Source organism: Salinibacillus xinjiangensis (assembly GCF_009649735.1).
In the GTDB taxonomy this organism is placed as follows: domain Bacteria; phylum Bacillota; class Bacilli; order Bacillales; family Alkalibacillaceae; genus Salinibacillus; species Salinibacillus xinjiangensis.
Genome location: NZ_WJNH01000002.1, coordinates 403701 through 461102 on the forward strand (window position 1 = coordinate 403701; position 57402 = coordinate 461102).

63 protein-coding genes, 2 pseudogenes and 3 riboswitches (1 of these 68 cut by a window edge) are annotated in these 57402 nt (G+C 38.6%); of the genes and pseudogenes, 19 read left to right on the forward strand and 46 right to left on the reverse strand.

Going from position 1 to position 57402, the window contains the following annotated elements:
* Positions 1-630 carry the 5' portion of a sigma-70 family RNA polymerase sigma factor gene (locus GH754_RS04730; protein WP_153727563.1) on the reverse strand. It extends 318 nt beyond the left edge of the window, so 630 of the gene's 948 nt are visible here — the first part of the coding sequence; its start codon is at positions 628-630; its stop codon lies off the left edge, out of view.
* A 160-nt stretch (positions 631-790) separates the two neighbouring features.
* On the opposite strand from GH754_RS04730, the gene GH754_RS04735 reads away from it, so the two are divergent.
* Positions 791-1162, forward strand: coding sequence for a hypothetical protein (locus GH754_RS04735; protein ID WP_153727564.1), 372 nt, complete (start codon positions 791-793; stop codon positions 1160-1162).
* 698 nt (positions 1163-1860) lie between these two features.
* On the opposite strand, the gene GH754_RS04740 is transcribed toward GH754_RS04735, so the two are convergent.
* From GH754_RS04740 to GH754_RS04750, 3 genes and pseudogenes are all read right to left on the reverse strand, one after another.
* On the reverse strand, positions 1861-3117 hold the full coding sequence (locus GH754_RS04740; RefSeq protein ID WP_153727565.1) for a molybdopterin molybdotransferase MoeA: 1257 nt from the start codon (positions 3115-3117) through the stop codon (positions 1861-1863).
* A 54-nt stretch (positions 3118-3171) separates the two neighbouring features.
* Positions 3172-3909 (reverse strand): sulfite exporter TauE/SafE family protein, encoded by a 738-nt coding sequence (locus GH754_RS04745; protein ID WP_153727566.1) that lies wholly within the window; start codon positions 3907-3909, stop codon positions 3172-3174.
* Between the two features lie 88 nt (positions 3910-3997).
* Positions 3998-4144 (reverse strand): annotated as a pseudogene (locus GH754_RS04750) (respiratory nitrate reductase subunit gamma); the annotation flags it as partial.
* Between the two features lie 451 nt (positions 4145-4595).
* Between GH754_RS04750 and GH754_RS04755 the strand changes: the two are divergent.
* Positions 4596-5108: a MogA/MoaB family molybdenum cofactor biosynthesis protein gene (locus tag GH754_RS04755; RefSeq protein ID WP_153727567.1), complete on the forward strand. Its 513-nt coding sequence runs from the start codon at positions 4596-4598 to the stop codon at positions 5106-5108.
* Between the two features lie 61 nt (positions 5109-5169).
* Here the strand turns inward: GH754_RS04755 and GH754_RS04760 are convergent, their stop codons facing one another.
* Positions 5170-6603: an aldehyde dehydrogenase family protein gene (locus GH754_RS04760; RefSeq protein WP_153727568.1), complete on the reverse strand. Its 1434-nt coding sequence runs from the start codon at positions 6601-6603 to the stop codon at positions 5170-5172.
* Positions 6604-6788: 185 nt separating this feature from the next.
* On the opposite strand from GH754_RS04760, the gene GH754_RS04765 reads away from it, so the two are divergent.
* Positions 6789-9833 (forward strand): efflux RND transporter permease subunit, encoded by a 3045-nt coding sequence (locus tag GH754_RS04765; protein ID WP_194841280.1) that lies wholly within the window; start codon positions 6789-6791, stop codon positions 9831-9833.
* Between the two features lie 100 nt (positions 9834-9933).
* Here GH754_RS04765 and moaC read toward each other — a convergent pair whose 3' ends face one another.
* From moaC to GH754_RS04830, 13 genes are all read right to left on the reverse strand, one after another.
* Entirely contained in the window at positions 9934-10404 is a 471-nt protein-coding gene (moaC, locus tag GH754_RS04770) for a cyclic pyranopterin monophosphate synthase MoaC (RefSeq protein WP_153727570.1), read from the reverse strand.
* 25 nt (positions 10405-10429) lie between these two features.
* The gene (gene moaD, locus GH754_RS04775) at positions 10430-10672 is read right to left on the reverse strand and encodes a molybdopterin converting factor subunit 1 (RefSeq protein ID WP_153727571.1); all 243 of its coding nucleotides are present in this window, start codon (positions 10670-10672) and stop codon (positions 10430-10432) included.
* On the reverse strand, positions 10665-11141 hold the full coding sequence (locus tag GH754_RS04780) for a molybdenum cofactor biosynthesis protein MoaE (protein ID WP_323741865.1): 477 nt from the start codon (positions 11139-11141) through the stop codon (positions 10665-10667). Before GH754_RS04780 ends, moaD begins: the two co-directional genes overlap by 8 nt.
* A 29-nt stretch (positions 11142-11170) precedes the next feature.
* Complete coding sequence (mobB, locus tag GH754_RS04785; protein WP_153727573.1) at positions 11171-11647, reverse strand: molybdopterin-guanine dinucleotide biosynthesis protein B; 477 nt, start codon at positions 11645-11647, stop codon at positions 11171-11173.
* Positions 11640-12266, reverse strand: a complete 627-nt coding sequence (gene mobA / locus GH754_RS04790) for a molybdenum cofactor guanylyltransferase (RefSeq protein ID WP_194841281.1) — start codon at positions 12264-12266, stop codon at positions 11640-11642. Before mobA ends, mobB begins: the two co-directional genes overlap by 8 nt.
* Before the next feature lie 412 nt (positions 12267-12678).
* The gene (locus GH754_RS04795; protein ID WP_153727575.1) at positions 12679-12972 is read right to left on the reverse strand and encodes a DUF5658 family protein; all 294 of its coding nucleotides are present in this window, start codon (positions 12970-12972) and stop codon (positions 12679-12681) included.
* 165 nt (positions 12973-13137) lie between these two features.
* On the reverse strand, positions 13138-13518 hold the full coding sequence (locus GH754_RS04800) for a RidA family protein (RefSeq protein ID WP_153727576.1): 381 nt from the start codon (positions 13516-13518) through the stop codon (positions 13138-13140).
* 118 nt (positions 13519-13636) lie between these two features.
* The gene (locus tag GH754_RS04805; protein ID WP_153727577.1) at positions 13637-14497 is read right to left on the reverse strand and encodes an MBL fold metallo-hydrolase; all 861 of its coding nucleotides are present in this window, start codon (positions 14495-14497) and stop codon (positions 13637-13639) included.
* Positions 14498-14566: 69 nt separating this feature from the next.
* Positions 14567-15193, reverse strand: a complete 627-nt coding sequence (locus tag GH754_RS20075) for a peptidoglycan DD-metalloendopeptidase family protein (protein ID WP_407690652.1) — start codon at positions 15191-15193, stop codon at positions 14567-14569.
* A gap of 192 nt (positions 15194-15385) precedes the next feature.
* The gene (locus GH754_RS04815; RefSeq protein WP_153727579.1) at positions 15386-15652 is read right to left on the reverse strand and encodes an AbrB/MazE/SpoVT family DNA-binding domain-containing protein; all 267 of its coding nucleotides are present in this window, start codon (positions 15650-15652) and stop codon (positions 15386-15388) included.
* 262 nt (positions 15653-15914) lie between these two features.
* Entirely contained in the window at positions 15915-17978 is a 2064-nt protein-coding gene (locus GH754_RS04820) for a thioredoxin domain-containing protein (protein WP_153727580.1), read from the reverse strand.
* A gap of 46 nt (positions 17979-18024) precedes the next feature.
* The gene (locus GH754_RS04825) at positions 18025-19038 is read right to left on the reverse strand and encodes a WxL protein peptidoglycan domain-containing protein (protein WP_194841282.1); all 1014 of its coding nucleotides are present in this window, start codon (positions 19036-19038) and stop codon (positions 18025-18027) included.
* Positions 19039-19156: 118 nt separating this feature from the next.
* Complete coding sequence (locus GH754_RS04830; RefSeq protein ID WP_153727582.1) at positions 19157-19849, reverse strand: WxL domain-containing protein; 693 nt, start codon at positions 19847-19849, stop codon at positions 19157-19159.
* 82 nt (positions 19850-19931) lie between these two features.
* A riboswitch (cyclic di-GMP riboswitch) is annotated at positions 19932-20016 on the reverse strand.
* Positions 20017-20240: 224 nt separating this feature from the next.
* Between GH754_RS04830 and GH754_RS04835 the strand changes: the two genes are divergently transcribed.
* Complete coding sequence (locus tag GH754_RS04835; RefSeq protein ID WP_228550126.1) at positions 20241-20801, forward strand: tyrosine-type recombinase/integrase; 561 nt, start codon at positions 20241-20243, stop codon at positions 20799-20801.
* 67 nt (positions 20802-20868) lie between these two features.
* Here the strand turns inward: GH754_RS04835 and GH754_RS04840 are convergent.
* Positions 20869-21297 (reverse strand): annotated as a pseudogene (locus GH754_RS04840) (DUF1259 domain-containing protein); the annotation flags it as partial.
* Positions 21298-21675: 378 nt separating this feature from the next.
* Between GH754_RS04840 and GH754_RS04845 the strand changes: the two are divergent.
* Together GH754_RS04845 and GH754_RS04850 are read left to right on the forward strand one after the other, a co-directional pair.
* Positions 21676-23682: a bifunctional diguanylate cyclase/phosphodiesterase gene (locus GH754_RS04845; RefSeq protein ID WP_153727584.1), complete on the forward strand. Its 2007-nt coding sequence runs from the start codon at positions 21676-21678 to the stop codon at positions 23680-23682.
* 112 nt (positions 23683-23794) lie between these two features.
* Positions 23795-23895, forward strand: a riboswitch (purine riboswitch).
* A 168-nt stretch (positions 23896-24063) separates the two neighbouring features.
* A complete protein-coding gene (locus tag GH754_RS04850; protein ID WP_153727585.1) occupies positions 24064-25359 on the forward strand; it encodes an NCS2 family permease in 1296 nt (431 codons plus the stop codon).
* A 47-nt stretch (positions 25360-25406) separates the two neighbouring features.
* Here GH754_RS04850 and GH754_RS04855 read toward each other — a convergent pair whose 3' ends face one another.
* Positions 25407-25832: an OsmC family protein gene (locus GH754_RS04855; RefSeq protein WP_153727586.1), complete on the reverse strand. Its 426-nt coding sequence runs from the start codon at positions 25830-25832 to the stop codon at positions 25407-25409.
* 160 nt (positions 25833-25992) lie between these two features.
* Here GH754_RS04855 and GH754_RS04860 point away from each other — a divergent pair, with 160 nt between their 5' ends.
* On the forward strand, positions 25993-26163 hold the full coding sequence (locus GH754_RS04860) for a hypothetical protein (RefSeq protein ID WP_228550127.1): 171 nt from the start codon (positions 25993-25995) through the stop codon (positions 26161-26163).
* Between the two features lie 99 nt (positions 26164-26262).
* On the opposite strand, the gene GH754_RS04865 is transcribed toward GH754_RS04860, so the two are convergent.
* A complete protein-coding gene (locus tag GH754_RS04865; RefSeq protein ID WP_153727588.1) occupies positions 26263-26475 on the reverse strand; it encodes a heavy-metal-associated domain-containing protein in 213 nt (70 codons plus the stop codon).
* 164 nt (positions 26476-26639) lie between these two features.
* On the opposite strand from GH754_RS04865, the gene GH754_RS04870 reads away from it, so the two are divergent.
* Positions 26640-26852, forward strand: a complete 213-nt coding sequence (locus GH754_RS04870) for a methionine aminopeptidase (protein ID WP_153727589.1) — start codon at positions 26640-26642, stop codon at positions 26850-26852.
* 70 nt (positions 26853-26922) lie between these two features.
* On the opposite strand, the gene GH754_RS04875 is transcribed toward GH754_RS04870, so the two are convergent.
* A complete protein-coding gene (locus tag GH754_RS04875) occupies positions 26923-27021 on the reverse strand; it encodes a YjcZ family sporulation protein (protein ID WP_153727590.1) in 99 nt (32 codons plus the stop codon).
* A gap of 271 nt (positions 27022-27292) precedes the next feature.
* On the opposite strand from GH754_RS04875, the gene GH754_RS04880 reads away from it, so the two are divergent.
* The 5 genes from GH754_RS04880 to GH754_RS04900 all read left to right on the forward strand — a co-directional run bounded on the left by GH754_RS04880 (position 27293) and on the right by GH754_RS04900 (position 32473).
* A complete protein-coding gene (locus tag GH754_RS04880; protein ID WP_153727591.1) occupies positions 27293-29029 on the forward strand; it encodes a carbon starvation CstA family protein in 1737 nt (578 codons plus the stop codon).
* An 87-nt stretch (positions 29030-29116) separates the two neighbouring features.
* On the forward strand, positions 29117-29374 hold the full coding sequence (locus GH754_RS04885; RefSeq protein ID WP_323741867.1) for a cory-CC-star protein: 258 nt from the start codon (positions 29117-29119) through the stop codon (positions 29372-29374).
* A gap of 25 nt (positions 29375-29399) precedes the next feature.
* A complete protein-coding gene (locus GH754_RS04890) occupies positions 29400-30356 on the forward strand; it encodes an ArsA family ATPase (RefSeq protein ID WP_153727593.1) in 957 nt (318 codons plus the stop codon).
* Positions 30353-31348 (forward strand): zinc-binding dehydrogenase, encoded by a 996-nt coding sequence (locus GH754_RS04895; RefSeq protein WP_153727594.1) that lies wholly within the window; start codon positions 30353-30355, stop codon positions 31346-31348. Before GH754_RS04890 ends, GH754_RS04895 begins: the two co-directional genes overlap by 4 nt.
* 117 nt (positions 31349-31465) lie before the next feature.
* The gene (locus GH754_RS04900) at positions 31466-32473 is read left to right on the forward strand and encodes a DUF3231 family protein (RefSeq protein WP_153727595.1); all 1008 of its coding nucleotides are present in this window, start codon (positions 31466-31468) and stop codon (positions 32471-32473) included.
* Between the two features lie 50 nt (positions 32474-32523).
* Here GH754_RS04900 and GH754_RS04905 read toward each other — a convergent pair whose 3' ends face one another.
* The 4 genes from GH754_RS04905 to GH754_RS04920 all read right to left on the reverse strand — a co-directional run bounded on the left by GH754_RS04905 (position 32524) and on the right by GH754_RS04920 (position 35228).
* On the reverse strand, positions 32524-32892 hold the full coding sequence (locus tag GH754_RS04905) for a carboxymuconolactone decarboxylase family protein (protein WP_153727596.1): 369 nt from the start codon (positions 32890-32892) through the stop codon (positions 32524-32526).
* 338 nt (positions 32893-33230) lie between these two features.
* Complete coding sequence (locus GH754_RS04910) at positions 33231-33560, reverse strand: hypothetical protein (RefSeq protein WP_153727597.1); 330 nt, start codon at positions 33558-33560, stop codon at positions 33231-33233.
* 10 nt (positions 33561-33570) lie between these two features.
* Positions 33571-33852 carry a DUF6958 family protein gene (locus tag GH754_RS04915; RefSeq protein ID WP_153727598.1) on the reverse strand — a complete coding sequence of 94 codons (282 nt, stop codon included), beginning with the start codon at positions 33850-33852 and terminating at the stop codon, positions 33571-33573.
* An 86-nt stretch (positions 33853-33938) separates the two neighbouring features.
* Complete coding sequence (locus GH754_RS04920) at positions 33939-35228, reverse strand: alpha/beta hydrolase family protein (protein ID WP_153727599.1); 1290 nt, start codon at positions 35226-35228, stop codon at positions 33939-33941.
* A 168-nt stretch (positions 35229-35396) separates the two neighbouring features.
* Here GH754_RS04920 and GH754_RS04925 point away from each other — a divergent pair, with 168 nt between their 5' ends.
* Complete coding sequence (locus tag GH754_RS04925; protein WP_153727600.1) at positions 35397-36569, forward strand: PstS family phosphate ABC transporter substrate-binding protein; 1173 nt, start codon at positions 35397-35399, stop codon at positions 36567-36569.
* A 52-nt stretch (positions 36570-36621) separates the two neighbouring features.
* On the forward strand, positions 36622-36978 hold the full coding sequence (locus tag GH754_RS04930; protein ID WP_153727601.1) for a nuclear transport factor 2 family protein: 357 nt from the start codon (positions 36622-36624) through the stop codon (positions 36976-36978).
* Here GH754_RS04930 and GH754_RS04935 read toward each other — a convergent pair.
* From GH754_RS04935 to mntR, 9 genes are all read right to left on the reverse strand, one after another.
* The gene (locus GH754_RS04935) at positions 36975-37658 is read right to left on the reverse strand and encodes a DNA alkylation repair protein (protein WP_153727602.1); all 684 of its coding nucleotides are present in this window, start codon (positions 37656-37658) and stop codon (positions 36975-36977) included. The genes GH754_RS04930 and GH754_RS04935 overlap by 4 nt on opposite strands.
* Before the next feature lie 16 nt (positions 37659-37674).
* The gene (locus tag GH754_RS04940; protein ID WP_153727603.1) at positions 37675-38139 is read right to left on the reverse strand and encodes a GNAT family N-acetyltransferase; all 465 of its coding nucleotides are present in this window, start codon (positions 38137-38139) and stop codon (positions 37675-37677) included.
* Between the two features lies 1 nt (position 38140).
* On the reverse strand, positions 38141-38665 hold the full coding sequence (locus GH754_RS04945; protein WP_153727604.1) for an AAA family ATPase: 525 nt from the start codon (positions 38663-38665) through the stop codon (positions 38141-38143).
* A gap of 2 nt (positions 38666-38667) precedes the next feature.
* Positions 38668-39021: a VOC family protein gene (locus tag GH754_RS04950; protein ID WP_153727605.1), complete on the reverse strand. Its 354-nt coding sequence runs from the start codon at positions 39019-39021 to the stop codon at positions 38668-38670.
* A 212-nt stretch (positions 39022-39233) separates the two neighbouring features.
* Complete coding sequence (locus GH754_RS04955) at positions 39234-39425, reverse strand: hypothetical protein (protein ID WP_153727606.1); 192 nt, start codon at positions 39423-39425, stop codon at positions 39234-39236.
* Between the two features lie 181 nt (positions 39426-39606).
* Positions 39607-40200 (reverse strand): histidine phosphatase family protein, encoded by a 594-nt coding sequence (locus GH754_RS04960; protein ID WP_228550129.1) that lies wholly within the window; start codon positions 40198-40200, stop codon positions 39607-39609.
* A 155-nt stretch (positions 40201-40355) separates the two neighbouring features.
* Positions 40356-40808 (reverse strand): DUF2269 family protein, encoded by a 453-nt coding sequence (locus GH754_RS04965; RefSeq protein WP_153727608.1) that lies wholly within the window; start codon positions 40806-40808, stop codon positions 40356-40358.
* A gap of 86 nt (positions 40809-40894) precedes the next feature.
* Entirely contained in the window at positions 40895-41485 is a 591-nt protein-coding gene (locus GH754_RS04970) for a histidine phosphatase family protein (RefSeq protein WP_153727609.1), read from the reverse strand.
* Between the two features lie 77 nt (positions 41486-41562).
* Positions 41563-41991, reverse strand: coding sequence for a transcriptional regulator MntR (mntR, locus tag GH754_RS04975; protein WP_323741868.1), 429 nt, complete (start codon positions 41989-41991; stop codon positions 41563-41565).
* A gap of 307 nt (positions 41992-42298) precedes the next feature.
* On the opposite strand from mntR, the gene zupT reads away from it, so the two are divergent.
* Both zupT and GH754_RS04985 read left to right on the forward strand, forming a co-directional pair.
* Positions 42299-43114, forward strand: a complete 816-nt coding sequence (zupT, locus tag GH754_RS04980; protein WP_153727611.1) for a zinc transporter ZupT — start codon at positions 42299-42301, stop codon at positions 43112-43114.
* 122 nt (positions 43115-43236) lie between these two features.
* On the forward strand, positions 43237-44478 hold the full coding sequence (locus tag GH754_RS04985) for an aminopeptidase (protein WP_153727612.1): 1242 nt from the start codon (positions 43237-43239) through the stop codon (positions 44476-44478).
* 54 nt (positions 44479-44532) lie between these two features.
* Here GH754_RS04985 and GH754_RS04990 read toward each other — a convergent pair whose 3' ends face one another.
* Genes GH754_RS04990 through GH754_RS05000 form a run of 3 tightly spaced genes read right to left on the reverse strand, consistent with a single transcriptional unit; the run spans position 44533 to position 48236 of the window.
* Positions 44533-45606 (reverse strand): Ger(x)C family spore germination protein, encoded by a 1074-nt coding sequence (locus GH754_RS04990; RefSeq protein ID WP_153727613.1) that lies wholly within the window; start codon positions 45604-45606, stop codon positions 44533-44535.
* Complete coding sequence (locus GH754_RS04995; RefSeq protein WP_153727614.1) at positions 45603-46697, reverse strand: GerAB/ArcD/ProY family transporter; 1095 nt, start codon at positions 46695-46697, stop codon at positions 45603-45605. The genes GH754_RS04990 and GH754_RS04995 overlap by 4 nt, the downstream gene beginning before the upstream one ends.
* Before the next feature lie 18 nt (positions 46698-46715).
* Positions 46716-48236, reverse strand: a complete 1521-nt coding sequence (locus GH754_RS05000) for a spore germination protein (RefSeq protein ID WP_228550130.1) — start codon at positions 48234-48236, stop codon at positions 46716-46718.
* Between the two features lie 152 nt (positions 48237-48388).
* Here GH754_RS05000 and GH754_RS05005 point away from each other — a divergent pair, with 152 nt between their 5' ends.
* On the forward strand, positions 48389-48631 hold the full coding sequence (locus GH754_RS05005) for a DinB family protein (protein WP_153727615.1): 243 nt from the start codon (positions 48389-48391) through the stop codon (positions 48629-48631).
* Between the two features lie 42 nt (positions 48632-48673).
* Positions 48674-48895, forward strand: coding sequence for a hypothetical protein (locus GH754_RS05010; RefSeq protein WP_153727616.1), 222 nt, complete (start codon positions 48674-48676; stop codon positions 48893-48895).
* A 257-nt stretch (positions 48896-49152) separates the two neighbouring features.
* Here GH754_RS05010 and GH754_RS05015 read toward each other — a convergent pair whose 3' ends face one another.
* The 8 genes from GH754_RS05015 to GH754_RS05050 form a co-directional block, all read right to left on the reverse strand.
* Complete coding sequence (locus GH754_RS05015; protein ID WP_153727617.1) at positions 49153-50115, reverse strand: ATP-grasp domain-containing protein; 963 nt, start codon at positions 50113-50115, stop codon at positions 49153-49155.
* A gap of 11 nt (positions 50116-50126) precedes the next feature.
* Entirely contained in the window at positions 50127-51182 is a 1056-nt protein-coding gene (locus GH754_RS05020; RefSeq protein ID WP_153727618.1) for an LLM class flavin-dependent oxidoreductase, read from the reverse strand.
* Between the two features lie 86 nt (positions 51183-51268).
* A riboswitch (SAM riboswitch) is annotated at positions 51269-51383 on the reverse strand.
* A 76-nt stretch (positions 51384-51459) separates the two neighbouring features.
* The gene (sdhB, locus tag GH754_RS05025) at positions 51460-52206 is read right to left on the reverse strand and encodes a succinate dehydrogenase iron-sulfur subunit (RefSeq protein WP_153727619.1); all 747 of its coding nucleotides are present in this window, start codon (positions 52204-52206) and stop codon (positions 51460-51462) included.
* 8 nt (positions 52207-52214) lie between these two features.
* On the reverse strand, positions 52215-53315 hold the full coding sequence (locus GH754_RS05030) for a phosphomevalonate kinase (RefSeq protein WP_153727620.1): 1101 nt from the start codon (positions 53313-53315) through the stop codon (positions 52215-52217).
* Between the two features lie 21 nt (positions 53316-53336).
* Complete coding sequence (gene mvaD / locus GH754_RS05035; protein ID WP_153727621.1) at positions 53337-54344, reverse strand: diphosphomevalonate decarboxylase; 1008 nt, start codon at positions 54342-54344, stop codon at positions 53337-53339.
* A 26-nt stretch (positions 54345-54370) separates the two neighbouring features.
* On the reverse strand, positions 54371-55318 hold the full coding sequence (gene mvk, locus GH754_RS05040) for a mevalonate kinase (RefSeq protein ID WP_153727622.1): 948 nt from the start codon (positions 55316-55318) through the stop codon (positions 54371-54373).
* Positions 55319-55335: 17 nt separating this feature from the next.
* A complete protein-coding gene (locus GH754_RS05045; protein ID WP_153727727.1) occupies positions 55336-56691 on the reverse strand; it encodes a tripartite tricarboxylate transporter permease in 1356 nt (451 codons plus the stop codon).
* Positions 56691-56945 carry a hypothetical protein gene (locus GH754_RS05050; RefSeq protein WP_153727623.1) on the reverse strand — a complete coding sequence of 85 codons (255 nt, stop codon included), beginning with the start codon at positions 56943-56945 and terminating at the stop codon, positions 56691-56693. The genes GH754_RS05045 and GH754_RS05050 overlap by 1 nt, the downstream gene beginning before the upstream one ends.
* Positions 56946-57402: the final 457 nt, after the last annotated feature.

The following is a 57402-nucleotide window of genomic DNA, read 5'->3' on the forward strand; positions in this document are numbered from 1 at the left end:
ATCCAACAGCTGCGCAATGGCATCTGGCTCTCTTCTGTTGAAAGCATCTAAATAGGCATCAATAATTTTAGGAGTCGCTACCTTACTCTCATCTGGTTTTGTAGAGGGGTGTAGTGATTTATCGTCAATCTTTTTTAGATTTATACGCGCCCTCCTCAAACATGACTTGACTCCACCTTCAGTTGTGTTCAACATTTCCGCAACTTCCTTAGCCTTAAATCGAAATACATCAAACAAAAGAATAGCCACGCGCTGTTTTGGCGACAAGTGAATGATTAAATGAGCCATTGCCTCCCTTGTCTCCAGAGGATCCTGAACCAATACGGGTTCCTCATACCCAATCTCCTCAGCATATACAGGCTCCACTCTCCGTTGTTGATTAAGCCATGTGTTGGTTGCAATTCGAAATAAATATGACTTAGGAATCATCGGTTGAAAAATTCTCGGTAAAGCACTATAAGCTTTAAGAAGCGTTTCCTGAACTAAATCCTCTGCATCCCACGGGGAGCAGGTGATCATCTTACAGTAATTCCATAAAGCAGACCTGTGCGGTTCAATAAGTTCATCAAACTTCTTTTTGGAATCCCTCATAGACCCCATCAAGTCATGTAATTGGTCTTGATTCGTCATTTTTTATCTTCCTCCTTAAATTGAGTTCTACTATATAAACACTTCCATACATTAAAAAGATACGGGCAATAAAGAAAAAATTCTGTTAATCCTATGATAGCAGAATTTCATCCATCAAATGGGTCAATCTAAGAATGACAAAGAATTAGGAGGAATACTTGTGAATTCGTTCTTTGAAAATATCGTAAAGTGGGCAAAATCAAAAACTGGAGAACTCGGCGAAAATGTGAAAAACACCCTACAAAATATGAATGTTGGAAACAGTATCTCTATTCAAGACCTGGCATCTATCATCCTTTTACACCCGAACACCCAGGTGGAGCAAACTGAATATTTACGGTTACTTTTTAATGATTGCTATTTAAAGCTTGAGGATGTAGAGGTATTTTTAGAAACAAAGGGGCAAAAGCACCAGCAAATCCTATCCTTAAAAATCATTAAACAAGGTGAAACGCTAACTAGCTATAAATCCTACGAAGCAAAAAATGACAAAGTAAAAGTTCCCAACAGTGTTGATTTATCATTTGGTTAAGCCTTCCTTGAAATTTTTCATAATTCAATCACATCAGCCTCGATTGTACTTGATTTACACGTGCTAAAATGATGGTACAAGATTCATAATGAGGTGAACTTATGTCAGGACCGCAAGTTAAAGGGTGCGGATGCTGAAGATTGTTGCGGAGGTGCTGAAATTTACTGGTTGTATGCTGAAGTACTCTTATGAAATGCTGAAGATTTTGTTATTTGCTAAAGTTAATTGTGTTCTTGCTAATAATGATGGTGCGGATGCTGAAGTCTGGGCTTCAAATGCTGAACTAATGCTCAATTTTGCTGAACCCGGCATAATGCTGAAGATAGACCTGTTTATACTATAGTTGACCACTAATTTGCTGAAGCACTCTCCAGAAATGCTGAACATCCCGCTATATGCTAAAGTAGATTGTGCTTTCGCTATAGTTAACAGTGCGGATGCTATAATCTGTGCCTCAAATGCTGAACAACTGCACGATTTTGTTGAACCCGGCATAATGCTAAATACAGACCAGTTTATGCTATAGTTCACCAGTAAAATGCTAAAGCACTCTCACGAAATGCTGAACACTTTGCTATATGCTGAAGTTGAATGTGTTTTTGCTAAAGAAAACAGTGCGGGTGCTAAAGTTCACCTACCAAACACTAAACACCCGCACTTGCATGCTGAACCCACACTACTCCCACAATCGCAATACGCTACAATAAAATAACCTCTACCTGCTCACCAGCCTTCAAGCCAGTCTTAGTAGGCGGAATTACAATCAAGCAATTGGCATCCTTCATTGATAATAGGGCGCTGGATTGATCAAGTCCAACTGGTCGAGTCCATACTTTGCCCTCTTTCACTTCATAACGCCCACGTACAAACCTGGAGAATGCGTTGACTTTTAGATAATCTTCTTCTAAGAGTGCAGTGATTTTCGGATGCTCCCCTGCTCCATCAATCATACGGTCAATGACTGGCTTGGCGAATAGTTCAAAGCCGACGAAACAGGCACCGGGATTTCCTGAGAGTCCAAATAACAACTTTCCGTTAAATACACCTGCTGTAGTGACACTTCCTGGGCGCATCATGATTTTATTAAATAATGTATGTCCTTCCCAGTTAAGAAAAATATCGGTCATAATATCGTAATCCCCGACTGAAACGCCGCCGGTTGTGACAATGATATCGATTTCATCATCATGGAGAAGATTGTTTATTCTTTCCTTGGCTACATCTACGTCATCCGGAAACTTGCCAATTAAAATTGGCTCTCCTCCGCTTTTTCCAATTTGAGCTGCAAGCATGTAGGTGTTACTGTTGCGAATTTTTCCTGGCTCTAGTGGTTCAGAAACATCTAGTAGTTCTGTACCTGTTGACAGTACAGCTACTTTTGGCTTTTTGTAAACTGGAACATTGTCAAAGCCTAGCGAGGATAAAACGGCCATATCACCAGAATCGATATCCTTTCCTTTGTTTAAAAGGACCTCGCCTTGCTGCGTTTCTTCTCCTATTGGCGTAATATTGGCACCACTTTTTACGGGTTTGGTAAATTTCACAAAAGTCTTGCCGTTATCCTCCACTTGATCCGTGGCCTCTAGCATGACGACTGTATCTGCTTCATCTGGGGCCATAGCACCTGTCATAATTCTTGCTGTTTCGCCTTCCTTTAGGGAAACTGAAGGTACTTCCCCACAAGGAATATTGTCTACAAGGTTTAAATAAACAGGTTCTTGGCGTGTCGCATTTTGCAAATCCTCTGAACGGACAGCGTAACCATCATAGCCTGAGCGTCTAAAATGTGGGATAGGATGCGGTGTTTGTATATCCTGAGAAAGTCTTCTTCCAATGGCCTCCATAATTCCTACTGATTCCGCTTCTATTTCGCTAACAAATGGTAGAAGGGATTGTAGAGCATCGTCTACCTTTATGGCTTTTCGATTAAATCTTGTAAAACCTTTTTCACTCATGTACCATTACCTCCCATGAAAATTCTTCTATTATTCCAATATGTAGTCCTTCCATTAAGCAAGAATCATTTTTAATCCACCAATAAATAAGACAGCTGCCAGGACTTTTTTGATTTTCATATCAGGCAATTTTGAGCTACCAAGTCTTGATCCAATGAAGGCTCCGATAAATACTAAAAATCCAAATAAAAATATGGATGGTGAAACGGTTTTGACAGAGGATATATGACCTAATAAACCGGATACTGAATTAACAAATACAAAGGCAGCAGCGACTGCAGAGATCTGCTTTAATTTAGCCCAACCTAAAAATAACATAATAGGGGATAAAAAGATGCCTCCCCCTACCCCAATAAGTCCTGATAATAATCCAATTCCCATTCCCCACAGGACTGCGATAGGTAAAGTCGGTCTATGTATTGATTGATTTTCTTGTCCTCGTGGCATAAATAGACGAATGGCTGAAAATAAAAGCATCCCACCTACAAGCCAGTGGTAAAACGTATATGGGAGCATAATGCTTCCACCTATGTAAGCGAGTGGAATCGAACCGACAACAAATGGCCAAAATAGCGACCAAGAAAAATGCTTGGCTCTATAAAAATAGATAAAAGCAATACCAGAAACAATAATATTTAAGATAAGTGCTGTCGGCTTAATGACGGTTGGAAGGATTCCCACTAATCCCATGATTGCAATATAGCCTGAGCCCCCACCATGGCCAACTAATGAATATAAAATCGATACAATAAAAAACAGCACACTAAGTAAAATAATTTGTTCAACCTGCATATCTCTCACCTTTTTACCGTAATTAGAGTTCTTTCATAAAACAAAACCCTTGTCTTTTAATCCTACGACAAGGGTAGCATGTACTTTCCTATTTTATCACGTTACGAGGCTTTGGAGTATCTTGATTTGTTGGCCTTTTGCGATAAACCACATAACTCCACCACAAGTATTCAAAAGGCATGCTGAATATATGGACTAAACGCGTAAATGGAATAGATGCATAAAGAATAAATGAAATTTAAACTCCCTGTTTCTTCATCCTTCATTTCTAAATTCCATTGCTTCTGTCCATCACTCTGGATTCTAGGGTATCCTGTGGAATGGCTAATTCATTGGTGTTTTCATCCAATAAAACTGGCTTCCATTATTAAATAGGAGGAATTATACCAAACTCAACTCTCGGGTACATCGGTTTGATCAAGACCTCCAACTCAACGTTTGTTACGAAAATCGTCATAAATTCACGTTGACTTCATAGACTTGCTTTGCGATACTATACGGAAGTTAAATTCGGAATATTTGAAGGAGTTCTTAGCATGAATTCAAAGAATATGATAGATTCTCACCCAACTATTGATACAGGTGGAAGATACTCTAGAAAAGAGTTACTGTCACAAATAGGAGTGCAGAAAATCTAACAGAAGCAAAAACATCTACTATAAGTACTTTGGATGAGGAGGAATAAGATGGCAACTCATGAACATAAGGCCCAAGCGCCGAAAACGGTGACCTGTGCAGTAATTACTGTTTCAGATACCCGTACTGAGGAAACGGATAAGAGCGGAAAGTTGATAAAGACATTACTTGACGAAAAAGAGCATCACGTTGGTCATTATGCTATCACAAAGGATGATTATGTCCACATCCAACATTTGATTAAAGATTTGGCAGACCGTGATGACATCCATGCTATTCTCTTAAATGGTGGTACAGGGATTTCAAGACGGGATACTACTTATGAAGCGGTAAAAGATTTACTTGACAAGGAAATGCCAGGATTTGGTGAGATCTTTCGACTGTTAAGCTTTCAAAATGATATAGGTGCTGCTGCTATTCTCAGTCGGGCTGTTGCCGGAGTTTATAAAAATACCGCTATTTTTTCCATGCCTGGGTCTAGTGGTGCGGTCAAGCTTGCGATGAATGAGCTTATTTTACCTGAGCTTAGTCATGTACGATTTGAGATTGAGAAACAGCTATAAAAAAAAGCCTGTCACTTGTAGGAAGACAAATGACAGGCTTTTTATTTTATAGAGCTATTCATTAAAAGTTATAGTTCATACTAATAAATTTCATATGAACCATTTCACGCATAGCATACTTAATTCCTTCATAGCCGTAGCCTGATGATTTCAACCCTCCATATGGCATGTGGTCAAACCTTAACGTTGGTATGTCATTAATCAGCACCTGACCGACTTCAAGCTCATGAGCAAACGTAAAGGCTTGTGGTAAATGGTACGTAAACACCCCGGCGTTTAATCCATAAATGCTATCGTTCATTTCAGCCAATGCCTCATCTGCACTACGAACGGAATTGACAATCACCACAGGACCAAACACCTCGTTACATGACACATTCGTATCCTTTGGCACATTTGCTAAAATCGTAGGCTGAATTCCGTTTTCTTGAAGTTCTCCACCGGTTACGAGTTCTCCGCCTTCTTGCACGGCCTCCTTAATCCAATCTAGCAAACGATTTTGTGATTTTTCATCGATGATCCCAGAGACATCTGTATTCGGATCGTTCGGGTCACCGTAGACTAGAGCATCTGTTACCTGTTTAAAGTGTGTTAAAAATTCATCCTTCACTTCTTCATGAACATAAATTCTTTGTGTACTTATGCAAACCTGCCCATTGTATGAAAAGGCCCCCACAACTGCTTTTTCTGCTATATCTTTAATTTTATCGCGAACACTATTATCTACATATAACGCGGAGTTGTTTCCAAGCTCTAACGTGATTTTCTTAAGTCCCACTTGAGATTTAATTAATTTACCAACTTCAGGACTTCCAGTAAAGGTAATTTTGGCAACATCAGGATGATCAATCATGACTTTTCCAAGACGTGGTCCATCTCCTGTAATAACTTGATAGGCATCGTCAGGTAGACCGGCTTGTTTAAAGGCTTCTACTAGTTTAATAGCGGAAAGTGGTGTTTTCTCAGCAGGTTTCACGATAATGCTGTTCCCAACCGCCAAAGCAGGACCTACCTTATGTGCAACTAAATTTAAAGGAAAATTGAACGGTGTAATTGCTCCCACCACACCAATAGGTTGATAAATGGTATAAGCATCTCGCCCTCCACCGTTTGTTGCTGCATCTAAACGAATAGACTCCCCTTCTAGCTTTCTTGCTTCAATCGCAGCAAATTTAAAGGTTTGTATGGTACGATCGACCTCTCCTAATGCAAAACGAATGGGTTTTCCTGACTCAAGGGTAATCGTTTTAGCAAAATCCTCTTTATTCTCGGCAATGATTTCACAAACTTTCTCAAGAATAGAGGACCTTTCTTCAGAGGTTAAAGCTTTCATCTTTTGAAAAGCTGTTTTTCCCTTTACAATCGCCTTTTCCATTTGTTCACTCGTGCATTCTGGGATAGCTCTTATTTTTTGTCGAGTATGTGGATTTATTAAATCATATGTATCTGATGATTGCTCTGCCAGGGTTTGTATGTTATTAGCGATATCAATCATTTAAATCCCTCCCTAATTCAATATACATTAATCATAGAATGGATAGATTGTTATTGTCAAAATATTTCGCACCTCTCGATAGTAAGTAATAATACCTAGTAATTTAGGATTATTAAAAGGAATTTTGAGGAAAATATAGAATAATTTACATGTTCAACAAAAATTTACGAAAAAAGGAGAAGAAGATGAGATTTATTGAGTTTATTGTGAAAAGAAAAATTTTAATTGGTCTTATTTTTGTTTTTATTGTGGTTGCGGGAATTCTATCCACTAGTAGTCTGGATAAAAAACTACTCCCCACCCAAGTTGAGGATGGTGTGATTGTAAACTTGGCAGCCGGAAATCTAGATGCCCTTCAAATAGAAGAGGAGATCGTTACCCCTTTAGAAAAACGCTTTTCTAGTATAGAGGGTTTTGAGCGGATGTCTACAAACATTCAGGTTGGAAATTCAACCGTTCAAGTGTTTTTTGATGAAGGGAAGGGTGAAGAAGGTCTACGGGAAATTCAAGCTATTATGAATACCCACCAACAACAGCTAACTGGATTAGAGGATTTTTCAGCCATTCAGTTATCAACTGATCAGCCATATGAATTTTTTATGGAAATGTCTAATGGAAATTTAGATGAAATGACTAGATTTGCCTCTGATATACTGAAACCTAGATTAGAGGAATTACAAGAAGTTCGTGAAGTCGATATTTCTGGTTTAAAGGAGTATGAGGCCATTGTTGAACTAGACAAAGATCAATTAACCGAATACAATTTAGAACCTACTTACATATCAAACCTCATTCAAATAACCAATAATACCTCCACTGTCGGTACATTATCTGATGAAGAAAATACACCTCTTCTTAGATGGGATACTACCTACTCGAATACAGAAGAGCTTAAAAGCCTTTCGATTCCAACCCAGAACGGAAATATCTCGCTTGATGATATTGCTACTGTCTCAGTTCAACCAATTAACAAAATCACCTCAACCTGGAAAGAGGGTGACTCAAACTTACTCCTGATTCAAATTGGACGAGTCTCTGATGTAACCCAGATAGACATGGCAGATGCCGTACGCAGTGAAATTCAAGCTATACGAGATGAGGGGCTCGTGGATGGTTTTGAATTAAATGAAATAGTCGCTCAATCAGATTATGTTGAAAGTTCTATAAATGGAGTGCAAAGTAATATTTTAATCGGAGGACTAGTTGCTCTTGTCATTTTAATCTTATTTTTAAGAAATTTACGTGCAACCACCATTATAGGGTTATCCATACCGTCCTCTATACTATTGACCTTTGTGGTCATGAATTTATTTCATTACAGCTTAAATATTGTTAGTTTAATTGCACTTGGTTTAGGAATTGGTATGATTGTCGACTCCTCTATCGTGATTTTAGAGTCCATTTATCGTAAAAAAGAGCAGGGGTTAACCAAATATGAATCCGTGATTCAAGGTACAAAGGAAGTGGCTTCTGCTGTCATTGCCTCCATGCTGACGACAATCGTTGTATTTCTTCCAATTGGATTTTTAGGAGGAGAAGTTGGACAGGTGGTGACTGTTCTTTCAATTGTTGTCGCCATTGCATTAACAAGTTCCGTCGTTGTTTCTTTTACGCTAATTCCAACCTTCTCTGAGAAATTTTTAAAGGTAAAACCGAAAAGGATACGAAAAAAAGAAAGGCGTATTGTTAAATTTTATAGCGCCTGTGTATCTTGGCTATTACAAAAAATATGGAGACGAATTAGCGTCCTCATTCTATTCGTCATGATGTTTATTGGCACAATGACACTAGTTACAAATATTCCAATGAATGTCATGCCTGATATATATAATCGATATGCTGAATTAGTAGTCACCCTCGAGTCCGGCTTATCTCAGGAAAAGACGGAAGAGACCGTAGATGAGATCAGTAATCGACTTTCAAATGTAACAGATATAGAAACCCATTATGTCATACGGGATACGAATTACTTGCTTTTGTTAGTCAATATGACCAAGGATGAAAATATCACTAGAGACCAAAAAGAAGTTAATGAAGAAATTCTAGGGGAACTTCGTGAATTGCAAAATGATTATCCTATTTCAAATATAGCAAGCGCATTATCTGCAGGTGGTGGTTCTCCAGTCCAAGTGACAGTTCAGGGTGAAGACTTTCAAGAACTAGATAAACTGGTAGCTGAGCTAACCGGTGAATTAAATAAGGTAGAGGGAATCGTCGGGATCACCAATACTAATAAAAATAAATCTGAAACCAAACAAATCGTCTTAAAACAAGACAATATTCAAGATGATGGATTAACCTCTTCCCAAATAAAACAATTTGTTGAGCAGCTTTCGTTTGAAATTCCTATGGGAACTATTGCAACATCGACTGATGATACAACACCGCTCAAGTTAACACTAGATGATTCCCTATTAACTGAAAACCAACTAATGGATATGGAAATTCCTACTCTAAATGGCGAAAAGGTACTTTCTAACTATATTTCATTAGAGACCCGTAAAAGTCCGAATCAAATTACACATGAAGACGGCATACGTAGTATTACCGTTTCCGCAGACATAGAGGGGCGAGACTTAGGATCTGTTAACCGGGACGTACAAAATGTTATAGAATCCTTAGACACTCCAGAGAGCTATGAGGTGTCTCTTGCGGGAGACCTTGAAGCACAGCAAGAGTCTATGAACGAGATGTTAATTGTATTAGCAACTGCCATATTCCTCGTATACTGTGTTATGGCGGTGCAGTTTAATCATTTGGCACAGCCACTTATTGTCATGTCCGTCATACCAATGACCTTTGTAGGGGCAATACTTGGTTTGCTGATGACTAACCAAGAGCTTAATATGATCTCTGGAGTCGGTTTACTAGTGCTTATAGGGATTATTCTCAATAATGCCATACTTCTCCTTGATCGCACGAATCAGCTACGAAAAACCGGTCAACCGATAAAATATGCACTGGTAGAAGCCGGTAAAAACAGAATTAGACCTATTTTCATGACAACCTTTACAACAGCTGGAGGAATGCTACCTTTAGCCTTGGCAACAGGTACAGCTGGTAACTTTCAATCCCCTCTAGCCATTGTTGTCATATTCGGGCTATTATTTGGTACGTTGATTACACTAATTTTAGTCCCATCCGTCTATATGTTGTTTCACGACGTCCGTCAAGGATTGAAAAAGATATTTAAGCGATCTGAGCATAAAGATGTTTCAATAGAGAATTAAAAAAAGAGGGTGATCACATTAATTTATTGGTGATCATCCCCTTTTCTTCATATTTTGAATTGTCGTGCTCGTTCAGTACAATTTAGCAGCAGTTGCTTTTTTACCGCTTAAAATATCCACTTTTCCCGCCTTCTTTTTCAAGCAAGTACGTTGGGCCTAGCTCTATGCCTTTGTCCATCGCCTTACACATATCATAGATCGTTAATCCCGTAACACTAGCAGCCGTTAAAGCCTCCATCTCAACGCCGGTGGAGCCTTTTGTTTTCACTGTTACATAAATATCAATTATACCCGTTTCAGGCATTTCAAACTCTATATTTAACTTAGACAACATTAAAGGGTGGCACATTGGAATGATATCTGATGTCTTTTTTCCTCCCATAATTCCAGCCACTTGAGCCACGGAGAGGACGTCACCTTTTTTCATTTTCCCTTCTCTTACCGCTTCCCAAACAGAATCATTCATTTTCACTCTGGAAAAAGCTACAGCTGTCCGACTTGTTTCACATTTTTCTGATATATCGACCATGTTTGCTCGACCTTGTTCATTAAAATGGGTAAAGCCCTCCATATTCTTAATCCTCCCCTATGTAAAATCATCCGCCACTAACCGGTGGAATAAAGGCAACGGTATCACGTTCTTGGAGTGTATCCGTTTTTTCGGCATACTCTTCATTTACAGCTATCATCGCCTGACTCATTTCAGCTTTTGCTTGAGGGTATTCTTGCATTAGTTTTTCCTTTAATTGTTCAACGGTACTCCCAGCTATGTGCTCCAATTGGATTTCTCTTTGCCCTGTTTTTTCAGCTAATCCAGCGAAAAATAAAACATTAATCATGTGAATTCTCCCCTTTCCCTGGCTCACCTTTGCTATATTCGATTGTTCCCTGTTGATTTCCAACCCATGATTCACCATCTGTCCAGAATTCCTTTTTCCAAATCGGAACCATTTCCTTAATCCGCTCAATTCCATGGCGTGATGCCTCATAGGATTCATGGCGATGAGGTGTAGATACAGCCACAATCACAGCGATATCAGAGATCTCCATTTTACCGATTCGATGCTGTATGGCTACGCGTGAACCTGGCCACTTAGCTTGGATTTCGTCACCAATTTTCCGAAGCATTTTTTCAGCCATCCCAACGTAAGCTTCATACTCCAAATGTTCGGTTTGCTTTTCCCCAGTCCATTCTCGCACAGTCCCCACAAATAAATTGATTGCTCCTGCCGAGGGGTTTGTTACGTGTTGCATCGCTTCATCAACCGATAATCTCTCATTTGTCACCACAAAAGGTTTTTGTAATATTGACATGTAGTACCCTCCCTCCTTTTTCGTTATAAATTTTTCTTTATAAAATGGAAAAGTTCTTCATGTGCTTGAATCTCAAAAACAGGCTTTTCTGTTGGAAGATTTGAGATCCAGGACATATAACAAACTACATTTTCTAGATTTTGCAGCAAGTGAAAGTCATCCTCACTTCTAATTAACACAACTTTAGGATATCGTTCTTGCTTGAATCCTTCCACTAAAACGATATCAACTCCAGTCATTTGCTTGGTTATTTGTGATAAAGCCTTAGGTCTTTGCTCTAAAATAGCTGATTGATATGGAGAGGTTATGGCTGTGATTTCAGCTCCCGCCTCTCGATGTCGCCAGCTGTCTGTATGTGGATTGTCAATGTCAAAGTCATGGGCATCATGTTTAACCGAACCAACCTTATAGCCTATTTGTGAAAAGTACTTTATAAGGTGTTCCACTAAGGTGGTTTTGCCTACATTTTTAAAACCGACAACTTGAATAATCCTAGTCATAATATCGTTCACCCATTTTTTTCGCTTTCTCGTAATCTTCAGGTGTGTTCATATTGTAAACAAATTGCAAAGGAATTTTCTTGGACTGAAAAAATGCTTCATTCGCCTCATAAAACCCAATATATTCAAACAATTCTCTCAATTTAAACTGTTGTTGATGTATCATATTTGTAATGTTACCGAGACATGCTTTATCATAAATACCGTGTAAGGGATGTAGATGATGATTGATGTATGGTACGACTACATCATAATTTGATGATTCCTTAACATCAAGCATTTCTTTGGCGGCATACGGTGATACAAATGGCATATCACAGCCCACGACCCACAAGGAAGTGCCTGTTGCCTTTAACATAGCAGCATGTATTCCACTAATTGGGCCATGACCTGGGATTTTATCACGCGTACATTGAATATTATCTGTAAGAAAGGGATGGTATCTTTTAGGCTGATTGGTAACCAGTATAATTTCAATTGCTAGCTTATTTATTTGTTCTATTTGGCGTTCCAAAATGGTCTTTTCACCTAAGGTTAATAACGCTTTATCGGATCCGCCCATTCTACGATTTTTTCCACCAGCTAAGATTACACCGGTTAGGGAAGTATTCACATCCATAATTAATTTTCCTTTATTTCTTATTCTCATAGCTTCAGTACAGTATCACAAAGTAAGCCTGGGAAGTCAACGCAAAAATATGACAAAATTCGTAACAAACGTTGATTTGATGGGCTTGATGACGATTCTGTGACAAAGGAATGGTTTTCGTATCTATGGAGGAGGAAGTAATTGGCAAAACTCCTCGGGTTCTTCACTCTGGAAAACACGATAAAGAATTTTACGACAAGATGTGGGACTCCATCAACGAAAAAGGCTTTTGGAAAGGCGAAATTTGGAATAAACGTAAAATGGAGAGTTATATAAGGAATGACTGACAATCAGTGAAATTGAGAGTGAATCCGGTGATGACCCATTTTACGCAGGAATGTTTACTGAGATTACAGATGTTGAGAAATAAATGTTTTTGGACTTAAATAAATGTCCGTATCCAAATCACATGTGTTCCGAGTATGCCCAGGTACAGCATTACTGTGGTTGCATATAACCAGCGCCATTTAAGAACAGACACTTTAGGTAAACGGTGAGCAAGTATCAGTAAGAGAATGGATAAGGCTAATTTAACAAAGATGAAATACAAGGGGTTGGCATGCCACAAATAACGCATCAAAGGGTTAGCCTCCCCTGTAATGCCAAATCCAAGGGAAATAGTTGTTAAAACTAAGTCCATAAGATTTAAAATGGCAATGGTATATAAATAAAACATAAAAAAACACCTCTTGTTCGGTCAGTAGTACAGAAAACTCTTTAACCATTCTTGGTAAAAGATGTTAACCCTAAACCTACTACTAACCTATGAACAAGAGGTGATATTCTTTACCACTCTAAAGCAACGAGGGACTGTCCCCCGTTGCTTTAATGTGTTAAAGTGTTAGTTCCCTTTATAGGCGATTGCGTCAATTTCGACGAGGACATCCTTTGGAAGTCGACTTACTTCTACCGTTGCTCTCGCTGGGTAAGGTTCCGTCAGAAATTTTGCATAGGTTTCGTTGATGATAGGAAAATCGTCCATTGACGTTGTGTATATCGTGAACTTCACAACATCAGAGAAGGTTAGATTGACTTCCTTTAAAATGGCCTCTAAATTTTTCATTACTTGTTCAGTTTGTGCAACAATACCAGCCGCAATTTCATTGGTTTCCGGATTGATTGCTATTTGTCCTGAGACGTATAGAAAATCGCCTGCTTCAACAGCCTGTGAATAAGGGCCAATAGCTTGTGGTGCTGCATTTGTTTGAATGGTTCGCATCATTTCTCCTCCTAAACATTTCTTTAAACCTATTTATACCTTGTCTATCTCTATTTGTGAACCCTTTTAAATTGATTTTCTATATTTCGTTGCGAAAGTGGTATAAAATCATACTCTATAACTAATGCTCTTTCCCATCCACATACCGACCGTAATCAGGTATAGCAATCGTATCAAACTGGTCTACTAGGTGCTCTAATCCTTCCATTAAATCAGCTCCTTTCATAGGGTGTCCATGCCCCGTTAGAGCTAAATTTGGTTTTAGTGCCGCCAGTTTTTTTACTGAATCCCATGCACCTTGCCAATCTGTAGTCAAATAACGTGGCGGTCCATTCACCTCTGTCTCTTGTACCATAACTTTAAAAAGGGAATCTTGCTTAACGGTTATAAAAGCATCGCCAACCAGTAAAGACCCATCCTCTTCTCGATAAAACGATACATGGCCAGGAGTGTGACCAGGTGTATGTACCCATTTCCACCCTTCCATTCCTGGTACTGTACCATCATCAGGCAAGGATTGAACGTGGTTACCCAGGTTCACAGGTTCATTGGGGAAATAGGGTGACATTTTGGCAACCATCCCTCCCTCAACGGTTAGGTCGGGATCTGGATAACTTTTTTGTCCCGTTAAATAAGGGAGCTCTAGCTCGTGAGCATAGACTGGTACATCCCAGTGCTCTACTAGCTCTATAATTGCTCCAACATGGTCGAAGTGACCATGTGTTAAAACAATTGACTTAGGTGCACGATCTGAGCCAAATCTTTTTTCCACTTCTTGTATAATATCATCGGAGGAGCCTGGCATACCCGCATCTACTAATGTCCATTCCTCATCTTTTTCTGGATTACCTAAAAAAGCTACATTCACAACCTGAATCGGAAAACAATAAATATCTGGTGCGACTGCTTGTCCAATTCCACTAGAAACGGATGTAACTGGTATAAAGCGATGGTCATCACTATGCTCCATATGATCCTTCATTTCGAAACCTCCTTGTCATAATCATCTATAATTTTCCACTCTATTTAAGAAATATGTAATGGCCACGTCCTAAAACATCATCGCCCATGTTTTAGGTCCGACCAACCCATCAACCTTTAATCCATGTCTCCTTTGATATTTCTTAACTGCTTTTTCAGTTACAGGGCCAAAAATACCATCTGGCGTGACGCTTACAGCTCGCTGTATTCTCTGAACGTCCTTCCCTTCACTTCCTACTTGAATTAAATAACCTGGATAAGGTACGATTGAATTTTCCCGCTGCGGAACAGTAGAAGGATGATTGCTAATATAAATGAGTGGATTCACAGCATTCGTCTTTCTTACATCCCAAACTCCTTTATGAAGTTCAAAATGCAAATGCTGTCCTGTAGAATTACCCGTATTGCCCATAAAGCCAAGTCTTTGGCCTTGATTAACTACTTGCCCCAACATAACGAAACGGTTTCGTAAATGCGCATACACGCTCTCGTAAATTTCACCTTGTAGGTTATGCTGTAGAAATACGACATGCCCATAGCTGTTAGAATAATACGATTTTACAACCGTGCCATCTGCTGCAGCCACCACCTCTACTAAACCACTTTTGGCAATATCAAGCCCATGATGATTAGATCGATGTCTTGAACGAAAACCACTTGTGAACTGACCCTCAGCCGGCCTAATAAAATGTACCATCAACAAACACCTCATTTTCTCGAAAATTTTTAACTCATAACTATAATCGAGAAAAACCCCCAAAAGGTGTCTAACACTTTACCCCTTTAAAGCAGCTGGGGACTGTCCCCTATTGCTTTAAAGCGATAAAGTGGATTGCAAAAAAATAAACAGGAAGCTTTTCTTCCTGTTTAGATGTTTTGATATTGTTTCTTAAACTTCCTGAGGTTGGCTTAATTGTTGTATCTCTTCGGCACATTCGTGACATACTTTTTTCCCTTTGATTTCAACCGTATCCTTAACGTTGCTACAAATAACGCAAGAATCTTGAGACCTAAACTTTTTCAAAACAATCATATCATCATCCACAAAAATTTCGATGGGATCTTTTATATTGATGTCCATCGTACGTCGAAGTTCTATCGGAATGACAATTCGGCCTAACTCATCTACCTTTCTTACTAATCCTGAAGCTTTCATATGTAAATCCTCCTGTTCCTAAATTTTGGTTTAAACCTCTATACCCCAATTCGCTTGTCTATAAACACAATCATTTACATATTCTATCAAATTAATGGTAAATTTCTAGTTAAAAGACTGAATTTTTTGTATTTTGAGTCATATTAACTAATTCAAGGTATGAAAAAAGGTGGATATATCAAATACTATTCGATACATCCACCCATTTTTTGTACTATCTTTATTTAAAAGTTGATTCTGTAGTAGATAGTTCACTTTTTCGTTAACCGAAAATATTGCTTAACGCAACATCTATGTCCGTAGTCGGTCGTTGACATGCAAAATTTTCACACACATAAATAGTCGTTTGGCCCTCTATTTTTCGGTATTCCTTAGTGAATGGTGCTATGTTTCCTAATTGGTCCTCTGATTCACCCACCAGTACAGCAACATTAGGCAGAAAATGCTTTTGAATATGGATCAACAGCTCTTGACGCTGTTTATCGGTTCGATCTCCAAGAATCACAACTTCCTTACTTGTAAATTCCGTTAACAGCAAACTCTGCAAAAATTGTGTGCTTCCTGTTGCATAATCATTTACACTCTCCTGAAAGGTGTAATACATCTCCTCAACCTGCTCCAGCCATTCAGTATGCCCTGTTAAATACCCAAGCTTTGTCAAAATAAAAGCAGCTACACTATTCCCAGATGGAATCGCACCATCATAAATTTCCTTTTCTCTCGTAATCAACGATTCACTATCACTTCCATAAAAGTAAAATCCACCATGTTCTTCATCCCAGAAAAGGTCAATCATTTCCTGGACCCAACTCTCGCTTTTATCCAAATACGATATATCATAGGTTGCCTCATAAAGCTCTACATGGGCCCACAACAAAAAGGCATAATCATCAATAAAAGCTTTATTCTGCACTTGTCCGTCACGATAGCGCACCATTAACCGGCCATCTACTACGAGTTGCTGTTGAATAAAGGACAATGCCTTTTTCGCAGCTTTCAAATACTTATTTTCCCCATATACTTTACTAGCCTTAGCTAGGGCTGCAATCATAAGAGCATTCCAAGCAGTCAAAACCTTATCATCTAAATGTGGGTAGACCCGCTTGGAACGCTCCTCAAACAGCTTTCCTCGAGCTTGCTCTAATTTATCTTTCAACAATTCCAACGAAATAGAATGTTTTTCAGCAATCTCAGGAAGGTCCGTATCAATCAAGTTCGGTATGTTTTTCCCCTCAAAATTCCCATGTGAGGTAATCCCATACACTTCAGCAAAAAGCTCCCCTAAATCTTCACCTAGTACGTCAAAAACTTCTTCGTACTCCCATACGTAATATTTTCCTTCGACTCCTTCAGAATCAGCATCAATTGCCGAATAAAAAGCACCAGCGTCATTGGTCATTTCCCTCATCACAAATTCAATAATCTGCTCACTAATCTCTTTATAAAATGGTTTCTTTGTTATTTGATAGCATTCAGTATAAGCCATTAAGAGCATGGCATTATCATAAAGCATTTTTTCAAAGTGAGGTACAAGCCATTTTTGATCTGTCGAGTAACGTGTAAACCCATACCCGATATGGTCATACAATCCACCATCTGCCATCGATTTAAGCGTCCGTTCAACCATTTGAAGAGCAGCAAGCTTTCCAGTTACATGATAGTACCTAAGTAAATACATCAAATTGTGTGGTGCTGGAAACTTTGGCGCACCTCCAAATCCACCATATTCTACATCAAGCATACGTCCAAGATTATGAAAGGCTCGATCCGTGACCTCTTTTGTTAGTCGTTTTTCCCCTTTTTTTACATATATCTTTTCTAGGGCATTTGTCACGCTTTCTGTCACCTCTGAAATATGTTCAGGGTCTTCCTTATATTTTTGATAGAGCTGTGTCACCACCTCTTTAAAGCCCGGACGACCGTATTTGCTTTCTTTCGGAAAATATGTACCTGCATAAAACGGGACCAGATCAGGGGTTAAAAACACACTTAGAGGCCACCCACCTTGACCTGTCATCATCTGACAAACCTTCATATACACCGAGTCAATATCCGGTCGTTCTTCTCGGTCTACTTTGATTGAAATAAATCGTTCATTCAAAAGCTGGGCCATCTCCTCATCTTCAAAGGATTCGTGGGCCATGACGTGACACCAATGGCAGGTACTATAGCCAATACTGAGAAAAATAGGCTTATTTTCCTTCCTCGCCTTTGCAAAAGCTTCCTGTCCCCATGGAAACCAATTTACAGGGTTATACGCATGTTGAAGTAAGTAAGGACTTTTTTCATCAATTAAACGATTCGCAGCTCTTTGTTCACTAGACATGGAGGTATCATCTCCTATTGAATTTTACTTAAACATAAATAATAATCTACTTGCTTTTTCTTCTCCCAAGGAAATACATTAAAATCGCCAACACAATGCCACCTATAATCCACACAATCGTAGGAATCCCGTTATCTATCTGCGCCTGTGGTTGATTCGGTTGTGTATTCTCAATATATTCTTCGACGTCCTGATTTTCTATGGTAAATGATTTTGATGAAGAGAACTCTTCTTCTCCCGCCGTTCCTTCTATAGATAATGTATACTTTCCATCCTCTAATGATTCGTACCCCCAAGAAATAGGGTATCGAATTTTTGATTTCGGTGCCATCATAAAATTTCCGAATTCACCGTTAAATAGTTCTTTCCCTTGGTCATCACTCACGACGTATGTTCCTACAATCTCCCTTTGTATATTATGGGTATCATTGATCATTTCTGTATATAATTGAGCATCCTCTGAAATAAAACCTACATCTCCTAAGGAAAATTTAAAAGGGCTTTTATTCGGAAGATTTAATCGGACAGGTATTGCATAAACCATTTCCGTGTTTATGATGAAATTCGCTGTTCCCTCTTTAAGTTCCTGTTGGTCTGTATCTTCTCCTAATGAAGAAAATAGTACGGCCCCTAATAAAACTTGTCCGTTTACATCAGGAACTTTTACATCGACTGGAACATCAACGAAACTTGTTGGGGGAATCGTTACCGTTTCTTGTACGTTAAGGTAATTCGCCATTTTTACAGCATCTTCCAGAAGTTCAGTATTCTCAGAATCCATTTCTGGTTCATATAAAATTCCGCCATTTGGATTGGAGTATGCATTGGCAACCTTTATGCCAACTGTAATCTCCTCGTTTGCATGATTGGAAACCCTCACTTCAACCGTTTGTTGATCCTTAGGGTTTACAGATAAATTGAAGTGATTTTTTGATTCAGGGTCCTGATTTTCTGGATATACAGGTTTAACGGTTATGGTTTGGTTTGAACTTTGAGCGTTAATATTTTCTGGAATGAATAACATACTGCAACTGAATAGGAATAGTAGTAGTAATTTCACTATATTTTTCACCTTTCCACTTCCCTTCCAAGGTTTATCTTTTCCAAGAGAAGAGGGTTTATGAAATAAAAAAACCACGTCCATTATAGACGTGGCAACCATTATCATTTATTTCCTATTAAATGTTTGGAGCAATGGATACTCTAACAGTTGTTTTATAAGCACCATCATAAACATCGTTTGGCTTTAATGTTAATGTTAATGCATTTGTTGGAAAAGACAATTTATATTTACCCATTCCAGCGCCTTGTTGAACAGTTACTAGAGTTGCTCCTGTAGTATTATCAATGGCTGTAGCTGTTGATAATAAAGTTGTATTAGTTTCTGTCACATCTGTTGAGTTTGCATCAACTTCAGTTAAACTAGTTGGAGTTGCAACCTTTAGTGATCCTTCTTCTAAAAATTCATCTACTCTTGTAGTATGTGCAAACTGATCAGCTTTCATTGTCACAACCCAGCCATCACCCGTACCTGTTGGGTCAGTGATAGTTAAAGGTTGAAGAGTTGTATCAATATTACGTGTAGTACCGTCTAGGTTAATAACCTTAACTGTATTTCCTAATTCATCAGTAATTTCCTCATCATAAAATTCTCCAATACTAGGTACACTTACAGACAGTGATCCACCTTGCATAGTTGTATTATTTTCTGACGTTACCTCAGCAAAAGAAGTACCTGCAAATGAACCAACCACAAAACCTACTAAAGCTGTATTAATAACGATCTTTTTGAATAAATTTTTCATATTAAAATTTCCCCCTTTAAATGATTTGTCTAATCTATTTATGGAACCGAATGTGTTTTTTTTCATTAAAAAAATCCCTCCAAAACAAATTTATTTTTGAATTGAAAGAATCTCAAAGTAAACCCCAGTTGGAGTTTCATTCTCCATTCTTAGCAACTCAGCCACCTTAGCAATTCACCTTAGGTCTGTTAGCTTTGCGTCATCGTTTTTCAACAACTTTGCCTTTTAAGAATGAGAACGATTGACTCTATTTCTCTATGTCGTTGTCGTCCATCACTCTCTGAAACTTATATTACACCTAATCCATTCAAAATACTAGATATAAAATTTTACCAATTAAACGTTTTGTAATTTTCGTTTAATTACTCGAGTTATGATATAATGGACTTTAATTATTAATGTATAAAATTAATTTAACTTTTTTAATGTTTATTTAAACTATACAGGAGAGAGTTATATGTCAAAAAATAATAAATCAAACAAATCCATGCCAATTCGAGAATTTGAAAGTATAAAAAAGATGAAAGACTATTTATATCAACAATCTTTACGAAATGGATTTCTTTTTACATTTGGAATAAACAGTGGGTTAAAAATTTCTGATATCCTGCCATTAAAAGTTAAGGATATAAAGTATGCTTCTCACCTTGAAATACACGATAGAAACGGAAATATTAGAAGAGTGAAGATTTCTCCTTCTTTAAAGCAGGAGGTTGAGGAGTATACAAAAGGAAAGGATGATAGTTTTTATTTATTTCCATCCAGAGAAGGAAATAAACCCATTTCTCGAGTAACCGCATGGAACATATTAAAACAAGCTGCAAAAGAAATTGGGTTAAGTGAATCGATTGGGACCAATACCCTACGAAAAACATTTGGTTATCATTACTACAAGAAAACAAAGGATTTAGCGACCTTACAACAGATATTTGGACATTCCTCTATTTCCATTACGATGAACTTTATTGAAATCAAAGAAGATCTCTCAGATCAAAATATTGAAGATCTATTTTTATAAAACAATGAAAAAGATGTTTTTTAGGATAAAGTAAATTGGCCTGCCAATTTACTTTTTAAGGATCCTATTTAGATGAAGGGCGTACTTTTTTATCAGTCAAAACCTCTAAAGCATCCTTTACATCCCTAGCAAAGTTTAATGGCCTATCTATTTTAATAAAATGCATATACATTAAACGTGGCTTATCAAAAAGCCAATGGTTATGAATTGCTGTAACTTTAATTCCGTGCTCTCTCAATTTAGTCAAGAACGGATTGATTTCTTTTTCAAGGATAACAGTCTCACCAAGACAAAGGGCTTTACCCTCACTATCCAAATTCTCGAAAGAAAATGCTTGTGGTACATACATAAAGGAATCTGCTCTTCTACCCAATACAACTGGACGGATATTTGTTCTAGAACGGGTAGCTAAACAAACCCCATTATCAAAGCTTGAAGTGGAATTAAGAATTCTCCCAAATTCATCACAAAGTGTTTGTATATCTTGTTCTATCAAAACAAATGCCTCCCTTAGATTATTTCATCATTGCTGTATTGTATGTCTATATTAATGTTAAGGCTGAGGCAAATGTCTATTTTTGGATATAGTTTAAATATTTTTACTTGTTTTGGGGTGTTTATTAATATTGACAAACTATAACCTTTCTATGTTTCATTGAAGGCAAAGTCGGGTAATAAATAATATTGTAGCGTCAGTTTATCATAGCTTTACAAAAAAGGTGTAACGTGTTCTGTTACACCTTTTTTGGTTCATTTACCACTTTCAATTTATTAAACGTTTTCACATATAGCCATTTAGTCCCATTTCATGTTAGACTTTTAAAGTATTAAAAAACACTACATGAAATTGCTAGAAGGCTAGGTGAACGCCATCATGAATACATATTTAAAGCAAATCCCTCTTTTAGTCTGGTTAATTAGCGGCATCATACTAGGTCTATCGATTTATTTTCATCTTTTAGAAACCGCAACCAACATAGGACTGTTTTGGATTTTAAACCTACTATCTGTAACCCTATTTTCCTATTATTTAGGTCTCTTAGGTGGACTTTTTGCTCTTATTGTCATCTTAACCGTGCGTATTAGTGTTGACTTACAAACGTTTTCTGAGCTCTCTTTTCACGAATGGGCATCTGCTCTCATAATTAATTCAATTGGATTCGTCACTTCAATTTCAATTGGGTATTTCGCAGGGAAGTTAAAATCAAATGAGACGAAAATTTATCAAATTCTTAATAATAACGATATAACTTACTGGACTCGAGACTTAAAAACAAATAAGGTCACAGTTTCAGAAGGTAGCGCTAAAATATACGGTCTTTCAAGAAAAGAATTTGATAAAAATCCAAGCCTATGGTTCGATTCTATACACCCAAAAGACAAACAAATCTCACTCCATGCCATGAAAAAACAAGAGCTAGGAAAAAGAACAAAAGAGGTTTACCGCATTTTTCGTCAAGATGGGGATATTCGTTGGGTAGAGGATCGCGGCACTCCAAGCGTGAATAAAAAAGGAGAAGTGACGAAAGTAGATGGAGTCATTTTTGATATCACAAGTCAAAAACTTGCAGAAGAACAGATGAATAAGATGGCGTATCACGACTTCTTAACAGGACTTCCCAATCGAAATGGATTTAGCCATTACGTGAATGAATCTATTTTAACGGCGAAACAAACAGGTACATCTCTAGCCGTTCTATTTATCGACTTTGATAATTTTAAACGTGTAAATGACACACTTGGTCATAATGCAGGAGATAAATTATTAGTACAGATTGCGAACAGGTTGCATGATTGTATTCGAGATCACGATGTGGTGTCCAGACAAGGTGGAGATGAATTTATTGTCCTTCTTGAGAATACGTATGAAGAAACTGTAGGTGAAATTGCCGAACGCATCATTGAGAACATGAATAAACCATACTTTGTTAATGGCAATGAAATTTTCTCCACACCTAGTATTGGGATTAGTATCTATCCTTCTAGTGGAGATAATGCTGAAACATTGATAGAAAAAGCAGATTTTGCGATGTACTTGGCTAAAGAAAGAGGTAAAAATAATTACCAATTCTATAATGATGATTTAAATCAAAAGCTTAAACGGCGGTTAACGATTGAAACTCGACTGTACAAGGCGATTGATAACCGAGAGCTATCCGTACATTATCATCCTCAAATCAATCTTGAAACAGGACAGTTAGCCGGAGCTGAAGCCCTGCTTCGTTGGAAGACCGACATCGGGCCCATTAGTCCTGGTGAATTTATCCCTATTGCAGAGGAGACGGGTCATATTATCAATATTGGTGAATGGGTAATTAGACAATCCTGTCGCGATATTAAACAATTTCGAAAGCGTGGCTTATCCCGTTTCCCGATATCTGTAAATATCTCGACAAAGCAGCTGATGCACCCCCATTTTATAATTCGATTAAAAAACATTATTCATGAAGAAGAAATAGACCCGAGCTTATTAACCCTAGAAATAACCGAATCTACATTGCTCTTTTATGAGGATGCTAAGGAAAATATCATTGAACTGCGTGAGTTAGGCGTAGGAATATCGCTAGACGATTTTGGAGTCGGTTATTCCTCTTTAAGTATGATTAAAAATATTGAAATTGATGAGTTAAAAATCGACCAGAGTTTTCTTATTGACGCCTTAGAGAACAAACGAGTTTATTCACTACTGGAAACTATTATTGAAATCGGTAAAAAGCTTGATGCTAAGGTTGTTGTAGAGGGGGTAGAAACAGCTGAACAATTAGAATTGCTACTCGATAAGGGAGTTTATGGTCAAGGATATTTTTATACGAAACCCTTATCCATGCATGAATTTGAATCATGGTATGATCGATTCTACAAACGGGAAGAGAGAGTTTAGTCTCTTCTTCTTTTTATTCACACGAAATTTTCTAAACATACACAATCTATCAACATTTTCTGATTCTATTGACGGTCTATTCTCCCCCTGTTATGATTCTTCTATTATACTCATTAACAAATAAATATCACCTTGTATAAGTCCAGGAATATGGCTTGGACGTTTCTACCAGCTACCTTAAATAGCTTGTCTACAAGGATTTGTGAAATATCTTTTTTTTCCTAATTCTTCTGTAGATAAACTTTGGTCGAAGCGGCCAAAGTTTTTTTGGTTTAAACGAACGCAGGAGAGGTCAAATTCAGTAGCTTTATTTATATATTCGCACTAAACTTATACTATATCTTAAAACGAACGAAAATTATAACCAAGGAGAATCACAACATGAGAGAATATTTTCAGTTTCATGACCGGAATACATCCTATAAACAAGAAACCCTCGCTGGGATTACGACATTTCTTTCTATGGCCTATATATTAATTGTCAATCCGATTATTTTAGGACAAGCAGGTATGGAGAAGGGTGCTGTATTTACAGCAACAGCTTTAACTGCTATTATTGGAACTTTACTGATTGGAATCCTAGCTAATTATCCAATTGGAATCGCGCCAAGTATGGGCTTAAATTCATTTTTCACCTTTTCTGTATGTATAGGAATGGGGATTGAATGGCCTGTAGCTTTGACCGGCGTTTTTATTGCGGGAATTTTATTTGTTATTTTAAGCTTGCTAAAAATCCGCGAAAAAATAATCAATACCATTCCACAGGATTTAAAGTATGCCATTGCATCTGGAATAGGTTTTTTCATCGCCTTTATTGGGTTAAAAAATGCTAATATCATCGTAGCCAATCCTGATACCATCGTTTCAATCGGAAATCTAACCACTCCAACAACAGCACTAGCTGTGATTGGATTTATAATCACAGTTGCTATGCTTGTTCGTGGAATTCATGGTGGAATATTTTATGGAATCGTCATTACTACAATCATTGGTATGCTGATGGGATTAATTAATCTGCCGTCCTCCGTTGTTGGTAAAGTCCCTAGCTTAGAGCCGACATTTGGTGTGGTATTTTCCCACATTGGTGACATTTTTACACCTGAATTGTTATCTGTTATTTTTACTTTTTTATTTGTAGCGTTTTTTGATACGGCTGGAACGTTAATCGCCATTGCGAGTCAGGCTAAAATTATGAAAAATAACAAAATCCCTAATGCTGGGAAGGCCCTGTTAGCCGATTCATCATCAAGTGTAATTGGAGCTATTTTGGGTACTTCCACACCAGCTACAAGTGTTGAATCTTCTGCTGGGATAGCCGTTGGAGGTCGGACAGGATTTACATCAATCATTATTGCAGCTTGTTTTTCTGTAGCGCTGTTTTTCTCACCTATCCTATCTGTAATCACATCAGAAGTCACAGCACCTGCATTAATGATTGTGGGGAGTTTAATGGCAATGGAAATTAGTAAAATCAATTGGAGCAAACTTGAGATTGTTATTCCTGCTTTTATAACAATTATTATGATGCCACTTACATCAAGTGTTGCCACTGGAATCGCTCTTGGATTTATATTATATCCTGTTACATTAATAGCTCAGAAACGATTTAAAGAGATCCACCCTATCATGTACGCTTTAGGATTTCTTTTTGTCTTATATTTTATTTTTGTTGCGTAAAGGAAAGCCACCAAGCCATCTTGCACAATTGCTTGGTGGCTTTTTGATTATACCTCTTGTGTGCCTTCTTCACCATTTATCGAGTAGCTAGCCGTTATATTTGCTGATAATGAGTGCGATACAGAACAATATTTGTCCTTGGATAGCTGAATGGCTCTTACTACTTTGTCTTCTGGTAAATTTCCATCCACTGCATAATGGATGTGGATGTCTGTAAATTTCTTCGGATGTTCCTCTGCTCTCGTCCCTTTTACTTCCATTTGGAAGGAAGTTGGTTCTAATCTCATCTTTTTCAATATAGAAATCATATCAATCCCCGTGCAGCCTGCAACAGCATTAAGAAGTAATTCAGTGGGTCGTGCCCCACTATTTGTACCTCCAACCTCCTCTGAAGCATCCATGGATATATCATGTCCAGACGGGGTAACGCTTGAAAATGCCATTTTTTCTGACCAATCGATCATTGTTTTCATGAGCACCTTCCCTTTCATGTCTATTATTTTATAAATTCCCCAATATATCTTGCTCTACAAATGCTGTAAGTAATTGGAATTATTTTACTTTTAATTACTTTTGTGCCTCTCGTATCGAACTATTAATTTTGGGAAAGTTAAATTTCAGGAGGTGATTAAAGTGACCAAAAACAGAAATAGAAATCGCAACAATCAGAACAACAACAACAATAACAATAACAACAATGAGTTAAATGTTGATGCGAACACTGAGTTTGCAAATGAAAACGATGCTCGCGATTTCGCAAACCGCAACAACCGTAACAATAACAACAATAATAACAACAACTAAATAGTTCTTTGGTGTGATTTCCCCTATGTACATACTTGGGGGGAATCTCCCCTTATGTAATGAAAAAGAGTGCAGCCTATTTTAGGCTACACTCTTTATTCATTTTATTTCAATATGGAAACCTTCTGATTCTATATTTGTCGTGATCTCCTGTAACTCAATTTGATCATCATCATATTCAACCTTTATTTCTCCATCGTCCGTATCTACAAGTACTCGTTCAATTCCAGGCACATTCATCAAAAACGATTCTAATTTTTGAATATTATCATGCCCATGTGCTTCCTTTATGAATAGAGTGTTATGAGGCATCATAGACCCCTTTCCTTCTATAATAAATTTGTAATTATTCTCCTCAACCTATAGATTGCCCAAAAATAATGGAATCATATCTAAAATAAGAAAAAGCCCATTGTATAGAAATCCTTGTTTTTCCACATACTATATAAAAATTTTTAGACAAGGTGGTGGTAAATATGGGATTAATCAATGCTTTCAGTGATTGGAGAGAAAATAGGAAGGAAAAAAAACGTGCTGATATGGAAGCGAAAGGCTTTTGTCCGGATTGTGGGGGACGTGGATTTAATGTGGTTGCTCACAGCGAAGCTTATTATATTCCGCCGATGGATTGTTTTGGCTGCGACGGTAGTGGCTTATATTCCGATTGGGAACGTAATCAGTTTTCCTAATTGGAATAATTCAGCACTTACCTATGTACCCCCCTTAACGGACAAGGGGGGCTTATTTGTTATAAATCACTTAGTAACCGTAGCCCCTAGAAGCTCCAACAATGATTAATAGGATAAACAGCACTACAATTAGCGCGAATCCGCCTCCATATCCATATCCGTATCCCATAATCAAATCCTCCTTTAAAAGAAATATTGGTACCTTTCATTAACCACTTTATGTAAGGGTATTCCACGTTGTATAGGCTCTTATGGAGATTTCTCTATACAATAAAATTTGGGCTTTATCTATTAATCTCACAAAACTATATCCAACCGCTATATTTTAAATTTTTTAACATGTTTGTCTTTTCAAAATCATATAAAAATAGTAGAATCTTCTTGTAAGCGCTTTTCCAGTTTTTTCATCATATTTCTACAATTTTAAAGGAGGGTAAAGAATGAGCGGTATTTGGTTAGCCATATTTGGTGGTATTATTTTCGTTATAGGTTATCGTTTCTATTCAAAGTATTTAGCCGAAAAAATCTTTCAGCTAGACCCCAATTATGTGACTCCAGCTAATCGTTATAACGATGGAGTTGATTTTGTTCCAACGAATAAATTTGTCTTGTGGGGTCATCATTTTACGTCAGTTGCAGGGGCAGCTCCTATTCTTGGACCAGCCATTGCAGTTTATTGGGGATGGTTACCTGCTATCTTATGGGTCGTATTAGGTACTATTTTTGCAGCAGGTGTACATGATTTTGGAACCATTGTTCTTTCTGTCCGAAATAAGGGACAATCTGTTGGTACGCTTGCGAATAAGTTAATTGGTCAAAGAGCGAAAATCTTGTTCTTATTTATTATCCTAATTTTAGTTTTAATGGTAAACGCTGTTTTTGCATGGGTGATTGCAAACTTATTCATATCCAACCCTGCAAGTGTATTATCAGTCTTTATTCAGATTCCGCTCGCTATCTGGATCGGATACAGAGTTTATAAGCGACAAGGTAGTATGCTTATTCCTTCGCTTGTTGCTCTTGCTGTGATGTATCTTGCCGCAATAGTTGCAAGCTATGTTCCAGCCCTACAAATTAATTTAGTTGAATATTTTGGTGGTGAAGGTGCCACTACTCTATTTGGCATGAATGCAACATCTATGGCATTTTTCGTTTGGATTATCATTTTGATGGTTTATGTTTATATTGCTTCAACTCTTCCAGTCTGGAAGCTATTACAGCCAAGGGATTACATTAACTCTCATCAACTCGTAGTAGGTTTATCTATACTATATCTTGGTTTACTATTTACGAGCCCAGAAGTTACTGCACCTACTACAAATCCTGGAGCAGACACCTCTTGGTTCCCATTACTCTTTATTACCATTGCATGTGGTGCGATTTCCGGCTTCCATGGTCTTGTTTCATCCGGAACGACATCCAAGCAATTAAATAAAGAAACTGATGCACGGTTTGTAGGGTATTTAGGAGCAGTTGGTGAAGGTGCACTTGCCCTGATTTCCATTATTGCTGTTGTTACGTTCTTCCCTACATTAAGCGATTTCACTGCTACTTATAGCAGTTTTCAGGATGCTAGTGCTACTGGTTTAGGTAACTTTGTCTCAGGTGCTGCACAGCTAGCGACTGGTATTGGTATTCCAGCTTCGGTAGCATCGACAATTGTTTCGGTTATTGTGGTGAGCTTTGCCGCCACAACACTCGATTCATCCGTTCGACTAATGCGCTATATTATTTCTGAACTAGGTGAAGAATACAAAATACGTCCATTGACAAAAATGCACGTTGCAACTACTGTTGCTGTAGTTTCAAGTGCCGCATTAACGCTAATTCCAGAAGGGCCTAAAGGATTTGGTTCAGGTGGTTATCTACTATGGCCACTATTTGGCACGTCCAATCAGCTACTCGCTGGTATCAGTTTATTACTCATAGCGATTTGGCTGAAGCGACAAGGACGAAACTATCTACCAGCCGTCATCCCAATGGTCTTTCTGATGTTTATGACGCTATGGGCTATGGCAGATCAAGTTATCTTTGAGTGGTCAGGAATGGGCGATGCAGATGCAAATATGTTATTATTCGTCTTCGGTGCCATTATTCTAGTGTTCGCTCTCTGGATTATACTTACAGCTATATCAGTCTTAGGGAAAAAAGACGATCAAAATATTTCTAATGAATGATGTTATTAAGGAGCCGTACAAAAATGTTGTACGGCTTTTCTTTTTGATATGATATGCTAGATTCAAAGATTTCTGAAAGGAGTTTTAATTTTGAAATCATTGAAAAGAATTTTTGAGCTTTATGATGAAATTCTTAGTCTCCCCCACAAGCAGGAAGTAGCAAGAGAGCTACGTGATGAAGATGATTTGTTTCTACTACTGATTTATTCCGATATGTTAGGAATTCCAAATCCAGCATTTTACTATACGCTTGAACTTTATCCATACATTATCGAAAAATTCCACGATTGGCATTTGCGGATGGGAATGGAAAAATCCCCACTCGAAGGAATCAGGTGTTGCTAATTGAATTAAGATGGGAGGAAAAGCCATGAATCACTTAAATGATAAGCAAATTATTTTTGTTGGAGGTAAAGGTGGAGTAGGAAAGTCAACCTCCTCTGCCGCTCTCGCCCTAGCCTTTTCACGAGCAGGACAAAAAACATTAATTGTTTCTACTGACCCTGCACATAACTTAGGTGATATTTTTCATACCAAGATTGGTCATCAACAAAAGAAGCTTGCGGATCAGTTATGGGGAATTGAAATTAACCCGGAGCACGAATCAAAACGATATATTGAATCAGTAAAAGATAACTTAAAAGGTTTAGTGAAATCTAGGATGGTGGAGGAAGTTCACCGACAAATTGATATGGCAAGTGCTTCCCCAGGTGCAGATGAAGCGGCTTTGTTTGATCGAATTGTATCAATTATTTTAGATGAATCGGAAAACTTTGATAAAATAATCTTTGATACTGCGCCTACTGGACACACCATTCGTCTATTAACCCTGCCTGAATTGATGAGTGTGTGGATTGATGGCATGATTGAACGAAGGAAAAAAATCAATGATAATTATACACAGCTACTTAACGATGGAGAACCTATCGAGGATCCGATTTATGAGGTCTTGCAAAAACGCAAGCAAAAATTCACTTCTGTGCGCGAGATTATACTGGATGGATCTCGAACAGGATTTACCTTTGTGTTAATTCCTGAGCGTCTACCAATCATGGAAACAGCAGGTGCTGTTAAACAGCTGGATAAGTACCATTTACATATTAAAACTCTTATTGTTAATAAGGTGCTGCCAGCCCATGCGGATGGCGAATTTCTTCAAAAAAGGCGTACACAGGAGCAGGATTACCTTCAGCAAATTGAGAGAACCTTTCCAAAACAAGCGCTAATCCATGTCCCCTTATTTGAGGAAGACGTTTCTAATATGGAAAAACTATCTATTTTTGCTGATCAACTTTGGCAAGAACTAAGGGAGGAAACAAAAGTATGAAAGCAATTGTACATAAGGAAAAAGCAGGACTTCAAGGCTTGGCATTACAAGAGATGGAGGAACCAAAAGTATCTGCACAGCAGGTAAAAATAAAAATGAAGACCGGTGGAATGAATCGCCGCGATTTAATTGTGACACAAAAACACGGAACAGAGCTTCCCCCACTTATTATGGGATCAGACGGTGCAGGGATCATTGAAGAAGTTGGTGAGGATGTGAATGGTCTCTCTGTTGGTGACGAAGTCGTAATTAACCCTGGTTTAGGCTGGAAGGAAAACAGTGACGCCCCCCCTGAAGGCTTTGAAATTATGTGTAATCCTGATCACGGAACCTTTGCAGAATATGTGGTCATTTCTGCTGAAAACGTAGAAAAAAAGCCTAAACATTTATCTTGGAATGAAGCTGGAGTTCTCTCACTCGCGGCCCTTACTGGTTATCGAGCGTTATTTACAAGAGGGCAATTGAAAAAGGGCGATACCGTCATGCTCCCTGGTATTGGCAGTGGAGTACTAACCTTCGTGATGTTATTTGCTAAAGCTGTCGGTGCACGGGTGATTGTTACCTCTAGAAGTGAGGAAAAACGTCAAAAGGCCTTGGAGTTAGGGGCAGACGTGGTTATCCCTACACAGTCGGATTGGAATCAGGAATTGAAAAATGAAAAAGTCGATTTGCTCATTGAAACTATTGGTCGTGCAACCATGAACAAATCTCTCCATATCATTCGTAGAGGTGGCACCATTGTAACATTCGGGGCCACAACAGAGGATGAGATTGAGATGGATATCCGTCAATTCTTCTATGGCCAATTTAACTTATTAGGTTCAACAATGGGAAGTCATGAAGAATATAAGGAAATGCTCGGCTTTATCGAAACACACAATATTAAACCAGTTGTGGACCGAGTGTTTAAGCTTTCTGAGTACGATGAAGCTTTCCCTTACCTCCGTGACTCTAAAAATTTTGGTAAGATTGCTATTGAAATTGTTGAATAATACCAAGAACTGTAAGCTCTCAAAGGCCTACAGTTTTTATTTTCCCCTTTTTCTTACATAAAACATTACAAGTTATAAAAAATAAGTAAACAAAACTTTTTTTAGGGGGAGTGTAGCTTGGAAACAAATCACAACACGAGACTTACCGCTTCCGAAATTTCAAATCTTTGGACACAATATATGTTTGATTCCATGAATCTTTGTTTTTTTAACTATGCATTAGAACATTTAGAGGATGACGACATTCGCTCAGTATATGATAAAGCGTCCACTTTATCTGAACAACATCTAGTCGAATCGGGAAGGTTTTTAGAGCAGGAGAAATTTCCTATCCCCAAGGGTTTCACCGAAGAAGATGTTAAAAAGCAAGCGGACCGTCTTTTTCAAGATCCGTTTTATCTAAACTACCTATATATTATGTCCTTACATGGCTTAACAGCATACGGTTTATCGGTGGGCAACTCCATTCGAGAAGATCTACGTAATTACTTTATAAAATGCAATCAAGAGGCACTTAATCTCTATAATGAAGTTATAGCTGCCATGCTTACAAAAGGTATATATACTCGACCACCTGTATTAAATCCATCAGGAAAAGTCTCCTTTGTTCAAGATCAAGGTTTTTTAGCAGGTTGGTTCGGTGACAGACGTCCACTAACCGCTCTAGAAATTGGGAATATTACTTTTAATATGAATAAAATGAACTTGCATATAGCCTTAAAGGTAGGGTTTGGACAAGTAGCGTCTAGTAAAGAGGTACGCCAAATCTGTGAGCGCGGCATTCGCATCACCTCAAAACATACCGAGATCTTTCGGGGCATATTTCGGGAAGAGAAGTTAAATTCGCCAATGTCCTGGCAATCTCATGTGACCAATACAACCGAATCCATATTCTCTGATAAATACATTATGTATCAACTTCATTTATCCACTCAGGCTGCAATTGCTTTTTATGGAGCTGCTTTAAGCGTATCAGCACGAAGAGACCTGGGTACCCAATATACACGCTTAATTAGTGAGCTCCTGAAATTCAGTGAGGATTGTGCGAACATTATGATTAAAAACGGATGGTTTGAAGAGCCCCCTATGAATGTTGATCGGGATAAGCTGATGAAGGAAAAATAACTTAATTGAGGAACTAGAAAGGGCCAACACAAGTTGTGTTGGCCCTTTTACTAATGCTTCATGTGATAATGATCAAAGGTTTCCATTGCTAGTGTGACACCTTGTGAGAATGCTGCTCCTCCGCCTAGGGCTGTCGTAACAGCAATGGCTTCCATCACTTCTTCTTCTGATGCCCCGTGCTCAACGGCCCCTTTTGCATGGTACATAATGCAGTATTCATCCTGCGCATAAATAGCAATGCCAAGTGCCATTAGCTGCTTATGCTTTTGGGAAATTGCCCCTTCCTTAAAACAGGCATCAGTAAAATCAAAAAATCCTTTAGTCATTTCAGGGAGCCTATCTTGAAATCTTGTCGCCCCCTCCTTATAATCCACAATGGCCTCTTCAATATAACTCATATCATGCTCATGCATATCCATCCATATCACCTCTTATGTAAGTATTTACCACACTGTTAGCTTACCGAATTTCCATCATAATCATGCACCCAACTTCCTTTACCACTCTAAAGCAACGAGGGACTGTCCCCCATTTCTCTAAAGTGTTAAAGTTTTTAAATGGTTAGTCATAAGGAGATGATGCTCTACTTCCACTGGATGCTTTAAAGGTGGATATGATGCCTTAGGATGAGGATTTTGAGCGTTGTGCACGATCTGCTCAAGAGTTTTTATACCATTTGTCAGGAAAAGAAGTTCTACTTGAATCCCTATAAAAAAGGCGGCATAGAAAGGTTCCACGCCGCCTTTTTACAAACGATTTACAAAAAAGAATCTAACAATGCAAAAGGTAGATACAGCCAGTAATCATCCAAAATCGTAATAGACACAAACCAAATCAAAATACCAATACTACCAAAAACCACATATTGTCCATTACGTTTTAACCATCCAACCGACTTCGCCAAAGCAATCGTCCAAAAAGCAGCAGTAAAAACAAGTAAATAAAGTCCAATGGAAAATGCACCTAAAAAGCTTACAATATACATAAAAAGTCCAGCGAGCCAAAACATACTTGTTTTAGACTCTACAAATGCTAAAATCGCCAATCCTAGACCAATAGCCGCAAATAGGACAAACAAAAAGGTCATGACACTCCCCCTAGTCTACTAATTTTAGATGCTGCAATCCCCCAGATTTAAATCTCTCTAAAATTCCTCTTGCTTCTAAATCAAGCTTAACTGCTGTTACATACCAAGTAATGGAGCCTTCAAATGTTTCCGCTAAATTTTCTTTCACGACATTCGTTAGTTCTTTATAGGCTATCTCACCGTTTTGTTTCACGATTTTCAAGATTTCATCCTTAATCACTTCATATTTATCTACTCGAATGGTCGCACCTTGTTTTTCTTCTGGATGCAGTAATTTCATCGTATCGCTCATAAAATTTCTACTCCTTTTCCTTACTCAAAAGCCTACACATCTATTATAACTTAGATGTATAGGCTTTTGGTATGATTTTCCTTATTTTATTTCCTCAAAAAGTTTGTTATGCCCTCAATTAACCCCTCTGATAACGGTATATCTGGATTCGAATAGGTCTCCATGTTTCCTGCTTGATCAGCCGGCGCATCCTTTAACACATGGTTCATCTTTTCCAAAAGTAACAGTTTGGCATCTTTCTTAGCTTCTTTAAGCTTCTTAGCTTCACTTGCAGGAACTTGAAGGTCATTCTCGCCGTTTATAATGAGAACAGGTATATCTAATTGTTGAATCTCCTCTGCAGGGTTGTACTGCATCCAGGAGGACATAAAGGCTTGAATCGACGGACGGAAAGTGGTTTGGAGCTCAGGAGAAACCTCATCCACCCGTTCTCCTTTTTTCAACTGAGCTAAAATGGTCTCCGCTTCATCTAACAATTCCTCTGGCAAGCCATCCTTAAGCTGATCATAAAGGACTTGATCAATAGAACGACTAGCACCTGAAATCGATACGAATGTACTTGCCTCAGACTCTTGGGCTGCCAGCATTCCAACAAGGGACCCTTGACTATGACCGATTACACCTACCTGACTAAACCGCTCATCTTCTGCTAGACGTTGAACCCAAGCCTTTGCATCCTCTACAAATTGATCAAACCGAATATCCTCCTCTGGAATCATGGCAGCCTGATTTTTACCTACTCCTCGCTTGTCATAACGAAGACTTGCAATCCCATTACTAGCCAGTCCCTCAGCTAACATCTTCAAACTATTGTTCTTGCCGGGAACGGTTGGCGTATTACCATCTCGATTGGTCGGTCCAGAACCTGGAATGATTACCACTACTGGATAGGGCCCATCCCCATCCGGAATTTCAATTTCTCCCTTCATCGTTACTTCATCTGTCTCAACACTTAAAAATTCTTCTTCCTCCTCTTTTTTGTCCTCACCTCTATCCTTAGATTTATTCAGTGTAAACGGAACGGATTGACCACCCTGAGTAAAGATTCCTTCTATTTTATTTTCCTTTCTTTCCCCATCAAAGGTCATCATCTGCCCCTGAATTTTTAATTGAAAATATAAGTCTGGTTCTCCTATATTTACGTTGGTTAATGGATAATCGCTTAATCCTTGTGCAGGGATGCTAATGGTGGCGGTCCATTTATTCTCATTCACAAAGGATATAGTAATAGGTAGCGGCTGTTTAGGAACCTCAATCTGACCATTCCAAGTACCCTCTAACTCTTTGGCTTTATCTTCATTTTCATTATTTGAGCAAGCAGACATCATGAATAATACGACCAAAATGATACCTACCTTTTTGATCAAACTTGTCATATAATTGACCTCCTATATAGAACAATCCTTAAATTATGTTTCCTCTTAGTCATACGCATTAAACAGAGCAGGGTTTCAAAAATTTTACTCATCTTCCATAAAAGGTAATGTGCTGTTTTTGTCGAAATAATAAATAATGAATAATGAATAACGCCAGGAGGATGAACAATGGAAAGAGGTTTTTTCGCTAATTTACTATTATTTTTACTAGCCAGTCTCCCCATTATTTTTATAGGGTTTATTGGAGTTGTTTTTACTGGGCTAATGGGGTTAGTCAAATTTTATACCCCTCTAGTGATTGTCATTACAGCTGGAATCTTATTTATATTGTGTAACGGATTTTTTAAATTTTTAAAAGGACGCCCATTGAAGCTAGCCGTTATCAGCTTCTTATCACTATGCTTGGCAGCCATCGTGATATATGAAGGGATTAATGCCTATCACAACAGTTTTGAAACGCTAGATGATTCAGAGGTTGATCTTTATCAGTACCAGCCATTTACGGAAAACTCAAAGGCTGTTTCATTAGATGAAAAATCCACTTTAAAACTGGATGAGCCTTTACCACAGTTAGATGGGGCAACAGCACTTTATCCCGTTTATTCAGCTTTTGTTCAAGCGACATATCCGGAAAAAGAATATGATTTATACGATCAAAGTGAAAGCGATGTTTTGGTCACCAAGACACCTAATGCCTATCAGAATTTAATTAATGGCAAAGTCGATATCATTTTTGCGGCTGGACCTTCTGAGCGTCAGCTGGCCCATGCTGAACAAAAAGGAGTGGAGCTTGAGCTTACTCCGATAGGCCGTGAAGCGTTTGTCTTTTTCGTAAATGCTGAAAATCCGGTAGAAGGGCTCACGATAGAGGAAATCCAAAATATATATGCTGGGAATACTACGAACTGGAGTGAAGTTGGTGGCGAGGATGATGAGATTCGTGCCTTTCAACGCCCAGATGACAGCGGAAGTCAAACCGCCCTTGAAAATGTGATGGGCGATATTCCATTAATGGAGCCTCCTAAAGAGGATGTCGTTGCAGGTATGGGAGGAATTATTGAGCAGACATCAAACTACCGAAATTACCCTAATGCAATTGGTTATTCGTTCCGCTATTTCTCAATGGATATGGTCCAAAATGATGCCATTAAGCATTTAAAAATTAACGGAGTTGCACCAACCAAAGAAACGATACGAAATGGGGATTATCCCATGTCATCTGAGTTTTATGCCATCACTGCTGGAAGTGGTAACCAAAATATTGAACCGTTTATAGAATGGATTTTGTCAGAGCAGGGACAAAAAATTATTGAAAAAACCGGTTATGTCTCGCTTAAATAACAACAGAAAAAGAGCCCAAATGGTTAACTATACATATAAGGATGGTGAGTATATGGTAGCTTCCAATTTAAGTTCACATATTGAAGCGCTAGAGAAAAAATTGTTACAACCTGAAGTGCGAAAATCAACAGAGGAATTAACGCAATTACTCTCCAATGACTTCACGGAATTTGGGAGCTCAGGAAGGATTTTTACCAAACAGGATATTTTAGACAGACTACCAGCTGAAACAAGCGTCGAAATGGAACTAACAAATCTTAACCTAAAGAAACTAGCATCTGATGTTGTGCTTGTAACCTACACTGTCACAATTAATCATCAAAAACACTCCCTCCGAAGTTCGATTTGGAAAAAGAACTCAGAGGGTTATTGGCAAATGTACTTCCATCAAGGAACTAAAACACCTTAAACGTTATTCCTTTTGTTCAAATACTTACTGCCTTCACGCACACTCAATTTAGCTAGCTCATTTTCAGCGATAAAGGCTTGAACGGAATCAGGATTGGTTTTGGAATATTCTCTTAATGCCCAGCCAATCCCCTTTTGGATGAAGAACTCCTTGCTGTTAGCATTTGCTTTGATATACCGATAAAGGAGCTCTTCATTAGTATTTTCCTTATACTTTAATTGGAAAATGATTGCCGACCGTCTCAGCCACAGGTTATCTCCATAAGCCCACTTTTCAATGACAGACGGAATGACAGCTGGAAAGTTACAGGCTATCGTACCTACTGGATGCTGTGCGATTGCATCAACCGTATCCCACCAGGACTTTGTAGTAATTAAATATTCCATAAGCTTGAGGTCATCTTGCTCAAGCTTCTTTTTAAATCTAACGACATAATCAACTGCTACTGCTTGGAATTCTCGTTCATCCTTCTCCCATAAAGCTAATACAAAATCCTTCTGAAATGGTTCTTTATGTATGCCTGTTTCTTGATAAAACTTCTTGAGGAGCTCACTTCTAAGAGGTGTTTTGATACCAAAAAAGGGAAACTGATCTCTCATATATTTTTGCATCGGTATGGTATTTTCCTCATTCCGATTCTCTTCGAATAACTGAACAAGTAAATCTATTTGTGTAGACATGTTTGACTCCTTTTGACTAAATATTTTCTTTCATGCGAATGACCTTACCATTTAGCTCCGGCCCTACCTTTATCATTCCGAGTTTCTGATAAAATCTATGAGCAGCTTTATTCATCGGGGATACGCGAAGATGGAATTCTGTAACTTGATGAGAGGTGAAAAAACGAACAGCATAATCGTGTAGTTCTTTCCCTAGACTTTTCCCACGTTTCTCAGGAATTAAATAATACAAGTGCACATAACCTATATCCTTTCCATCGTATTCTCGAATCGATAATTCTAGCTGGCCTACCCTTTCTCCGTCTTTCTCAACCATCACAAACCCATTAGGAAATTGTTCTGTTTTACTCTGTAACCAATCCAAATAACCTTCCTGGTCAAATCCTGAATCGTCTCCAAAACTAACGACAAAGGAATCTTTTCGAAAACGGAGTACGTCTGCTTTATGCTTGTCTATATCAATCGGCACATATTTTAGCATGCTAGAAATCAGTCTCCCTCTCATCTAAATAGTTTTCTATTTCTCCCTTATGTCTGACAATGATTATTTTTCCTCTATATACCTCATATTTGCTAAAAAAGTTTGGTTTTCCTATTTCTTCAAAGTATCGATTCCACTTAAACATTTTAAAAAAGATTTTAAATGTTGGTTTATAGTTTGACTCTTCAAACCCCAGCTTTTGCTTGAAAAAACGTTTTATAATTCGCCTTGTTCTAACTGAATATTTGGGATCTAAGAAAATAATGATATCTGCTTCACGAAAACTGTTTGTAACCCATTCTTCATTATGAACTCCTTCTATTATCCACTTTTTTGTTTGGGTAATGGTACTTAAATACTCTTTTCTCGCTACTTCACTTCGACGGATATCACCTGATGCATGCCTTTCCCAAACAACATTATCAAGCTCAAAGAAGGGGATATTATACTGATTTGATATTTTTTTAGCCAGCGTTGTTTTACCACTACCTACAGACCCAATTATATGAATTTTGTTTGGCACCATTGTTATTCCTTCACAAATCCTAGCTCATTACCATCCAGGTCACGAATTGTGAATTTAGTAGTACCATAAGGAGTATCAAATAGCTCCTCCACAACATCTACCTTATCCTTTAATGATTCCCAAAGCTTCTCTACATTTTTTACTGTAAAGTTAAATCGCCCATTAGAAGGTACTTTATCCTCCTTCTCTTCCATAATGGCAAAAGTGGCTCCTGCTTCCGATTCAAAATGAACATAATTAGGCTTATCAGGTGGCCATGAGGCTGTAACTTTCAATCCTAATACTTCCTCATACCATTTAATAGATCGATTTAAATCTGAAACATTCACACGCACATGATGTAATTTCGTTTTCATAGAATACCTCCATCCATAAAAAATAAGAACACACGTTGCACTATAAACGTGTGTTCCTATTATAATGAATTTTCTAAATTCTTGCAAACCCGTAGCTATTGATAACGACGTTTGATTAAGTGAAGCCTAGTTCTTCTCAATAAGGTATTTCCAAATACTGGTTAATCTCACAAAAGTACCCGTTACCATAATTTTTACTACGTTTTTTACCGTTAGTGGTTGAATATTAGGCCGCTTGATATTGCAATTCCCCACAAAATAAAAAAGCAATAATCATCATTTGCAAAAATGTTGATTTGCCCTAACGAATAGCTGTATCCAAATCCAGTTTTCACAAAAACAGGCGTAAATCCAAAGCTTCCTGCTCCTAATAGCACGAAGATGATTCCTTTTGTTTTGTTCACTCGCAATTACCCTCTTTATGTTGTTTTACTAGACTAGTATATTGACCGACAGTAGGAAATTCTAATTCTACCCTTATATGGCACAAAAAGGCGCGGAAATCCCCGCGCCATGATTAATAGACCAAAACATATGTCCCTAATATAGTGGGCAAAAATTAAATGAAACAATGTAGGGTTAACATTAGTGCGTTGATGCATTAGTTTCTACTACCTCTAAATGCTTTGTACAGTTTAATAGCTTACACACCCAGCCGTCCTCTTCTTTTCTAAATAACGATACAGACGTATTGTTTAATTTCTCGTCAAAGGATGGATCCTTTAGTAAGCCTTTCACCAGCTGATTGATTGTATTCCCATGGCTTACGAATAAAACACCCTTTCCTTGATGCTCGCTACTCATTTCTTCTACACATTCTAGGCTTCTTTGCATAACTACTTCTTGAGGCTCGATGCCTAATTCAAGACTTCTCCAATCCTTACCCCAAAGGCGAACTCGTTTTTCTTCTGTTGTTCCTTCAGCTTTTCCAAACCCTCTTTCTACTAATCTTTCATCTGTAATAAGGGGGATATTCAAACGTTTCGCTACAGCATTAGCAGTATCATAAGCACGAGATAGTGGACTACTTACTATTAAATCCCATTTTTCCTCATGGAAACGAGTAGCTAAACGTTCGGCTTGTTTTCGTCCTTCTTCATTGAGTGGGATATCTGTTAACCCTTGAAGTCTACCTTTTTCATTCCAATTGGTTCTCCCGTGTCGAATTACACCAATCATAACCATACTCCTCCTACACACTATGAATCCACTATTTTTTTCTTACCAATACACTATGTAAGAGGAAGGGTTTTGAGTGGACAAATACAGTAAAGAAATACACTATTTTAAAAGAAAACCTGGAATCCTGCTTAACAGACAGGGTTCCAGGTTGGTTAAAATGGTTTAATAATCATCAACCCGATGATAATTAAAAATATCGTGTTTTCTAGCTTTTCATATAAGAATAATTTTTTCTCCAATTGATAGTATTCGTCTGGGATTTCGTCACCATCATAGGATTGTAGAAGCTTCTTGATCGGCTTGGATTTAGGAGACAATAATAGTGGTCCAAAAGCCAAAGCGATTAAAAAGAGTGTTAAACTGACCACATACCACCCGGTTTTGAATAATGATGGGTTTAAGAATCCCATCCATAAACCTGTAATTAATAATAGAGTCCCTCCAACCATGACATAACTATGGAGTCGATTTCTGATCGCATAGGCTGTTCTTAATTCTGACATGGTCTTTGCCTTGGATACGACGGAAATCATTACAAACCCTGGTCCCATTCCAAGAATGGCCGAAAAAATATGTACGGTAACGAGCAACATATAGAATGACATGATGTCTGCCTCCAATATAAAATCTTTAACTGTATTTATCCTATCTTAACTAGGTAAAAGTGGAGGTGACATTTGTCATACCCAGGTTAATTGGTTTGTATTTGATCCTCCAGGTGCTTTGTGCAATTTAAGACCGTACAATTCCAATAATCCTCATTTTTATCAAATAATGACACAGCTGTATTTCCAAATCCTTGGTCAAAGGATGGGTCACGAAGTAAGCCCTTAATAAGTTGGTTTAACGTAGCACCATGACTAACAAACAGAATTCTTTCCACATGATGTAGGTTACAAAATTCCTCCACACATTCTATGCTTCGCTGTTGAACAACCTCGTCCGTTTCCACACCTAAATCAAGATCTCTCCACGATTCACCCCAAAGGCGAATTCGTTCAGCTTCCGTGGTCCCTTCCATTTTGCCAAAGCTTCTTTCTTGTAATCTTTCATCCGTGATAATAGGTAGATTCAATTTTTTAGCCACTGCATCTGCTGTATCATATGCTCTAGTTAGATGACTACTAACGACTAGGTCCCATTCTCCTTCCACAAATCGCTTTGCTAACAATTGCGCTTGTTCCTTTCCTGTTTCATTAAGTGGTATATCTGTTTGTCCTTGAGCTTTCCTTTCTTTATTCCAATCTGTAAGCCCGTGTCTAATTAAGCCTATTCTAGTCATCCTACATTCCTCCCTATATTTTCTAGTTAAATAAAAATCGACCCAGTACTTTAAGACCTGGATCGGAGTTCACTATTTTAGTTAGATGGATCTTCTACGCTATTTTTTAGTTTTCGTAGCTCTGTGATACGCTGATTATCATTTTTAAAGTATTGAACCAAATCGCCAATTCGTTCAATGGCTTCCCAGCTCAAATGATGCTCAATTCCTTCTACATCTTCGTAAATTTTGTCCTCATGCACGCCTACGATTTCTAAAAACTCTTCTAGTAAATCATGACGGTAGACTAACAGATGGCCAAATTTCTCTCCCTTTTGCGTTAAAGTTAACCCTCGGTATTTTTCATAAACCAAATACCCATCCTCACCTAATTTTTGAACCATTTTGGTGACTGATGAAGGCTGTACAGATAAATTTTCGGCAATTTCAGAAACTCGAGCATAGCCTTTGTTATGAATCAAGAGATAAATTTGTTCCATATAGTCTTCCATACTAGGTGTGGTCACTTTCATATTCAAACCCCTTAATGATTTCGGTTATTCCTTAATTATAGAGGAAAAAAACGTTCGCCACAAGAAAACGCTGATTTTTCTGAAACATTTTTATTGACATATTAGATAGATTCACCTATTTTAGTCTCAGGAAACTTTTTTAATTGAATAAAAACTTCATGCACATTCGCGGAATATCCTTCATATAGATTTATTGTATTATTTTTTTAGACTTATGTTTCCTTAGGGAAAGATTTATTTTGTGTATGATTTAGCTTCATTTTCTTCACATTAGATAGTAAGTGAATAAGGGGAGATACCTATGACTGAAAGTGTTTTGTTAGCTTTTAGCTTAACTTTAATGGCAGGACTTTCCACTGGAATCGGAAGTGTCCTTGCTTTTTTCTCATCAGCTACAAACACCAAATTTTTGTCCTTTGCCCTTGGCTTCTCGGCAGGGGTGATGATATATGTTTCGTTCGTTGAAATCTTAATTAAAGCTCAGGATGCACTAATTTCAGCAATGGGGGATGAGAAATTAGGTAATTGGATGACTGTAGCAGGCTTCTTCGGTGGGATTGTGTTAATTGCATTGATCGACCGATTTATTCCTAAGCAAGGAAATCCTCATGAAGTAAAAAAGATTGAGGATATGAATCCCAAATCAAAGGCACCAGCAAATGATGCTTCCTTATTGAAGATGGGTACTTTTACAGCGCTTGCGATTACGATTCACAACTTTCCTGAAGGGATTGCTACCTTTACCTCCGCCTTACAGGATCCAGGCCTTGGTATTGCCATTGCTGTAGCTGTTGCGATTCATAATATCCCTGAGGGTATTGCTGTTTCAGTCCCTGTTTATTTTGCCACACGGGATAAGAAAAAGGCATTTAAGCTGTCTTTTTTATCTGGTTTGTCTGAACCCGTTGGAGCTATTGCGGCCTATTTACTTTTACTCCCCTATCTAACTGACATGATGTTCGGAATCATTTTTGCTGCTGTAGCAGGAATTATGGTGTTTATCTCCCTTGATGAGCTCCTACCTGCTGCCAAACGATATGATGAAGCCCACCTATCCATTTATGGTTTAATTGCCGGCATGGGTGTTATGGCGATTAGTTTATTGATGTTTATGTAAGGAGCTTTGAAGTGCGGGATCTGCATGTATGCAACCCGCACTTTTTTCTGTAAATGCTAAGATAATTGAGGATTATTTCGAAATATGAAATAATGGACAAGTGAATAAAAGGAGGATGAATGATGTCTGATTTTCAAACCAATTTAGAGAAATATGCAGAGCTCGTACTTCGTATGGGTGTAAACCTACAAAACAATCAAACCTTAATGGTAAATGCTCCAACAGAGGCCGTTGATTTTGTTCGAGTAGTGGCCAAAAAAGCCTATGAACTAGGTGCGAAAGATATACATATGAACTGGATGGATGAAGAACTCTCCCGCTTAAAATATGAGCACGCACCATTGGAAACACTTGAAACAGTCCCACAGTGGCGTGTAGATATGTATGATTATTATGCTGAGGATGGTGCAGCAGTCCTATCCATTAAACCGTCCAACCCCGATTTACTAAAAGGAATTGATCCTAGTCGTATTGCTGCGTCCAATAAGGCGAACGGCAATGCGATGAAAAACTTTCGTAACTATACGATGAATGACCGTTTAACCTGGTGTGTGGCTGCTGTTCCTGGGATTGCGTGGGCGGAGAAGGTATTTCCCGATGCCAAACCTGAAGAAGCTAAGCAAAAATTATGGGAGCAAATTTTCACTATTACACGTGCTGATCAAGAGGATCCAATTGAAGCATGGCATGAGCATAACCAAACCTTAGCAACGGTTCGAGATTACCTAAACGATAAACAATACCAAAAACTAATTTATAAAGCACCAGGCACAGACCTTGAACTCGAATTACCTGAAGGACATGTTTGGAAGGGTGGCGCATCTCCATCTGAGAAAGGCACAACCTTTAATGCCAACATTCCGACAGAAGAGGTCTTTACTATGCCACATAAATACGGGGTAAATGGTACGGTAACCAACACGAAGCCACTCAACTATGGTGGGAATTTAATCGACAACTTCACCTTAACGTTTAAGGATGGGAAAGTAGTTGACTTTACTGCTGAAGAGGGACATGAAACCTTAAAGCACTTACTTGATACTGATGAAGGGTCTACTAGACTTGGGGAGGTTGCCCTTGTGCCACATGAATCCCCTATTTCACAATCAGGTCTTATTTTTTACAATACCCTTTATGATGAGAATGCCTCCTGTCATCTAGCCTTAGGTAAAGCTTATCCGACAAGTATTCAAGGCGGGTCAAAAATGGATGATGAGGCCCTCGACCAAAATGGCGTCAACAACAGCTTAGTTCATGTTGACTTCATGATGGGTTCTGGGGAACTAGATGTTTATGGAGTAACGAAAGAGGGTCAGGAAGAACCTGTTTTAAAGCAGGGGTCTTGGGCGATGAAGTTTAACTAGGTATCATAAAATGGGTGGCTGCTATCTATTAGTGCCACCCATTTTATTATCCGTTTATCTCCTGATTCCAAACTCTCTAATAATCACATTTACATTAGCTGTAATATCTAAATCTTTGTACATTTCATCCCACTTTTTTTCATCAAAGTTTCGGTTCAATCCACGATATTTATTTCCTAACCCAAGTGGATCTACATTGAGCTCTTGCAAGGTTTGAATAATTTCTTTAGCTTCCTGCTCCATTTGGTCTTCCATTTGCTTTTCTATTTTGTTGACTTTCTGTTTGTCAACTTCTTCTTCTGTTTTGAACTCTCTCAGAATTCCTTCCAATCTGATATTGATCGTAATTTTCGGGTCTTTTATATTTTCACCAAAATCTACTGTGCGTGTTGACATAATATTATTAACCGCAGCACTCACTTCTCCCTGCTCTTTCTTTATCATGTAAGTAGCATCTTGAAAATTATCCTTCATGGCATGAAAGGTAAAGGTTTTGTCTTCTGGAAGCTTTCCCACATATTTATCTTCTTTAAATAGGGCAATTTGGTTGATTTTCACCATTTTCCCGACTGATACAAGTGGGAGAAATGGATCCATCCCCTTTGAATATAAAGCAAATGTAAAAAGGTGTATGTTACTCTGGGGCATTCGGCCATTTATAAAATTTTGATCAAACATCTCAGCTAAATATAACCCTGCTCCATGGGTCCAATATTCTCTAGTAAGCACATCTTTAGTATTTCCTTCTACTACAGCCATTCTAGCTCTTGATCCTACACTGGGGTCGCGCACAAAAACATCTTTCATTTTACGAATACCTTGTTTCGCAACCTTCTCATTATATAGAATGACTTCTAGCTTACCGATTGCTAAAGGTTGGTTTGCTTCTGAATTCAGCTTTGCCTCAATTTCTTGAATTAAAGTACCTGTTTCTGTGAAAACCTCTGTTGTTACAGTTTTATCTGATTGAAAATTAGGTACAGTAATGGTTCCCTGCAATTTATTGTCATCCGTTAAATCAAAACCAATAGCAGAAATGAGTGCTAATTCATCTACAATTTCATTACTAGCGCTACATCCTGACAACAATAACAAGCATAAAGTTATCATAACTTTTATTTTTTTCATTTGGACTCCCTCACCTTTTGAAAAATAAAATGGATGATACAGAGTACCGGTATATAAACAAAAACGTAATAAAAACCGAATCGAGTGACTAACTCAGATATTTTGTCAATATTATCAAAGCCTCGAACAGTTAGCATAACGGTTATAATGATAATTGCATATACAATTAAAGTTTTTCTTTGATTAACATTAAACATTCGCTTCATTCCTCGTGATGAAGCCCACAAGGTAAGGGTAATATTAGGTAAAATAACCAATGTCCAAGAACTAATTCCAATATACTCAAACCGTTCCACAAATGGCATCTCAATAATTTTCCATATCCCAAGGGTTGGCCAGATAACGGTTTTAATTTGTTCCTCATCATAAAAAAGAAAAGAAACGATAGCGGTTGACACATAAAGAAAGGTGGTAAAAGCCACACCGAAATGGGCGAACTTCTGTGTTTTTTTTGGCTCTTTTAAAAAAGGATAGTAGACAAATAATGTCGAAAATCCCAAATAACTTAATGTCATTTTCTGTGCGGATAATAATAATTCTATTACGGAATGATTCAATACAGGCTTAAGGTTATCATAATAGGCAAATTCTAAAGGGAATATCAATGTTAGGATTAAGTATAGTGGTATCACTACACCTAAAAAGCAGATCCCTGCTATTACTTTGAATCCGCCATTAATGATATAAAGCACAAGGAGTAGAAAAACGGTTCCTACTACAAGAAGGCTAATTTGAGGAAACATCCAGACTTGAATGATTTCTATATATAGCCTTAAGGCAACAAACGACATGAGTAAAAAATAAACACAAGTAATAACTCCTAAACTCTTACCAATCCATTTTCCAAATAACATTGTTTGAATATCAAATATATCTTTGTGCTCTTCTTGGTTTAATATTTTATACATCATAAAAATCAATATATGAACACCGATGGAAGCAATAATAATGGAGATCCAAGCGTCATAACCAGCAGGTTCAACAATAATGCTTTGGAAACTTAAAATACCAACCCCAACCTGTACAGCTGTTATCAGGAAAAAGGTTAAAAACGGAGAAATTTTGAAATAGTCGGGTACATGCTTCCCCATTAGAATGCACCTCCTTTCCTATTCATCAATATCCTTTCTTTTCCTTGCCTTCTTTGCACTAAATCTTTGCGTTTTTTCTGTTTGTAACTGTATTGGGCGCTTTGTATTCCAAGAAAACGGAAAACGAATCACTGAGTCTTTCATATCCTTTAAACGTGGCGGATAAATCGGCTCTAAAAAAGGTCTTCCTAATGAGGTAAGCCTTAGCAAATGAGCTAGTAAAAAACAAAAGCTAAGGACAACTCCTAAAAACCCTAATAAGTAAGCAAAAAGCAAAAAAGGAAAACGAATGAGTCGGATGGTGTTGCCCATCTTATAAACAGGAGTCGTAAAGGATGCAAGAGCTGCTAATGCAACGATAATAAGTAGCACATTACTTGTGAGACCAGCTTCAACAGACGCAGTCCCAATGACAATACCACCCACGATACCAATCGTCTGACCTACCTTGGTAGGCAGTCGGGCCCCAGCCTCACGTAACAGTTCAATTGTAAGCTCTAAAAACACAGCCTCCAATATAGGTGGTAACGGGACCACTTCACGAGATGTAATCAGCGTACCCATTAAATCCTTTGGAACTAATTCATAATGATAGGTCAAAACTGCAACATAAATTGGTGTAACGAGTATCGAAAAAACAACAGAAAAAAAACGAATAATCCGAAATGCAGACGCGATAATCGGATTTAAAAAGTAATCTTCAAATGCTGCAAAGAATTCAGTTAAATTAGCCGGTGCAATTAAAGCATGTGGGGAACCATTGACCAAAATAACTATTTTCCCCTCCGCTAAAACCGATACGGCTCGGTCTGGTCTCTCGGTATCTAACAGCTGAGGAAATAGCGACCTAGGATTATCTGAAATAATTTGAGTGATATAAGAACTATCGATTAATTCATCAAACTCAATATCTTCAATTCTTTGAATCACTGTATTGACATTTTCTTGGTTGGTAATCCCATCTACATATAATACGGCTACCTTTGATTTAGATAAATTTCCTACCGTAAACTCTTTCACCTTAAGCTCGGGTATTGGCAGTCGATACCGAATAAGGTTTAAATTGGTACCAATGGATTCTACAAATGACTCCTTAGGTCCAATAACAGAAAACTCTACTTCGGGAACAGAAATACTACGAGTCTTCTTTAACGGCGCATTTACGAGTACACATTTCGTGTCTCGTTCATGAAACCGAATCATAATATGACCCGATAGTAATTTTTCATGTATGACCCCAATGTCTTTTGTTATAACAACATTCTCAATCGGAATCGATTCCATTAAATCCTGTAAGGAATGGATGGTTTCCTCATCCACATTTTCTAAAATATCTCGGTGCAAAATTTCCGCTTCTACAAGCGGTTTATAGTACGAAAGCCATAAGGATTGATTTTTGATTGGATGCTCATAATGAACAAAATCATTAGACTCCTTACAATATTCCATTAGTTCTTTCATGCTTGAGATTTGCTTTGATTGATCTAGTAATTGCGAAACTTTTTTGTTCTTCTTAGGTTTTTTCCGAAAAAGTTTCATACGTATGCATTCACATCTTTCATCAGTTGTTAATAAATGGTTTGCTGTTCATATTATGGCTCTTTCAAATAGCTTTATTCTTAGTGTTTCAAGACAAGACTATTTATGGTAAAATATGGAATAAGTTGTAATTATGGAGAGGAGATCAACAAATGGATGACAAGCTATTTCAGCACTTTCATTTTGTTAGGGGACAAACACTTGCAGCATTAGATGGCACTACAGAAGAAATTGCCGACATGATACCAACTGGATTTCACAACAACATTCGGTGGAATTTAGGACATATATTTCTTTCGTTGAATAATTTATTGTACTCCTACATAGGGGAAAAACACGGGTTAACAGAAAGGGATTATCAACTGTTTCAGTTTAGTACGTCCCCATCTGACTGAAATAAAGATGTTCCAACTCTTGATGAACTTCGGGGAAGACTTATGACTCAAGAAAAACGGATTAATGAAACCTTTTCTAATCGACTAGATGAAAAAGGTGAAAGGGCCTTTGATCTTGGCAATGTAAAACTTTATTCTGTAGGAGAAGTTTTTAATTTCGCTTTGTGGCATGAGGGGCGCCATCAGGATGTGATTATAGGTATTAAGCAGGCGCTAGGTGTTGAGGATCTGTGGAGGGTTAGAAATAAGATTGAGAACAACTGAACTTGAGATTTTTCGGGGAGCATGAGTCTCTCTTGAAGACCGTTTTTGGCTTCTTAACGATTTTTCAGGCGTCATGATCCTTTCATGACGCCTGTTTTTAGCTTCTTAACGGTTTTTCGAGCGCCATGAACGTCTCATGACGCCCGTTTTTAGCTTCTTAACGGTTTTTCGAGCGCCATGAACCTCTCTTGGCACCCGTTTATGCTTTTCACCGATTTTTCAGCCGTCATGAGCCATTATAATTAATGGCCTCACCTTTAATAACTAATTTTCTCTGTTTGTTCTTCAAGTTTCTTTCCTAAATATTTAGCTACTTCTAACATTCCATACTGCCCTGCTGCTGCCTCGGCATCGCTGTTATAATTTGTGTTCGTGTTGATATCATAAGTGTATATATTGCCATTCTTATCTTGTATAAATTCAATACCGGCGATTTGGATGTCGTTTGCAGCAAGCACTTGTTCATATTTTTCTAGTATTGGATCATAAAAGCCCTCACGAATCTGGAACTTATTTGGATTTACCGGCTCCTCTGGTTCTTCCCCGACTGGACAAAATAAATCATCAATCGTGCAAGCATCTGCCGGGCAAAGCTCAAACCCTTCAGAAGTGTCCACTCGAACAGCATATAAAAACTTGCCGCCCACAAATTCACAGCGTGTAATGGAGGAGTCAGGTGATTCGATATATTCCTGAATTAAGGTCACTCCATCTACAGGCTCTTCAAATGTATCTCCTTCTACATATTCCTTGAGTGCTTCAACTGATTGAAATAGTTGAACCCCAAGTCCTTTTCCAGCACGATTATGCTTCGTAATAAATTTCTGACCTTCAAATTGCTCAGCAGCCTGCAGCAATTCTTCCTTTCCTACTGCAGCGACTGTCTTCGGAGTACGGATTCCATACTTTTCAAGCTCCAAATATTGTAGAACCTTGCTGACTTCAAGTTGTAGGGCCCGACTTCCATTGATTACCGTACGACCATGATGCTCAAGCCATGCAAGTATCGCGTTGGTTAACTCCGGTGCAAATCGATGCCCTCGTGTATGGGAAGAGGCGCTCATTCGATTATAAAAAACCCCTTCTGGTGGTGCCTCCAATAAGTCTACCTTCCCATTTTCTAGCAGCCAGTCCTCATAAGGTAGCTCTAACTCTTCCAATCTATTAATCAAGTGCTCAGTCCATTCATTGTTTTCATGCAATACATAGATTTTACTCAATGTCCATCCTCCTAAATATTTATTAATTGAGAACGTAATTCGTCCACCTTTGGCATTACATCCTTTGAAAAACGCTCCAACTCCTCTAATTGTGGGGAGCATTGTAATAAAAGTAAATTTACACCTGCTTTTTCGTATTCTAATATTTTCTTCGCAATTTGGTCTGGGGTTCCAACTAGATTAGGCCTTAATCCGCGATTCGATACAGAGTAGTCTTGTAGCTGGATTTTTTGTTCAAGCTGTGATTTCGTTGTGAAATCTTTAAACCCAGCATATCCACTAGCATCCTTAACATCAGTAATTCGTGCGAGCTCCTCTTGTGCCTCTTCTTCTGTGTCTCGACAAATTACATATGCAGCCATGCCAAAGGATTGTAGAGGCGCTCTCCCATTTAAAACTCCTCTTCGCTCCTTCATATCTTCTATTTTACTACGAATCTCCTCAACTGTCCCCCCATGCATCACGTAAGCGTCACATTGAGAGGTTATAACCTGCTTTCCCTTTTCACTTTCTCCACCAGCATAAAGAACTGGATTCGGCCTTTGAATCGGCTTGGGTGCTAGGGTTGCATTCTCAATGGAATAAAACTTGCCATTGTATGAAAAGGTCTCATCTGTCCACATGCCTTTTAGTACATCGAGAAATTCTGTTGTCCGTTCATAGCGTTCATCATGCTTTGTGAATGCTCCGCCATATTGTTTGGCTTCACCTTCCCACCACCCGGATACAATATTTAAAGTAAAACGTCCACCTGAAATATGATCAATGTTGGCAGCCATTTTTGCCGTTACTGCCGGATTATGAAAGCCAGGTCGAACAGCAGTCATAATTTCAATTTTATCAGTTACAGATGCGAGTGCTGCGGCTGTTGACCATGCCTCAAGTGAATCCTGCTCTGGCCCTTTTATATCATTTAAGTACAGCTCGGCAATTAATGTGGTATCATAACCCCATTTTTCCGCCGATTGAATGACGTCTTTTGCATATTCATAAGTAGGAGGCATGTTTTCGTCTTCTACATTTCTGAGCCATCCTCCAAAAATCGGTAACCAAAAACCATATTTCATGTTTTCCACTCCCTGTTGTTTTTATTTATGCGCAATAAAAAAACTCTCTTCCATAAGAAGAGAGTCTAATATTCCGAATTATTCTCTTCTTATCTTTCAAGCTAAATGCTTGATGGATTTGGCACAGTATTCCTGTTTACACACAAGAACCTGCTGCCGAGGATTCATTGGGCCATTTCCCTCCACCTCTCAGGATAAGAATATTTATTTTGTTATTAATGTGATAATAAGGGAAAACTTACAAGCTGTCAAGAAACCTACGCAAAAGTCAGTCAAATTAACCAAAAAAGCTTTTAAAGGATTGTACCGTTGCTTCTCGATTGATGGCTGCAATGGAGGTCGTTAATGGAATCCCTTTTGGACAGGATTGTACACAGTTTTGCGAATTGCCACACCATTCTAATCCACCCTCACCCATGAAGGATTCTAATCGTTCTTCTTTATTCATTTCTCCAGTTGGGTGGACATTTTTTAACCTGACTTGTGAATATACGAAGGGACCCAAGAAGTCACTTTTTTCATTTACATTTGGACACGCCTCCAAACAAACACCACAGGTAAAACACTTAGAAAGCTCATAAGCCCATTGTCGTGTGTTCTCTGCCATACGTGGTCCAGGTCCTATATCATAGGTTCCATCGATTGGAATCCACGCCTTCACTCTCTTTAAGGCATCAAACATGCGATCACGGTCAAGGAATAAATCTCGAATGACAGGGAAGGTCGTCATAGGTGCGAGACGAATGGGTTGCTGTAATTGATCTACAAGCGTCGAGCAGGCCTGCCTAGGTTTTCCGTTAATCACCATCGAACAAGCCCCACACACCTCTTCTAGACAGTTCATGTCCCATTGCACAGGTGTTGTCTTCTTCCCTTTTTTGGTGACTGGATTTTTACGAATTTCCATTAAAACAGTAATGATATTCATGTTGGTGCGGTGAGGGATCGAGAACTCTTCATCATAGGGCTCTGAGTCTGGCCGATCCTGTCTCGTTATGATAACATCCAATGTTTTCATTTCCATCCTCCTCGTCATGCAGTCATTAGTAAAATACTTCCATTCCGTTCAACCTGTATATCTAATGGCTCTATATCCTCTCGTTTCCATTCAGCGTAAAGTAGATCTAACTGTTTATCACTCGTTACAAAGGCGATGCCGCAATCTCCACCACCCGCACCAGATGATTTGCCGCTACCTCCCAGACGTTCTGCTACTTCAGCTAGTGCTTTCAATTTTGGTGTTTCTATTAGTATACCCGCTTGTTTTCCTAAATTTACAAGTGCTTCACGATTTTTTGCCAGAGAAGAAATAGAGTTCTCTATATTACTAGCTTCGAGGCTATGAACGAGCCCTGTCACTGCCTCGCAACTATTTTGCAAAAAATTTTTATATTCATCAGGGTGATCGTTTTGCCATGTTTTAATTTGTTGAATCATTGGTCCTGTTGAAATGACGTCACCTGTCCAGCCTACTGCTAAAATGATTTGGGATGGTTGCTTTAGCGGTTGGATGAACAGATGTGGCCATGGTTCTTGGATAAGCGGAAGGATGGAGTTTTTTTCCCTTCGTTCATTCAGCAGCCAGCCTGCCTGAAAAGCCGAATAATGTATCCATCCCCCATAGGTAGAAGCGGCAACATCAGCACCGGAACCACTCCCCTGTGACTGTACGTGGGCGATTGCAGCTAATTTAAAAATAAGTTCTCGTGTTGGTTCCAGTTGATAAAAGTGAAGCATTGCCGTTACGACGGATACTACAACAGCTGCACTAGAGCCTAAACCATATTTTTTTCCCGAGGAATCATCAAGCCCACTGCTAATGGATAAACGAAACGGCCGACCCTCCATCGACATCTCCGTCATATACTCCCCCACTACTTCCATCGCGTTTCGTATAAAAGTCAGCCGTGGGTCGTCACTAGAAAACGTAATAGGAAACGAATCACGCCAGGTAATGGATTCGAGTCCCAAATCAGGAAGACGAAGCTGGTTGAGTTTACTTTCCTGAATCTGAGCCGTGACATAACGATTTACCGCAACAACTACGCACTCTTGTCCCGGTTCCAAAACAGCATATTCCCCAGCAATCATTAATTTTCCTGGCACTTTCACAGTGTAGCCGTTTTCCGTCATCCTACTCCCTCCTTTCAACACTCAATATCCTATATCCATCCTCATCGTAGACTCCGGCAAATAGGTAATCCCAGGACCAGGGTGGCAGCTGTAAATATCTTCTACTTCCGACATGTGCAGGAGCGCTGCTCGAACTCTTTCTTCGTCATTCGGCATACAAAGAACCTTGACATTTGGACCCGCATCAATCGTAAAGTAGGCGGATATCCCTTCTTCCCTTAACTCCTGAATTCTTTCCATAACAGCAAGCGTTCCACTTTGCCAATAAGTAAATGGGGGCGTGGCACCGAGCATGGTAGCATGCATTTTAAGAGCATTGGCTTCAGACACCTTACCTAACTGATCAAAGTCGTGATTCCGTATCGCCTCTTTAGCTGAATAGATGTCATGTTCAACCGTATCTAACCAGCCTGAATAAAACGGTGAGGTTTCGACAGTTCGTTTCATCCCTTCCCGACTGGACACTTTTTTGCATTTAGATTCTAGGAGGACAGATAAAATGGTCAGTCCCCATTCTTTCTCACCAAGAATCTGCTTAGCATAGGAGTCTGACCCATCCTCTCGTTCACCCTTCTGCCATTCCACGTACCCACCAAAAATAGAGCGTGTTGCTGATCCTGACCCTCGACGCGCTAGCATCGAAAGCTCCTTGCCACCTAATTCTAACCCTAATGCCTTAGTTGAGGCAGCAGCCACCGCGGCATATCCAGAAGCAGATGAAGCAAATCCTGCAGCCGTAGGGACTTTGTTAGTCGAGTTAATGATTGCATGCTCCTGAACACCTGCATAATTCCGAATGATATCCAGGAACCTAGTCATCTTAGCTAATTCCTGTTCGTTGACTAGTTCGCCATTTAACATAAAAATATCCTTAGATAAATCCTTGCAAAACTGAACACCTGTTGTCGTATAAAAGCGGTCTAACGTAATGGATAGACTACTATTCATCGGCAAAAATAAGGCTTCGTCACGCTTACCCCAATATTTAATTAAAGCAATATTTGTATGTGCCTGTGCCACGGCTTTCATAAAAATACCTCCCCACTTCTCCAAACTTATTCTGAGCTTAGCGTACATGCCCATGTTTGCTGTGCTCCTACGTCAAGTAACGCCTGTGACAGCTCTTCTGCATGATTCTGATTATGAGCTAGGGCTAAAATACAACCTCCGCGACCCCCGCCAGTTAATTTAGCACCGAGTGCCCCTGCTTGTTGGGCCGCCTTAACGAGTTGATCCAATCCTTCATCACTGACTCCAATGTTCACCAGTTCTTCATGAGCAGCATTTAACAGCCGACCTAGCTCCATCGATTGGTCCCCAGCAAGATTTTCACGAGCTTTTATTGTCAATGCTCCAAGCCTTTCAATGGATGCTTTCGTGCCCGTGTTTTTAGACAAATAGCTTTTTCGAACAGCCGTCACTGCTGACCACGTATCTCCAACCCGACCTGTATCCGCAACTAGTAAATGCAGTGGTTGGGCTAAATGAATAGGTACGACTTCCTCCCCTTTTTCAAACCAAATCGGTTTCGTGCTTGATACACATGCCATATCAATCCCACTTGGATTCCCATGTGCATAGGTTTCCGCAACATGCACAAGAGACATTAAGGTTTGTCGAGAAAGTTTCTGCTCAAAATATGAAAATAGACTACGGACAATAGCAACCGCTATGGCGGCACTAGATCCTAATCCACGACCAATGGGTATGTTCGATACCAGTCGAATATGTAGCTCCTTCGTGGGAGCTTGTAGCTTGTCTAACGTTTCAAAAATACACATGCCAATACCCTTTAATTGATTAGGAAGATTGGATATAGGGCCTGTAAAGAATTCACTGGTTAAATAGATGCCATTATTACCATTTTCCACTGTAGATGTGACATTAAGTAGTGGAAAGGGAAGCGCAATTGCGGGCTGACCATAGACGACAGCATGCTCACCAATTAATATTAATTTACTATGGGCACTTCCTACTCCCTGCCTTTGAGGAGGTGGCATCATGTTCATCCCTCACTTTTTCACAAAAATAAATTATTTACAATCCATGGTGCAGCATATAACGTCATAAATTGAACCCCGTAGTGTACACCTAAACGATGTAAAAAGCCTGCAACGAGTCCAATTAACAGCACACCACCAATGTTTAACCAGCCTGCATCCATATAGGCTAACATTAAAACAAGAGCAAAAAGCAAACCAAGCATTGCCTCATGGGGCACTTTCCTGAAAACAAATTTACAAATCGGCAACGCATATTTCACCGTAACAAAATAAGTAATCAATAGGGCCACAGCAGCTCCGATCAAGGTTGCCCACACAAAATCTGCAGTCGATAATATATGGTGAAGATTATGCTCTAATGAATAGACAGGCGGCGCATTGAACAGGGCGTTAGCCGGACCTATGGCGGTTGGAGATAGGGGAATTCCAAGGGCTATAAGTGGAATTAATGTTCCCCCAATATAAGCAGCATTGGTTAACGCATCCATGGAAGAAATAGCACGGGATGCCCTTTTCACTGGATCTTTAACCCCACTTGAAACCGTTTCTCCTAATAAAATCGTCATCCCCACTGGACTTAAGAAAAAAGTAATCGTACCTACAAACGATGTCAGCGAACTAATCCCCACTTCCATTTTCGTTAAAATTTTAAATGGGTTAGGAAAGCCTTTTTGCTGTGCTGACTTTTTTAGGAAAATTTCTTTTTTACCATACCTTGGCAAGCTTACCCTTTTATCATGATTTAACAATTCAAATAATGTTAATATAACAGGTCCAATCGTAATTCCTAAGAAAAATGAGATAAAAACATTGGTATCCTCAGGCACGATCCCAACGCCCCAATAGAGATGGCGTAACCCTTGAATTAATAAGGCCAAAGGGATAATAGAAACCAAGGCAATCCATCTATTTTTCGACATGAGCGCCAAAAAGATAGCTCCAATGAAAAAAATAGGATCTGCAAATGCTTTGATTTCATCAGCAAGTGGGGCAAGTGCATTCGCTAATAATAAGCTCACCGGCACTCCTATAAGCGTTCCAATGACGGAACCAGATGCCATTTTTCGAATACTAAGATCAGGCATTCCATGCTTTTTGAGAACTAAAGCATGCTCAACCATTGGCGCCGACATAACCCCACCAGGAATACCTGCAATCGCGACAGGTATGGAATCGGTAAGCTTTTTTGCGATAATAGCAGAAATGAAAAAGGTTAAAATAACAATTGGTTCAAAACCGGCTAGTACAAGGACTAATGTCACCGGGGCCAGTACTGCCGTTTCATCCGTACCCGGAGCCACGCCGATGATTGTATATAAGGTCGCCGCAATCACGGCAGCGAGCACCATTTGTAAAACTAACATTGGGTCCATCATACATCTTCGCCCTCAACTTCATTAAAGATTCGTTTTGGTTTGATTAAAATGCTTGCGATTATAAAGCCAAGAAGAGCGCCTGTAAGTCCATAAAATAACGGCTGTGAGGATTCATCAGGAGCGATAAAATATCCACCTAGTGTTGTGACACTACAGATCACAATGGAGAGTACTAATTCCTTAATGTATACTAGGTCCTCCCATACCTCGACATTTCGGTTTTCTTCTCGATTATTTTGCGGATGATTCATGGTATTAACCTCCTTACCAATAGGAGCAGTCTACTTCTCACCTTCATCATAAACGAACCTCTCTGAAAATTCGTTGATACAAATCAAAAATGTATCATTACCTTTAGGTTGCGAAAGTGAATGGGTTTGTATGCGAGTTGTTTTAGAGTTGTGGAGGGTTTTAAATAGTGGATGAAAGACAGTAGCAGCCGGAAATCCAAGCCAAGTGTCGGTCATAAAGCCTATCAAGGCCATCTCATGTCTGAAATCCTATTAAAACGTCGTTCACACAGCTGCTCAAGGACAAAATGAGTCCATTACCTAGTTGGCTTGTCCATCAGTCTTTAAATGATAATGCCAGTTTATTACTCCATAGGATCAACTTCAAACAAATGATACTTTTTTACCTATTTTTTGTATCAGTTCGAATTCTTATGGTATAATATACATAGAATTAGAATAATATGAAAAAGACCAC

Bases quoted from the DNA above. Each gene is read 5' to 3' on its own strand.
- GH754_RS04740 (WP_153727565.1), bottom strand. From the start codon at position 3,117: ATGAGTGAAAAAGGTTTTACAAGATTTAATCGAAAAGCCATAAAGGTA.
- GH754_RS04745 (WP_153727566.1), bottom strand. From the start codon at position 3,909: ATGCAGGTTGAACAAATTATTTTACTTAGTGTGCTGTTTTTTATTGTA.
- GH754_RS04755 (WP_153727567.1), top strand. From the start codon at position 4,596: ATGGCAACTCATGAACATAAGGCCCAAGCGCCGAAAACGGTGACCTGT.
- GH754_RS04760 (WP_153727568.1), bottom strand. From the start codon at position 6,603: ATGATTGATATCGCTAATAACATACAAACCCTGGCAGAGCAATCATCA.
- GH754_RS04765 (WP_194841280.1), top strand. From the start codon at position 6,789: ATGAGATTTATTGAGTTTATTGTGAAAAGAAAAATTTTAATTGGTCTT.
- moaC (WP_153727570.1), bottom strand. From the start codon at position 10,404: ATGGAGGGCTTTACCCATTTTAATGAACAAGGTCGAGCAAACATGGTC.
- moaD (WP_153727571.1), bottom strand. From the start codon at position 10,672: ATGATTAATGTTTTATTTTTCGCTGGATTAGCTGAAAAAACAGGGCAA.
- mobB (WP_153727573.1), bottom strand. From the start codon at position 11,647: ATGACTAGGATTATTCAAGTTGTCGGTTTTAAAAATGTAGGCAAAACC.
- mobA (WP_194841281.1), bottom strand. From the start codon at position 12,266: ATGGATGTGAATACTTCCCTAACCGGTGTAATCTTAGCTGGTGGAAAA.
- GH754_RS04795 (WP_153727575.1), bottom strand. From the start codon at position 12,972: ATGTTTTATTTATATACCATTGCCATTTTAAATCTTATGGACTTAGTT.
- GH754_RS04800 (WP_153727576.1), bottom strand. From the start codon at position 13,518: ATGATGCGAACCATTCAAACAAATGCAGCACCACAAGCTATTGGCCCT.
- GH754_RS04805 (WP_153727577.1), bottom strand. From the start codon at position 14,497: ATGAAGGATCATATGGAGCATAGTGATGACCATCGCTTTATACCAGTT.
- GH754_RS20075 (WP_407690652.1), bottom strand. From the start codon at position 15,193: ATGGTACATTTTATTAGGCCGGCTGAGGGTCAGTTCACAAGTGGTTTT.
- GH754_RS04815 (WP_153727579.1), bottom strand. From the start codon at position 15,652: ATGAAAGCTTCAGGATTAGTAAGAAAGGTAGATGAGTTAGGCCGAATT.
- GH754_RS04820 (WP_153727580.1), bottom strand. From the start codon at position 17,978: ATGTCTAGTGAACAAAGAGCTGCGAATCGTTTAATTGATGAAAAAAGT.
- GH754_RS04830 (WP_153727582.1), bottom strand. From the start codon at position 19,849: ATGAAAAAAAACACATTCGGTTCCATAAATAGATTAGACAAATCATTT.
- GH754_RS04835 (WP_228550126.1), top strand. From the start codon at position 20,241: ATGTCAAAAAATAATAAATCAAACAAATCCATGCCAATTCGAGAATTT.
- GH754_RS04845 (WP_153727584.1), top strand. From the start codon at position 21,676: ATGAATACATATTTAAAGCAAATCCCTCTTTTAGTCTGGTTAATTAGC.
- GH754_RS04850 (WP_153727585.1), top strand. From the start codon at position 24,064: ATGAGAGAATATTTTCAGTTTCATGACCGGAATACATCCTATAAACAA.
- GH754_RS04855 (WP_153727586.1), bottom strand. From the start codon at position 25,832: ATGAAAACAATGATCGATTGGTCAGAAAAAATGGCATTTTCAAGCGTT.
- GH754_RS04865 (WP_153727588.1), bottom strand. From the start codon at position 26,475: ATGCCTCATAACACTCTATTCATAAAGGAAGCACATGGGCATGATAAT.
- GH754_RS04870 (WP_153727589.1), top strand. From the start codon at position 26,640: ATGGGATTAATCAATGCTTTCAGTGATTGGAGAGAAAATAGGAAGGAA.
- GH754_RS04875 (WP_153727590.1), bottom strand. From the start codon at position 27,021: ATGGGATACGGATATGGATATGGAGGCGGATTCGCGCTAATTGTAGTG.
- GH754_RS04880 (WP_153727591.1), top strand. From the start codon at position 27,293: ATGAGCGGTATTTGGTTAGCCATATTTGGTGGTATTATTTTCGTTATA.
- GH754_RS04890 (WP_153727593.1), top strand. From the start codon at position 29,400: ATGAATCACTTAAATGATAAGCAAATTATTTTTGTTGGAGGTAAAGGT.
- GH754_RS04895 (WP_153727594.1), top strand. From the start codon at position 30,353: ATGAAAGCAATTGTACATAAGGAAAAAGCAGGACTTCAAGGCTTGGCA.
- GH754_RS04905 (WP_153727596.1), bottom strand. From the start codon at position 32,892: ATGGATATGCATGAGCATGATATGAGTTATATTGAAGAGGCCATTGTG.
- GH754_RS04910 (WP_153727597.1), bottom strand. From the start codon at position 33,560: ATGACCTTTTTGTTTGTCCTATTTGCGGCTATTGGTCTAGGATTGGCG.
- GH754_RS04915 (WP_153727598.1), bottom strand. From the start codon at position 33,852: ATGAGCGATACGATGAAATTACTGCATCCAGAAGAAAAACAAGGTGCG.
- GH754_RS04920 (WP_153727599.1), bottom strand. From the start codon at position 35,228: ATGACAAGTTTGATCAAAAAGGTAGGTATCATTTTGGTCGTATTATTC.
- GH754_RS04925 (WP_153727600.1), top strand. From the start codon at position 35,397: ATGGAAAGAGGTTTTTTCGCTAATTTACTATTATTTTTACTAGCCAGT.
- GH754_RS04930 (WP_153727601.1), top strand. From the start codon at position 36,622: ATGGTAGCTTCCAATTTAAGTTCACATATTGAAGCGCTAGAGAAAAAA.
- GH754_RS04935 (WP_153727602.1), bottom strand. From the start codon at position 37,658: ATGTCTACACAAATAGATTTACTTGTTCAGTTATTCGAAGAGAATCGG.
- GH754_RS04940 (WP_153727603.1), bottom strand. From the start codon at position 38,139: ATGCTAAAATATGTGCCGATTGATATAGACAAGCATAAAGCAGACGTA.
- GH754_RS04945 (WP_153727604.1), bottom strand. From the start codon at position 38,665: ATGGTGCCAAACAAAATTCATATAATTGGGTCTGTAGGTAGTGGTAAA.
- GH754_RS04950 (WP_153727605.1), bottom strand. From the start codon at position 39,021: ATGAAAACGAAATTACATCATGTGCGTGTGAATGTTTCAGATTTAAAT.
- GH754_RS04960 (WP_228550129.1), bottom strand. From the start codon at position 40,200: ATGATTGGTGTAATTCGACACGGGAGAACCAATTGGAATGAAAAAGGT.
- GH754_RS04965 (WP_153727608.1), bottom strand. From the start codon at position 40,808: ATGTCATTCTATATGTTGCTCGTTACCGTACATATTTTTTCGGCCATT.
- GH754_RS04970 (WP_153727609.1), bottom strand. From the start codon at position 41,485: ATGACTAGAATAGGCTTAATTAGACACGGGCTTACAGATTGGAATAAA.
- zupT (WP_153727611.1), top strand. From the start codon at position 42,299: ATGACTGAAAGTGTTTTGTTAGCTTTTAGCTTAACTTTAATGGCAGGA.
- GH754_RS04985 (WP_153727612.1), top strand. From the start codon at position 43,237: ATGTCTGATTTTCAAACCAATTTAGAGAAATATGCAGAGCTCGTACTT.
- GH754_RS04990 (WP_153727613.1), bottom strand. From the start codon at position 45,606: ATGAAAAAAATAAAAGTTATGATAACTTTATGCTTGTTATTGTTGTCA.
- GH754_RS04995 (WP_153727614.1), bottom strand. From the start codon at position 46,697: ATGGGGAAGCATGTACCCGACTATTTCAAAATTTCTCCGTTTTTAACC.
- GH754_RS05000 (WP_228550130.1), bottom strand. From the start codon at position 48,236: ATGAAACTTTTTCGGAAAAAACCTAAGAAGAACAAAAAAGTTTCGCAA.
- GH754_RS05005 (WP_153727615.1), top strand. From the start codon at position 48,389: ATGGATGACAAGCTATTTCAGCACTTTCATTTTGTTAGGGGACAAACA.
- GH754_RS05010 (WP_153727616.1), top strand. From the start codon at position 48,674: ATGACTCAAGAAAAACGGATTAATGAAACCTTTTCTAATCGACTAGAT.
- GH754_RS05020 (WP_153727618.1), bottom strand. From the start codon at position 51,182: ATGAAATATGGTTTTTGGTTACCGATTTTTGGAGGATGGCTCAGAAAT.
- sdhB (WP_153727619.1), bottom strand. From the start codon at position 52,206: ATGGAAATGAAAACATTGGATGTTATCATAACGAGACAGGATCGGCCA.
- GH754_RS05030 (WP_153727620.1), bottom strand. From the start codon at position 53,315: ATGACGGAAAACGGCTACACTGTGAAAGTGCCAGGAAAATTAATGATT.
- mvaD (WP_153727621.1), bottom strand. From the start codon at position 54,344: ATGAAAGCCGTGGCACAGGCACATACAAATATTGCTTTAATTAAATAT.
- mvk (WP_153727622.1), bottom strand. From the start codon at position 55,318: ATGATGCCACCTCCTCAAAGGCAGGGAGTAGGAAGTGCCCATAGTAAA.
- GH754_RS05045 (WP_153727727.1), bottom strand. From the start codon at position 56,691: ATGGACCCAATGTTAGTTTTACAAATGGTGCTCGCTGCCGTGATTGCG.
- GH754_RS05050 (WP_153727623.1), bottom strand. From the start codon at position 56,945: ATGAATCATCCGCAAAATAATCGAGAAGAAAACCGAAATGTCGAGGTA.